53 protein-coding genes, 1 tRNA gene and 2 other RNA genes (2 of these 56 cut by a window edge) are annotated in these 56,777 nt (G+C 65.4%); 40 read left to right on the top strand and 16 right to left on the bottom strand.

What is annotated here, in order from left to right:
• The 4 genes from C662_RS02530 to C662_RS02545 form a co-directional block, all read left to right on the top strand.
• Positions 1-315, top strand: partial view of a branched-chain amino acid transaminase gene (locus C662_RS02530; protein WP_002924600.1) — the end only. The gene continues 606 nt to the left of window position 1, outside the view; only the last 315 of its 921 coding nucleotides appear in the window; the start codon falls outside the window, past its left edge; it ends in the stop codon at positions 313-315.
• A 23-nt stretch (positions 316-338) separates the two neighbouring features.
• A complete protein-coding gene (locus C662_RS02535; RefSeq protein WP_002924602.1) occupies positions 339-539 on the top strand; it encodes a zinc-finger domain-containing protein in 201 nt (66 codons plus the stop codon).
• Positions 540-700: 161 nt separating this feature from the next.
• Positions 701-1,129 (top strand): YybH family protein, encoded by a 429-nt coding sequence (locus C662_RS02540; RefSeq protein ID WP_002924605.1) that lies wholly within the window; start codon positions 701-703, stop codon positions 1,127-1,129.
• A complete protein-coding gene (locus C662_RS02545) occupies positions 1,126-2,169 on the top strand; it encodes a hydrolase (protein ID WP_002924607.1) in 1,044 nt (347 codons plus the stop codon). Before C662_RS02540 ends, C662_RS02545 begins: the two co-directional genes overlap by 4 nt.
• Here C662_RS02545 and rfbC read toward each other — a convergent pair.
• Together rfbC and rfbA are read right to left on the bottom strand one after the other, a co-directional pair.
• The gene (gene rfbC, locus C662_RS02550; RefSeq protein WP_002924608.1) at positions 2,160-2,705 is read right to left on the bottom strand and encodes a dTDP-4-dehydrorhamnose 3,5-epimerase; all 546 of its coding nucleotides are present in this window, start codon (positions 2,703-2,705) and stop codon (positions 2,160-2,162) included. The two genes, C662_RS02545 and rfbC, sit on opposite strands and share 10 nt — an antisense overlap.
• A complete protein-coding gene (gene rfbA / locus C662_RS02555; RefSeq protein WP_002924609.1) occupies positions 2,705-3,589 on the bottom strand; it encodes a glucose-1-phosphate thymidylyltransferase RfbA in 885 nt (294 codons plus the stop codon). Before rfbA ends, rfbC begins: the two co-directional genes overlap by 1 nt.
• A 124-nt stretch (positions 3,590-3,713) precedes the next feature.
• Here rfbA and C662_RS02560 point away from each other — a divergent pair, with 124 nt between their 5' ends.
• Both C662_RS02560 and C662_RS02565 read left to right on the top strand, forming a co-directional pair.
• Entirely contained in the window at positions 3,714-5,111 is a 1,398-nt protein-coding gene (locus C662_RS02560) for a phosphomannomutase/phosphoglucomutase (RefSeq protein WP_002924611.1), read from the top strand.
• Between the two features lie 93 nt (positions 5,112-5,204).
• Complete coding sequence (locus C662_RS02565; protein ID WP_002924612.1) at positions 5,205-6,074, top strand: HDOD domain-containing protein; 870 nt, start codon at positions 5,205-5,207, stop codon at positions 6,072-6,074.
• A gap of 55 nt (positions 6,075-6,129) precedes the next feature.
• Here the strand turns inward: C662_RS02565 and C662_RS02570 are convergent, their stop codons facing one another.
• Positions 6,130-8,352, bottom strand: a complete 2,223-nt coding sequence (locus tag C662_RS02570; RefSeq protein ID WP_002924613.1) for a UvrD-helicase domain-containing protein — start codon at positions 8,350-8,352, stop codon at positions 6,130-6,132.
• A gap of 317 nt (positions 8,353-8,669) precedes the next feature.
• On the opposite strand from C662_RS02570, the gene C662_RS02575 reads away from it, so the two are divergent.
• From C662_RS02575 to C662_RS02615, 9 genes are all read left to right on the top strand, one after another.
• Positions 8,670-9,011: a hypothetical protein gene (locus tag C662_RS02575; RefSeq protein WP_002924614.1), complete on the top strand. Its 342-nt coding sequence runs from the start codon at positions 8,670-8,672 to the stop codon at positions 9,009-9,011.
• A gap of 219 nt (positions 9,012-9,230) precedes the next feature.
• Positions 9,231-11,858 carry a leucine--tRNA ligase gene (leuS, locus tag C662_RS02580; protein ID WP_002924615.1) on the top strand — a complete coding sequence of 876 codons (2,628 nt, stop codon included), beginning with the start codon at positions 9,231-9,233 and terminating at the stop codon, positions 11,856-11,858.
• 12 nt (positions 11,859-11,870) lie between these two features.
• Positions 11,871-12,431, top strand: a complete 561-nt coding sequence (locus C662_RS02585) for an LPS-assembly lipoprotein LptE (protein WP_002924617.1) — start codon at positions 11,871-11,873, stop codon at positions 12,429-12,431.
• A gap of 25 nt (positions 12,432-12,456) precedes the next feature.
• Positions 12,457-13,467 (top strand): DNA polymerase III subunit delta, encoded by a 1,011-nt coding sequence (gene holA, locus C662_RS02590; RefSeq protein ID WP_002924619.1) that lies wholly within the window; start codon positions 12,457-12,459, stop codon positions 13,465-13,467.
• A gap of 99 nt (positions 13,468-13,566) precedes the next feature.
• Positions 13,567-14,844: a glutamate-5-semialdehyde dehydrogenase gene (locus C662_RS02595; protein WP_002924622.1), complete on the top strand. Its 1,278-nt coding sequence runs from the start codon at positions 13,567-13,569 to the stop codon at positions 14,842-14,844.
• Positions 14,845-14,876: 32 nt separating this feature from the next.
• Positions 14,877-15,383 (top strand): methylated-DNA--[protein]-cysteine S-methyltransferase, encoded by a 507-nt coding sequence (locus tag C662_RS02600; protein WP_002924629.1) that lies wholly within the window; start codon positions 14,877-14,879, stop codon positions 15,381-15,383.
• On the top strand, positions 15,380-16,309 hold the full coding sequence (gene xerD, locus C662_RS02605; protein ID WP_002924631.1) for a site-specific tyrosine recombinase XerD: 930 nt from the start codon (positions 15,380-15,382) through the stop codon (positions 16,307-16,309). The genes C662_RS02600 and xerD overlap by 4 nt, the downstream gene beginning before the upstream one ends.
• Positions 16,310-16,384: 75 nt before the next feature.
• On the top strand, positions 16,385-16,873 hold the full coding sequence (ybaK, locus tag C662_RS02610) for a Cys-tRNA(Pro) deacylase (RefSeq protein WP_002924635.1): 489 nt from the start codon (positions 16,385-16,387) through the stop codon (positions 16,871-16,873).
• Positions 16,874-17,069: 196 nt separating this feature from the next.
• Complete coding sequence (locus C662_RS02615) at positions 17,070-17,432, top strand: H-NS histone family protein (protein ID WP_002924637.1); 363 nt, start codon at positions 17,070-17,072, stop codon at positions 17,430-17,432.
• A gap of 217 nt (positions 17,433-17,649) precedes the next feature.
• On the opposite strand, the gene C662_RS02620 is transcribed toward C662_RS02615, so the two are convergent.
• Positions 17,650-18,024: a dihydroneopterin aldolase gene (locus tag C662_RS02620; RefSeq protein ID WP_002924639.1), complete on the bottom strand. Its 375-nt coding sequence runs from the start codon at positions 18,022-18,024 to the stop codon at positions 17,650-17,652.
• 151 nt (positions 18,025-18,175) lie between these two features.
• Here C662_RS02620 and plsY point away from each other — a divergent pair, with 151 nt between their 5' ends.
• A complete protein-coding gene (gene plsY, locus C662_RS02625) occupies positions 18,176-18,787 on the top strand; it encodes a glycerol-3-phosphate 1-O-acyltransferase PlsY (protein ID WP_198291757.1) in 612 nt (203 codons plus the stop codon).
• A gap of 29 nt (positions 18,788-18,816) precedes the next feature.
• On the opposite strand, the gene tsaD is transcribed toward plsY, so the two are convergent.
• The gene (tsaD, locus tag C662_RS02630; RefSeq protein ID WP_002924643.1) at positions 18,817-19,851 is read right to left on the bottom strand and encodes a tRNA (adenosine(37)-N6)-threonylcarbamoyltransferase complex transferase subunit TsaD; all 1,035 of its coding nucleotides are present in this window, start codon (positions 19,849-19,851) and stop codon (positions 18,817-18,819) included.
• 135 nt (positions 19,852-19,986) lie between these two features.
• Here tsaD and rpsU point away from each other — a divergent pair, with 135 nt between their 5' ends.
• The 4 genes from rpsU to C662_RS02650 all read left to right on the top strand — a co-directional run bounded on the left by rpsU (position 19,987) and on the right by C662_RS02650 (position 24,342).
• Positions 19,987-20,199, top strand: a complete 213-nt coding sequence (gene rpsU, locus C662_RS02635; protein WP_002924646.1) for a 30S ribosomal protein S21 — start codon at positions 19,987-19,989, stop codon at positions 20,197-20,199.
• 136 nt (positions 20,200-20,335) lie between these two features.
• The gene (gene dnaG, locus C662_RS02640) at positions 20,336-22,201 is read left to right on the top strand and encodes a DNA primase (protein ID WP_002924648.1); all 1,866 of its coding nucleotides are present in this window, start codon (positions 20,336-20,338) and stop codon (positions 22,199-22,201) included.
• Positions 22,202-22,249: 48 nt separating this feature from the next.
• Positions 22,250-24,247: an RNA polymerase sigma factor RpoD gene (rpoD, locus tag C662_RS02645; protein ID WP_002924650.1), complete on the top strand. Its 1,998-nt coding sequence runs from the start codon at positions 22,250-22,252 to the stop codon at positions 24,245-24,247.
• 16 nt (positions 24,248-24,263) lie between these two features.
• Positions 24,264-24,342, top strand: a tRNA-Ile gene (locus C662_RS02650).
• Positions 24,343-24,553: 211 nt separating this feature from the next.
• Here the strand turns inward: C662_RS02650 and ssrA are convergent.
• Positions 24,554-24,881, bottom strand: a transfer-messenger RNA (tmRNA) gene (ssrA, locus tag C662_RS19875).
• Between the two features lie 180 nt (positions 24,882-25,061).
• Between ssrA and C662_RS02655 the strand changes: the two genes are divergently transcribed.
• Together C662_RS02655 and C662_RS02660 are read left to right on the top strand one after the other, a co-directional pair.
• Positions 25,062-26,306: a nitronate monooxygenase gene (locus C662_RS02655; RefSeq protein WP_002924652.1), complete on the top strand. Its 1,245-nt coding sequence runs from the start codon at positions 25,062-25,064 to the stop codon at positions 26,304-26,306.
• Between the two features lie 86 nt (positions 26,307-26,392).
• A complete protein-coding gene (locus tag C662_RS02660; protein WP_002924653.1) occupies positions 26,393-27,472 on the top strand; it encodes an HD domain-containing phosphohydrolase in 1,080 nt (359 codons plus the stop codon).
• Between the two features lie 31 nt (positions 27,473-27,503).
• Here C662_RS02660 and gloA read toward each other — a convergent pair whose 3' ends face one another.
• From gloA to ffh, 5 genes are read right to left on the bottom strand one after another with little or no spacing between them, the layout of a single operon-like run.
• Complete coding sequence (gene gloA, locus C662_RS02665) at positions 27,504-27,890, bottom strand: lactoylglutathione lyase (protein WP_002924655.1); 387 nt, start codon at positions 27,888-27,890, stop codon at positions 27,504-27,506.
• 34 nt (positions 27,891-27,924) lie between these two features.
• The gene (locus C662_RS02670; protein ID WP_002924657.1) at positions 27,925-28,704 is read right to left on the bottom strand and encodes a M48 family metallopeptidase; all 780 of its coding nucleotides are present in this window, start codon (positions 28,702-28,704) and stop codon (positions 27,925-27,927) included.
• 8 nt (positions 28,705-28,712) lie between these two features.
• On the bottom strand, positions 28,713-29,462 hold the full coding sequence (locus C662_RS02675; protein WP_002924659.1) for a competence/damage-inducible protein A: 750 nt from the start codon (positions 29,460-29,462) through the stop codon (positions 28,713-28,715).
• Positions 29,459-30,244, bottom strand: coding sequence for an EI24 domain-containing protein (locus C662_RS02680; protein WP_002924661.1), 786 nt, complete (start codon positions 30,242-30,244; stop codon positions 29,459-29,461). Before C662_RS02680 ends, C662_RS02675 begins: the two co-directional genes overlap by 4 nt.
• 11 nt (positions 30,245-30,255) lie before the next feature.
• Positions 30,256-31,626 carry a signal recognition particle protein gene (gene ffh / locus C662_RS02685; RefSeq protein ID WP_002924663.1) on the bottom strand — a complete coding sequence of 457 codons (1,371 nt, stop codon included), beginning with the start codon at positions 31,624-31,626 and terminating at the stop codon, positions 30,256-30,258.
• Positions 31,627-31,674: 48 nt separating this feature from the next.
• Here ffh and C662_RS02690 point away from each other — a divergent pair, with 48 nt between their 5' ends.
• The 11 genes from C662_RS02690 (at position 31,675) to C662_RS02740 (ending at position 43,330) form a co-directional block, all read left to right on the top strand.
• On the top strand, positions 31,675-32,508 hold the full coding sequence (locus C662_RS02690) for a cytochrome C assembly family protein (protein ID WP_002924665.1): 834 nt from the start codon (positions 31,675-31,677) through the stop codon (positions 32,506-32,508).
• A 77-nt stretch (positions 32,509-32,585) separates the two neighbouring features.
• Complete coding sequence (locus tag C662_RS02695; RefSeq protein WP_037984027.1) at positions 32,586-33,878, top strand: HlyC/CorC family transporter; 1,293 nt, start codon at positions 32,586-32,588, stop codon at positions 33,876-33,878.
• 76 nt (positions 33,879-33,954) lie between these two features.
• The gene (gene pilB, locus C662_RS02700) at positions 33,955-35,673 is read left to right on the top strand and encodes a type IV-A pilus assembly ATPase PilB (protein WP_002924671.1); all 1,719 of its coding nucleotides are present in this window, start codon (positions 33,955-33,957) and stop codon (positions 35,671-35,673) included.
• A 19-nt stretch (positions 35,674-35,692) separates the two neighbouring features.
• Positions 35,693-36,925, top strand: coding sequence for a type II secretion system F family protein (locus C662_RS02705; protein ID WP_002924672.1), 1,233 nt, complete (start codon positions 35,693-35,695; stop codon positions 36,923-36,925).
• Complete coding sequence (locus tag C662_RS02710; protein ID WP_002924675.1) at positions 36,926-37,777, top strand: prepilin peptidase; 852 nt, start codon at positions 36,926-36,928, stop codon at positions 37,775-37,777.
• A 129-nt stretch (positions 37,778-37,906) separates the two neighbouring features.
• Positions 37,907-38,170, top strand: a complete 264-nt coding sequence (locus tag C662_RS02715) for an FmdB family zinc ribbon protein (protein ID WP_002924677.1) — start codon at positions 37,907-37,909, stop codon at positions 38,168-38,170.
• 40 nt (positions 38,171-38,210) lie between these two features.
• The gene (locus C662_RS02720) at positions 38,211-38,837 is read left to right on the top strand and encodes a DUF502 domain-containing protein (RefSeq protein ID WP_002924678.1); all 627 of its coding nucleotides are present in this window, start codon (positions 38,211-38,213) and stop codon (positions 38,835-38,837) included.
• Positions 38,838-38,931: 94 nt separating this feature from the next.
• A complete protein-coding gene (gene aspS, locus C662_RS02725) occupies positions 38,932-40,731 on the top strand; it encodes an aspartate--tRNA ligase (protein WP_002924681.1) in 1,800 nt (599 codons plus the stop codon).
• A 150-nt stretch (positions 40,732-40,881) separates the two neighbouring features.
• On the top strand, positions 40,882-42,528 hold the full coding sequence (locus tag C662_RS02730; RefSeq protein WP_002924682.1) for a tetratricopeptide repeat-containing response regulator: 1,647 nt from the start codon (positions 40,882-40,884) through the stop codon (positions 42,526-42,528).
• A 56-nt stretch (positions 42,529-42,584) separates the two neighbouring features.
• Positions 42,585-42,947, top strand: coding sequence for a ribonuclease domain-containing protein (locus tag C662_RS02735; RefSeq protein ID WP_002924683.1), 363 nt, complete (start codon positions 42,585-42,587; stop codon positions 42,945-42,947).
• The gene (locus tag C662_RS02740; protein WP_002924684.1) at positions 42,944-43,330 is read left to right on the top strand and encodes a barstar family protein; all 387 of its coding nucleotides are present in this window, start codon (positions 42,944-42,946) and stop codon (positions 43,328-43,330) included. The genes C662_RS02735 and C662_RS02740 overlap by 4 nt, the downstream gene beginning before the upstream one ends.
• On the opposite strand, the gene C662_RS19880 is transcribed toward C662_RS02740, so the two are convergent.
• Together C662_RS19880 and C662_RS20490 are read right to left on the bottom strand one after the other, a co-directional pair.
• Entirely contained in the window at positions 43,269-43,448 is a 180-nt protein-coding gene (locus C662_RS19880) for a hypothetical protein (protein ID WP_232433203.1), read from the bottom strand. The genes C662_RS02740 and C662_RS19880 overlap by 62 nt on opposite strands.
• Positions 43,372-43,584, bottom strand: a complete 213-nt coding sequence (locus C662_RS20490; RefSeq protein ID WP_232433204.1) for a hypothetical protein — start codon at positions 43,582-43,584, stop codon at positions 43,372-43,374. The genes C662_RS19880 and C662_RS20490 overlap by 77 nt, the downstream gene beginning before the upstream one ends.
• Positions 43,585-43,642: 58 nt before the next feature.
• Between C662_RS20490 and C662_RS02745 the strand changes: the two genes are divergently transcribed.
• A complete protein-coding gene (locus tag C662_RS02745) occupies positions 43,643-44,080 on the top strand; it encodes an Hsp20/alpha crystallin family protein (RefSeq protein ID WP_002924685.1) in 438 nt (145 codons plus the stop codon).
• 72 nt (positions 44,081-44,152) lie between these two features.
• Here the strand turns inward: C662_RS02745 and argB are convergent, their stop codons facing one another.
• Positions 44,153-45,055 carry an acetylglutamate kinase gene (gene argB / locus C662_RS02750; RefSeq protein WP_002924686.1) on the bottom strand — a complete coding sequence of 301 codons (903 nt, stop codon included), beginning with the start codon at positions 45,053-45,055 and terminating at the stop codon, positions 44,153-44,155.
• Between the two features lie 212 nt (positions 45,056-45,267).
• On the opposite strand from argB, the gene C662_RS02755 reads away from it, so the two are divergent.
• Positions 45,268-46,170, top strand: coding sequence for a ZIP family metal transporter (locus C662_RS02755; protein ID WP_002924696.1), 903 nt, complete (start codon positions 45,268-45,270; stop codon positions 46,168-46,170).
• Between the two features lie 60 nt (positions 46,171-46,230).
• On the opposite strand, the gene ffs is transcribed toward C662_RS02755, so the two are convergent.
• Together ffs and C662_RS02760 are read right to left on the bottom strand one after the other, a co-directional pair.
• Positions 46,231-46,329: signal recognition particle sRNA small type (gene ffs, locus C662_RS19885), an RNA gene on the bottom strand.
• Positions 46,330-46,536: 207 nt separating this feature from the next.
• Complete coding sequence (locus C662_RS02760) at positions 46,537-48,228, bottom strand: AMP-binding protein (RefSeq protein WP_002924702.1); 1,692 nt, start codon at positions 48,226-48,228, stop codon at positions 46,537-46,539.
• A gap of 280 nt (positions 48,229-48,508) precedes the next feature.
• On the opposite strand from C662_RS02760, the gene C662_RS02765 reads away from it, so the two are divergent.
• The 5 genes from C662_RS02765 to cls form a co-directional block, all read left to right on the top strand.
• The gene (locus tag C662_RS02765) at positions 48,509-49,351 is read left to right on the top strand and encodes a nitroreductase family protein (protein ID WP_002924704.1); all 843 of its coding nucleotides are present in this window, start codon (positions 48,509-48,511) and stop codon (positions 49,349-49,351) included.
• A gap of 29 nt (positions 49,352-49,380) precedes the next feature.
• Complete coding sequence (locus C662_RS02770) at positions 49,381-50,796, top strand: hypothetical protein (protein ID WP_002924706.1); 1,416 nt, start codon at positions 49,381-49,383, stop codon at positions 50,794-50,796.
• A gap of 123 nt (positions 50,797-50,919) precedes the next feature.
• Entirely contained in the window at positions 50,920-53,628 is a 2,709-nt protein-coding gene (locus C662_RS02775) for a cation-transporting P-type ATPase (RefSeq protein WP_002924708.1), read from the top strand.
• A gap of 51 nt (positions 53,629-53,679) precedes the next feature.
• Positions 53,680-55,575, top strand: coding sequence for an SLC13 family permease (locus C662_RS02780; RefSeq protein WP_002924709.1), 1,896 nt, complete (start codon positions 53,680-53,682; stop codon positions 55,573-55,575).
• Positions 55,576-55,789: 214 nt separating this feature from the next.
• A protein-coding gene (gene cls, locus C662_RS02785) for a cardiolipin synthase (RefSeq protein WP_002924711.1) crosses the window boundary here: on the top strand, positions 55,790-56,777 show its 5' portion. Its footprint extends 446 nt past the window's final position; 988 of the gene's 1,434 nt are visible here — the first part of the coding sequence; the start codon lies at positions 55,790-55,792; the stop codon falls past the right edge of the window.

The following is a 56,777-nucleotide window of genomic DNA, read 5'->3' on the forward strand; positions in this document are numbered from 1 at the left end:
ATCAAGGATGGCAAGATCTACGAGCCGGAGATCGCCTCCGCGCTGACCGGCATCACCCGCGACTCGATCCACGCCATCGCCCGCGAGTTCGGCTACGACGTCACCACCAAGCGCATCACCCGTGACGACATCTACCTCGCCGACGAAGCCTTCTTCACCGGCACCGCAGCCGAGGTCACGCCCATCCGCGAACTCGACGATCGCAAGATCGGCGAAGGCAAGCGCGGCCCGCTCACCGAGAAGATCCAGGCTCGCTTCTTCGACGTCGTCAACGGCCGCGCGCCCGAATACGACCAGTGGCTGGCCTACGTCTGATTCCCTGCGAGAGGAAACACGTCATGGTCGAGAACACCGACAAGACCCAGGCCGTCGCGATCAGCGCCAAGGACCTGCCCCTGCACTGCCCGCCACCGGGCGCACCACTGTGGGCACGTCACCCGCGCGTCTTCCTGGACATCCTGAAGACGGGCGAAGCAGTTTGCCCGTACTGCAGCGCGCATTACGTCTTTGCCGGCGAGCGCCCCAAGGGTCACCACTGAACCCAGGCTGTCCGGCGTGGTCTGCCGGTTTGCCGAGTTGCATTCGACGGGGGCTTCGGCCCCCTTCGTCATTGCGCGCGCGCCGTGGCAGCTGAGTCCTTGACCACCTTTTGCATGATCGCCAACGCTGGGCTCATCACTCAACCGATCCGAACGTACCCGTGAGCAAACCTACCTTCACCACTGCGCTCGAAGCCGAGGCCGCCTTCTACCAGGCCCTCGCCCAGGGCGATCTCGACGCCTTGATGGCCGTCTGGTCCGAAGAAGAGGATGTCGTCTGCGTCCATCCCGGCGGCCCGCGCATCGTCGGCCTTGCCGCCATCCGCGAGACCTGGCGCCAGATCCTGGCCGGCGGCAACCGGCTGCAGATCGAAGTCAGCCAGCCGGTCATCACCGCCAGCGCCGCGATGGCGATGCACTGCGTGTTCGAACAGGTTGCCCTCGAGAGCCGCGAGCAGCGCTCGGCCACGCTGGCCGTCACCAACGTGTTTACGCGCGGCGCCGACGGTTGGCACATGGTGCTGCACCATGCTTCACCGGTGCCCGACCTGAGCGATTTCGGCGACCTCTCGCCGCGGGTCGTACATTGACGCCCCCCGCGTTCGAACACTCCCCCGAAAGCAAGGCCGGCACCGCCCCTGCCGCAAGCGCCCCCTACCACAGCCCGTGGTGGCTGCCTGGCGGCCACCTGCAAACAATCTGGCCGCTGGCATGCAAGGCTCCGCTACCCCGCTATCGGCGCGAACGCATAAGCACACCCGATGGCGACTTCATCGAGCTCGACTGGGCAGCGAGGCCGACGGCCGCGGCATCGGCGCCGTTGCTGGTCCTGTTCCACGGACTTGAGGGCTCGAGCCACTCGCACTACGCACGCACGCTGATGGGCGCTGCAGCACAGGCAGGATGGCGCGCGGTGGTGCCGCACTTTCGCGGCTGCGGCGGCGCGCCCAACCGCCTCGCCCGTGCCTACCACTCCGGAGACAGCGCCGAGATCGACTGGATCCTGCGCCACCTCAAGCGCGCTGCTGGCAGCGCGCCGATGCTGGCCGTCGGCGTATCGCTCGGCGGCAATGCCCTGCTGAAGTGGCTCGGCGAACGCGAACACGAAAGCTGCGAACTCGTCGCCGCCTGTGCAGCGATCTGCGCCCCCCTCGACCTGAGCATCTCCGGAAAGGCCCTCGGGCGCGGCTTCAACCGCGTCTATGCCAGGCACTTCCTGGCCACGCTCAGGCGCAAGGCGCTGGCCAAATGCGCAGCCCACCCGGGCGCGTTCGACGCTGCACGGATCGCAGGCGCGCGATCCCTGGAAGCCTTTGATGACGCCTATACGGCCCCCGCCCATGGCTTTGCCGGCGTCGACGACTACTGGCGACGCGCCTCGGCACGCCCCTGGCTGGGCGGGATCCGTGTGCCGACACTGCTCCTGAACGCGGCCAACGACCCCTTCGTTCCTGCGCCTGCGCTGCCGCGGCCAGCAGAGCTGTCGGCGGCGATTTGCCAGGAGCTGCCCGCCGGCGGCGGCCACGTCGGCTTTCTCGCCCCACCCTGGCCAGGCACGCAGGACTGGCTTGCGCATCGGATCATCACCTGGCTCACCCGCCACGCGGGGCCACACCCCGCTCAGTCGTAGGTCTGCGCGTCTGCGAGCAAAGAACCGCGCGCATCCTTGTCCGACAGCACCGGAGGCGACGGCAACGGCCACTCGATGCCGATGTCGGGATCGTTCCAGGCAATGCAGCGCTCGTGCTGCGGCGCATAGTAGTCGGTGGTCTTGTAGAGGAAGTCAGCGGACTCGCTGAGCACCAGAAAGCCGTGCCCGAAGCCCGGCGGCACCCAGAGTTGGTGATGGTTGTGCTCGGACAGCTCGACGCCGACCCACTGGCCGAAGCGCGGCGAACTGCGGCGCAGGTCCACGGCGACGTCGAACACACGGCCACGCACGACGCGAACAAGCTTGCCCTGCGGCTGTAGCAACTGGTAATGCAAGCCGCGCAGCACCCCTTGGGCGGACCGCGAATGGTTGTCCTGCACGAAATCGACGTCGAGGCCGGTCAGCTCGGCAAACTGGCGGGCATTGTAGCTCTCGAGGAAAAAGCCGCGCTCGTCGCCAAACACGCGGGGTTCGAGCAGCAGGACCTCGGGAAGTGCGCATCGACTGACCTTCATCAGAACACCTTATCCTCGAGCAGACGCAGCAGATACTGGCCGTAGCCGCTCTTGGCGAGCGGCGCCGCGAGCGCACCAAGTTGCTCGTCATCGACCCAGCCCGCACGCCACGCAATCTCCTCGGGACATGCGATCTTCAGGCCCTGGCGCTTTTCGATGGTCTGGATGAACATCCCTGCCTCGAGCAGGCTTTCATGCGTGCCGGTGTCCAGCCAGGCGTGGCCACGCCCCATTACCTGCACGTCGAGCTCGCCCCATTCGAGGTAAGCGCGGTTGAGATCGGTAATCTCGAGTTCGCCACGCGGACTTGGCTTGAGGCCGCGCGCGATATCGACCGCGCGTTCGTCGTAGAAGTACAGCCCGGTGACCGCGTAACGGCTCTTGGGCCGCGCCGGCTTCTCCTCCAGGCTGATCGCGCGCCCGGCGGCGTCGAACTCGACCACACCATAGCGCTCGGGATCCTGCACCGGATAGGCGAACACCGTTGCACCCGCAGTTGCGCAACTTGCTGCGCGCAACTCGGCCGCCAGGTCATGACCGTAGAACAGGTTGTCGCCCAGCACCAGCGCCGAGGGCGCGCCCGCGAGAAAGTCCTCGCCGATCAGGAAGGCCTGGGCCAGCCCGTCGGGACTGGGCTGCACGGCGTAGCTCAACTGCACGCCCCATCGGCTACCGTCACCCAGCAACTGCTCGAAGCGCGGCGTGTCCTGCGGCGTGGAGATGAGCAGGATGTCGCGAATGCCCGCCAGCATCAGCGTGCTGAGCGGGTAATAGACCATAGGTTTGTCATAGACCGGAAGCAGCTGCTTGGAGACGGCAAGCGTGGCCGGATGGAGACGGGTGCCGGAGCCCCCGGCGAGAATGATGCCCTTGCGAGTAGTCATGGCGCGATTACGGTCCTGTTGATGGCGGCCAAACTGGCGTTGCAGCATTGTAGACGCCAGCGCGCCGACATAGAATGTCGGTTTTGCCACCCGTCATTACAGCATTCGCCTACCGGACCGATTCATGACCTACGCCCTGCCCGCCCCAGAGATCTTCAAGGCCTACGACATCCGCGGCATCGTCGACACCGTGCTCACCCCCGACGCCGTGCGCGCAATCGGCCATGCACTCGGTTCCGAGGCCGCAGTCCGCGGCCAGAAGGCGATCGCGATTGGTCGCGACGGACGCCTATCCGGCCCGGCGCTGGCAGGCGCGCTCGGCGAGGGCATCCGCGCCGCCGGCATCGATGTCATCGACATCGGTTGCGTACCCACTCCACTCACCTACTTCGCCGCCTATCAACTCGGCTGCGACTCTTGCGTATCGGTCACCGGCAGCCACAACCCACCGGACTATAACGGCCTGAAGATGGTACTCGGCGGCCAGACGCTGTTCGGCGAACTGATCCAGGCCCTGCGCCGTCGCATCGCAGAGAACGATCTGGTGCACGGTGACGGCGAACTCCGCCACGCCAGCGTGGATGCTGCCTATCTCGAACGTATCGTCGGCGACGTCAAGCTCGCGCGACCGATGAAGATCGTCCTCGACTGCGGCAACGGTGTGGCCGGCGGCATCGCCCCGGAGCTCTTCCGCCGCCTGGGCTGCGAAGTCATCGAGCTGTTCTGCGAAGTCGACGGCAACTTCCCCAACCACCACCCCGACCCTTCCAAGCCCGAGAACCTGCAGGACGTCATCCGCGTGCTGCGCGAGACCGACGCCGAACTCGGACTCGCCTTCGACGGTGACGGCGATCGCCTCGGCGTGGTGACCAAGGATGGCGAGATCATCTTCCCCGACCGCCAGCTCATGCTGTTCGCCGAAGACGTGCTCTCCCGCGTACCGGGCGCCGAGATCATCTACGACGTCAAGTGCACGCGCAACCTCGCCACCTGGATCCGTGCGCGCGGCGGCAAGCCGACGATGTGGAACACCGGCCACGCGCTGGTCAAGGCCAAGCTCAAGGAAACCGGCGCCCCACTGGCCGGCGAGATGAGCGGCCACATGTTCTTCAAGGAGCGCTGGTTCGGCTTCGATGACGGCCTGTATTCAGGCGCCCGTCTGCTCGAAATCCTGTCGGCCCGCGCAGATGCCAACGCCACACTGAAGGCGCTGCCCGATGCGGTCAGCACACCGGAACTCAACATCAAGATGAAGGAGGGCGAGCCCTTCGAGCTCGTCCGCCGCCTCCAGCAGGCCGCACTCGCTACGCCCTCGTGCTTTGCTGACGCAAACGAAGTGATCACCCTCGATGGCGTGCGAGTCGAGTTCGCACGCGGCTTTGGCCTTGCGCGCGCCTCCAACACCACGCCAGTGGTGGTGTTGCGCTTCGAAGCCGACGACGCTGCTGCGCTGACCGCCATCCAGAGCGCGTTCAGGCACGCCATCGACGCCGCCTGGCCGGGACTGGCGCTCCCCTTCTGAGGCACGCACGGCAATGGCACAGGGCGCGCAAACGCCCCCGTACCGAGCCGTGCCACTTTCTCGCGCTTGAACCGGTATGAGCTGAGGATACGAATGAAAACAGCCGTGGCAAACGACAAGGATGTCGAACTGGCACTCAAGGGGGTGAGGATTCCGTCCTGCCCGGATATCCTCATGCAGTTGATGACGGAACTGCGCGACCCCGGAGTCAGCGGCAAGCAGATTTCCACCCTCATCGGCAGGGACGTGGGGCTGGCGGCAGCGGTCGTGCGATCGGCCAATTCGCCCCTCTTCGGTGCGGCGCGCAAGCTCGACTCGATCGACGACGCGATTCGCATGCTCGGTTTCGGCTCCCTGACCAACATCGTGCAGGAAGCCATGCTGCGCAACGCGATCCCGGACAGCAGCGCCACCCTCGAGCGCTTCTGGGACAACTCGCGCTACACCGCTGCGGCCAGCGCCCTGCTCGCGCGCCGCACCGGCGCCGTTCGGGCTGAAACAGCCTATACCTTCGGCCTGTTCCACGACTGCGGCATCCCGCTGCTGGTCAAGCGTTTTCCCGACTACAAACGCATCCTGGGCGTCGCCAACCAGACGACCGACCGCTGGTTCACCGCCGTCGAGGACGAAGCCTTCAACACCAACCACGCCACGATCGGCTACATCCTTGCCCGCTCCTGGGGCCTGAGCGAAGCGATCACCCAGGCGATCCTGTGCCACCATGACTACTCGGTGCTCGCCGGCGACTCCGGACTCGACCACGAAGCGCGTGCGCTGATCGCGATCAACGTGATCGGCGAGTACGTGGCCGGCACCCACCTGCGCACCCGGCAGGATGCCGAGTGGGACAAGGGCCGCGATGCTGTGGCCTGCTTCCTCGGCATGCCGCTGACGGACATCGAGGACCTCGCCGAGGACGTCCTGCTGGCGCTCGAGAGCCAGCGCAGCGCCGAGACCGCCTGAGCGTCTTGCGCTGCAGGCAGCGTGCCTCACCCGACCGGCGGGCGAGGCACGCCGCCTAGGCCGGATCCAGCTTGGCGACACCAAGCAGCAACCACTTCACGCCCGCAGGCCCGAAGTTGATCTGCACCTTGGCATCGGCACCGCTACCCTCCGCGGCAACGATGACCCCCTGGCCGAACTTCGCATGACTGACAGCCTGGCCAATGCGCAGACCGTTAGGCAGCGTAGCGAATGAAGGCCGCGGCGCCCGCGCCACCTGCGCCTTGGCCGACGGCTTGAAATAGCCGCCCCCCATGCCGCCAGACGCGCCGCCTTGCACGGAACGCGCGCTTGGCGGCGTCAGCCACTTGGTCAGCTCCGCCGGAATCTCCTCCAGGAAGCGCGAACGCAGGTTGTAGCGCGTCTGCCCGTGCAACATGCGACTTTGGGCAAAGCTCAGGTACAAGCGCTCACGCGCCCGCGTGACGGCCACGTACATCAGCCGGCGCTCCTCTTCCAGGCCATCGGTCTCGAGGATGCTGTTCTCGTGCGGAAACAGCCCCTCCTCCAAGCCGGACAGGAAGACGACATTGAATTCCAGCCCCTTGGCCGAATGCACCGTCATCAGCTGTACGGCATCAGCCCCCTGGTCAGCCTGGTGGTCACCCGCCTCGAGCGAGGCATGGGCCAGGAAGTCGGCCAACAGCGCATGCGCCTGGGCGAGCGCATCGCCTGCGCCCGCTTGAGCCTGCGACTCAGCGAGGAAATTGGCCGCAGCGTTGATCAACTCGTCGAGGTTCTCCAGGCGCTCTCGCCCCTCCTTGTCAGCCTTGTAGTGAGCACGCAGACCACTCATGTCGAGCACGTGATCGACCAGCTCCGGCAGCGGCAAACCCGCAGTGTCGCGACGCAAGTCCTCGATCAGGCGCACGAACTGGGCGAGCGAAGTGCCTGGCTTGCCGGTCAGATGCGGCACGGTGGCATACAGACTGGTGCTGTAGACGCGCGCGGCGTCGGTCAATACCTCGAGCGAACGCGCGCCAATGCCGCGGGTAGGAAAATTCACCACGCGTGCGAATGAAGTGTCGTCGTCGGCGTTGGCGATCAGGCGCAGGTAGGCGAGCGCGTGTTTGATCTCCTGGCGCTCGAAGAAGCGCAGACCGCCATACACGCGATAGGGAATCGCGGCCGAGAACAGCTGGTGCTCCAGCACCCGCGACTGCGCATTCGAGCGATACAACAGCGCGATCTCGCTGCGCAATGCACCGTCACGCACCAGGGACTGAATCTCCTCGACAACCCAGCGCGCCTCATCACCGTCCGAGTAGGCCTCGAACACGCGGATCGGCTCGCCGGCCCCCTGGTCGGTCCACAGATTCTTCCCCAGACGGTTGCTGTTGTGGCGGATGATCGCGTTGGCAGCATCCAGGATATTGCTGTGCGAGCGATAGTTCTGCTCCAGGCGGATCACGTTGTGCACGCGGAACTCGCGCTCGAAGTCACGGATGTTGCCGACCTCGGCGCCACGGAAGCGGTAGATGCTCTGGTCGTCGTCGCCGACGCAGAACATCGCAGCACCGCCTTCGCGGCCTTCGTCGGCGAAAAGCTTCAACCAGCGATACTGCAGGCGGTTGGTGTCCTGGAATTCGTCGACAAGAATGTGGCGGAAACGGCGCTGGTAATGGCGGCGCAGTGGCTCATTGCGCTCGAGCAACTCATAGCTGCGCAAAAGCAACTCCGCAAAATCCACAACAGACTCGCGCTGGCACTGTGACTCATACTCCTGGTACAGCTGAACGCGCTGGCGGGTGTAGTCGTCCCAGGCCTCCACCGCGTGCGGCCGGTTGCCTGCTTCCTTCTGACCATTGATGAAATGCTGCAACTCACGCGGCGGGAACTTCTCGTCGTCGACGTTGAGCGTCTTCAACAGACGCTTGATGGCGGCGAGCTGATCCCCCGAATCGAGGATCTGGAAAAGTTGAGGTAGCCCGGCATCCCGGTGGTGCGCTCGCAACAAGCGGTTGGCCAGGCCGTGAAAGGTACCGATCCACATGCCACGCGTACTGACCGGCAACATCGCGGACAGACGGGCAAGCATTTCCTTGGCGGCTTTGTTGGTGAATGTAACAGCAAGAATGCCGGCGGGATCGACCTGGCCGGACTGGACGAGCCATGCGATGCGAGTCGTGAGCACCCGGGTCTTGCCTGAGCCTGCACCGGCAAGGATGAGCGCGTGCTGAGGCGGCAGGCTCACAGCCTGCAGTTGTTCGGTATTCAAGTTGTCTAGGAGCGTGGACATCGTGGTTCCTCTGCAAGCCGGCATTGTATCGGCGACACCCGGGCGTTACCCGGAAGCTGCCGCGAAGATGGATGTTGCGTCGCAGCAACAGCACCTTTGCGCAGCGTTCCTTTTGCGCTAGATTTGAATTGTGCATTGCAACAAACGGCTGGCGTACCGTGGAACTTTTCACAGACGTCAGCGCCTAATTTGCGCACAATCAAGGAAAACTACAGGACTGCCCTGCATATTGCACCACAGCATACGAAGCGTGGTGGCGAGCCCAGAAGGCAGGCCATGATTTTTCGAGCCCTACCCGGCCCGACAGGAGAACTGACATGAAGACCCCGAAACTACTGCCCTGGTACGCACGCAAGGCCGGCGTCCCCCTGGAGCGAGCCGAAGCCCTCTGGCGCAAGGCCGTGCGCGAAGCGACCAGCGAAACCGGCTGGGTTGGCAACGCCGAATACTGGGGTGCGGCGATGGATCACTTCCAGCGCCTGCTCAAGGAAGAGCGCAATACCCTGTGCGCACCGCAGATGCTGCCCTACGTCCGTAGCCAGAACCGCATGTGGCGCCTGCCGCTGCTGGCCATGGAGGACATGATTTCGGCCGTGCATGCAAACTGGCAGCGCAATCATGCTGCCTCCAGCGGCAAGAACGCCTGCCGCGTGGCCTGAGCGCACCGCTAGCCCTCCAGGCCACCCCGGCCTCACCGTCTCCCTCCCTCCTTAAATGGAGTTCGGCACTCTGCCCCTCGGGCAGAGTGCCTTTTTTCGAACCGACCGTGCCCCGTACAGCGGCTTGCAGCGCTCGCACCTTGGCTTGGACTCCGCGCTAACGCGCCCTTCAAGGTATACTGGCGTGTTTTCAACGCCCTGAAGCCCGCACGCACGCTCATGCAGGACAAATACCAGCCCGCCGCCGTCGAAACGGCCGCCCAGCAGCACTGGGACTCCACCGACGCCTTCCGTGTGACCGAGGACACCAGCCGTCCGAAGTACTACTGCCTGTCGATGTTCCCCTACCCCTCGGGCAAGCTGCACATGGGGCACGTGCGCAACTACACCATCGGTGACGTGCTCGCGCGCTTCCACCGCATGAAGGGCTTCAACGTGCTGCAGCCGATGGGCTGGGACGCCTTCGGCATGCCGGCCGAGAACGCCGCGATCCAGAACAACGTGCCGCCGGCAAAGTGGACCTACGCCAACATCGAGTACATGAAGGCGCAACTCAAGCGCCTCGGCTTCGCCATCGACTGGTCGCGCGAGCTCGCCACCTGCACCCCCGAGTATTACCACTGGGAGCAGTGGCTGTTCACCCGCCTGTTCGAGAAGGGCCTGATCTACAAGCGCCTCGGCACGGTGAACTGGGACCCGGTCGACGAAACCGTACTCGCCAACGAACAGGTCATCGACGGCCGCGGCTGGCGCTCGGGCGCGCTGGTCGAGAAGCGCGAGATCCCCATGTACTACATGAAGATCACCGCCTACGCCGACGAACTGCTGTCCGCGCTCGACGACCTGCCGAACTGGCCCGAACAGGTCAAGCTGATGCAGAAGAACTGGATCGGCCGCTCTGAAGGCGTGGAGATCAGCTTCCCCTTTGATGTCTCCAGCATCGGCCACGAAGGCACACTGAAGGTGTTCACCACCCGTGCCGATACACTGATGGGCGCGACCTATGTCGCCGTGGCAGCCGAGCACCCGCTCGCCACTCAAGCCGCCACCAGCAACCCGGCACTCGCCGAGTTCATCGAGGAATGCAAGCGCGGCGGCGTCGCCGAAGCCGACATCGCCACGATGGAGAAGAAAGGCATGGCCACCGGCCTGAAGGTGCGCCACCCGCTCACCGACGAGCCGCTCGAAGTCTGGGTCGCCAACTACGTGCTGATGGGCTACGGCGAAGGTGCGGTGATGGCAGTGCCGGCGCACGACGAGCGCGACTTTGCGTTCGCCACCAAGTACGCCCTGCCGATCCGCATGGTAGTGGGCTCGGACGCCTACACCGACACGGTCGCCCCGTGGCAGGACGCCTACGCCGAGTACGGCCGCCTGGTGAATTCGGGCAAATACGACGGCCTGGACTTCCAGGCCGCGGTCGATGCGATCGCCGCCGACCTCGCCGCCAAGGGCCTGGGCGCCAAGCGCGTACAGTACCGCCTGCGCGACTGGGGCATCTCGCGCCAGCGCTACTGGGGCTGCCCGATCCCGATGATCCACTGCGCCGACTGCGGCGACGTGCCGGTGCCGGACGAGCAACTGCCGGTGGTGCTGCCCGAGAACGTCGAGATCACCGGTCGCGGCTCTCCGCTGGCCAAGATGCCCGAATTCTACGAATGCGCCTGCCCCAAGTGCGGCAAGCCGGCCAAGCGCGAAACCGACACCATGGACACCTTCGTCGAGTCGTCCTGGTACTTCCTGCGCTACGCCTGCGCCGACAGCACGACCGCGATGGTGGACGAGCGCGTCAACTACTGGGCGCCGGTCGACCAGTACATCGGCGGCATCGAGCACGCCATCCTGCACCTGCTTTACTCGCGCTTCTTCACCCGCGCGATGCGCGACTGCGGTCTGGTCAATGTCTCCGAGCCCTTCAGCGCCCTGCTCACCCAGGGCATGGTGGTGGCGGAGACCTATTACCGCGAGCTCGACGGCGGCAAGAAGCAGTGGATCAACCCGGCCGACGTAGTGGTCGAGCGTGACGAGCGCGGCCGCATCGTCGCCGCCAAGCTCGACTCCGACGGTCTGCCGGTGGTCATCGGCGGCACCGAGAAGATGTCGAAGTCGAAGAACAACGGCGTCGACCCGCAATCGCTGGTGGACCAGTACGGCGCCGACACCGCGCGCCTGTTCATCATCTTCGCTGCTCCGCCCGACCAGCAGCTCGAATGGTCCGACTCCGGCGTCGAGGGCGCCTCGCGCTTCCTGCGCCGGGTATGGAACTACGGCCACGCCTTTGCCAGCGAGACGCGCGCCGCGCTGCCGGCCGAGCGCAAGCTCGCGGCCAACGCGCTCCCCGCTACAGCCGCTGATGTACGTCGCGAGATCCACATCCATCTCAAGCAGGCGAGTTACGACTTCGGCAAGCACCAGTTCAACACCGTGGTGTCCGCCGCGATGAAGATCCTCAACGCGCTCGAGAAGGCGCACAAGGATCTGGCCGCCGGCGAGCCGGCCGCGCATGCCGAGGTCGCTGAGGAAGGCTTCTCCATCCTGCTGCGTCTGCTGTCGCCGATCACGCCGCACATCTGCCATGCACTGTGGCAGGACTGCGGCTTCGGCAGCGACATCCTCGTCGCGAACTGGCCGGAGGTCAGCGCCGAGGCACTCAAGCAGGACGAGATCGAGCTCATGGTTCAGGTCAATGGCAAGCTGCGCGGCAGCATCAAGGTTGCCGCAGACGCTGCCAAGGCCGACATCGAGGCGCAAGCGCTGGCCTCGGAAGCTGCACAGAAGTTCATGGAAGGCAGGCCGGCGAAGAAGGTCGTCGTCGTGCCCGGCCGCCTGGTCAACATCGTCGCCTGACGGAACACGCCCATGCAGATCCGCCGCCCAGCAGCAGCCACTGCCCCTCAGGCGAACGCCCAGCACTGCGCGCACAAGCGCCGCAGTCTGCTGCTGGGCGCCTGCGGCATCGTCGCACTTGCAGCATCCGGCTGCGGATTCCGCTTGCGTGGACCTCAAGCGCTCGGCGTGTCGACGCTGCATGTCAATGCGCCGGCGCAAACCGAGCTTGGCGCTCAGTTGCGTCGCCTCATCGCCACGACCGGCACCACCACCGTCGTAGACGACGCCGAACAGGCGTCGGCGCGGCTGCAGATCCTTGCAAACAACCGCGGCCGCGAGATCCTCAGCCTGACCGGGGCCGGCAAGGTCCGTGAATACCAGCTCACGCAAAGCCTGCGCTTCCAGATGATCGACCGCGAAGGCCGCAGCCTGGTACCGCCGACAACCCTGTCGGCGCGCCGCGAATACACGTTCGACGACTCGCAGGCCCTGGGCAAGGAGCAGGAGGAGGCGCTGCTTTATCGGGACATGCAGGCCGACCTCCTGCAGCAGCTCATGCGCCGCCTGGCTGCCGCCAACCCGGCAGGCTGAAGCGCCCGAACGAGGCGCGTCGCGCGTGAACATCCGGCCCGACCAGCTCGCCGCCAGTCTCGCCAAGCCGCTCGCGCCGCTCTGGCTGCTGCACGGCAACGAGCCCCTTCTGGTCATCGAAGCCGCCGATGCGATCCGCGCCGCGGCGCGCACGCAAGGCTACGACGAGCGCGAAACACTCGTTGTCGGCCAGGGCTTCAAGTGGGATGCGCTGACCCTTGCCGCCGGCAACATGTCGCTGTTCGGGGGCGCCAAGCTGATCGACCTGCGCATTCCTACCGGCAAGCCGGGGCGCGAGGGTGGCGACGCCCTGCAGCGCTACGTGGCCGATCTGCCCGCACAAACCCTTACCCTGATCACCCTGCCCGAAGTCGACTGGGCGACACGCAAGACGGCCTGGTTCAAGGCCCTCTCCGAATCGGCAGCCACGCTGGAGCTCAACGCCCCCGAGCGCGAACGCCTGCCCGAATGGGTCGGCCGCCGGCTCGCTGCGCAGCAGCAGTCGGCAACCCCCGAGGCGCTGGCCTTCATTGCAGAGCATGTCGAAGGCAACCTGCTCGCGGCCCATCAGGAGATCCTCAAGCTCGGTCTGCTGCACGGTGCAGGCAGCTTGAGCCTGGAGCAAGTGCAGGACGCGGTGCTGAACGTCGCCCGCTACGACATCGACAAGCTGCGTCTGGCAGTGGTCGAGGGTGATCCGGCACGCTGCGCCCGGCTGCTCGAAGGGCTCAAGGGCGAAGGCGCCGCAGCGCCGCTGGTGCTGTGGGCACTCGCCAACGAGACGCGCACCCTCGCCAGCCTGTGCGCCGCACGCGACACCGGCCAGGCGCTGCCCGCCGTATTCAAGGCCGAGCGCATCTTCGAACCACGCCGCCAGCAGGCCCTGGGCCGGGCGCTGGGTCGCCTCAGCCAGGGTGGGCTGCGCGCTGCGCTGATGCATGCCGCTCGTATCGACCGCATGATCAAGGGCCTCGCCAGCGGCGACGTGTGGGACGAATTCCTCCAGCTTGCACTGCGCCTCGCGGGTCGACACTGAGTCCCGCCGGGGTTCATGCGCGCGCCATTCGGTGCTTTAATGCGCGCTTGCCCTGCGGCAACCGACATTGCCGCAACCATCGCCGACGAAGAGCCCCAAATGGATATCCAGCACTACATGCAGACTCTGGGCCGCCAGGCCCGCGCCGCTTCGCGCGTGCTCGCCGCCGCCTCCACTGAAGCCAAGAACGCCGCCCTGCTGGCGATGGCCACCGAGATCCGCGCCCGTCGCGCCGAACTCCTGGCCGCCAACGCACAAGACCTCGCCGAGGCACGCGTCGCTGGTCTGGAGCCGGCACTGATCGATCGCCTGACCCTGAACGACAAGGGCGTCGAAGCCATGGCAGTCGGCCTCGAGCAGGTCGCCGCCCTGGCCGACCCGGTGGGCGAGATGACCGACATCAAGCGTCGCCCCTCGGGCATCCAACTCGGCAAGATGCGGGTCCCCCTGGGCGTCATCGGCATCATCTACGAGGCCCGCCCCAACGTCACCGCGGACGCTGCTGCGCTGTGCCTGAAGTCGGGCAACGCGGCGATCCTGCGTGGCGGCAAGGAAGCTATCAACGCCAACCGCGCCATCGCAGCCTGCGTGCGTGCGGGCCTCATCCAGGCCGGCCTGCCCGAGCACGCGGTACAGGTGGTGGAAACCACCGACCGTGAGGCTGTGGGCGCGCTCATCGCGATGCCCGAGTTCGTCGACGTGATCGTTCCGCGCGGCGGCAAAGGCCTGATCGAGCGCATTGCCAGGGACGCCCGCGTGCCGGTGATCAAGCACCTCGACGGCAACTGCCACGTCTATATCGACGACGAGGCCGACCCCGCGAAGGTCGTGCCGATCGTGGAAAACGCCAAGACCCAGCGCTACGGCACCTGCAATACCGCCGAGTCCCTGCTCGTCGCGCGCGACGTCGCCGACATCTACCTGCCGGAAATCGGCCGCATGCTCGCAGCCAAGGGCGTCGAGATGCGCTGCTGCGCCGAGTCGCTCGCCCTGCTGACGGAAGCGGGCGTCGATGCCGGCAAGCTCGTCGCCGCCACCGAAGCCGACTGGCGCGAGGAATACCTCGCCCCGATCATCGCGGTGAAGGTGGTCGACGGACTGGAGGCGGCGATCGCCCACATCAATACCTACAGCTCCGGCCATACCGAGGCCATCGTCACCGAGAACTACAGCCACGCAATGCGCTTCCTGCGCGAGGTGGACTCGTCGTCCGTGATGGTCAATGCCTCCACGCGCTTCGCCGATGGCTTCGAGTACGGGCTGGGTGCGGAGATCGGCATCTCCACCGACAAGATCCACGCCCGCGGCCCGGTAGGTCTCGAGGGCCTGACAAGCCAGAAGTGGATCGTATTCGGCAACGGCGAGATCCGGCGCTGAGCAGCTGCGCCGTGGCCGGACACGCAGGGACAATGGTGAAGCACACGTTCGAGGCGGGGGCGCAGGACCTTGCCGCCGACCTGGATGCCGTCATCGCCCTGCCCTTCGGCCCCTTCGGCATCCGCTGTGATGACGGCGCCGTGCGCGAACTGGTGTTCCTGCCGCCCGGCACCGCCCTCGTGACGCCACGAACAGCGATCGCGGGCGCCGCAGCACACGCGCTACGGGCCTGGATCGACGACCCCGAGCTCCCCTTCCCGGTCCCCCTGGCCGACCATGGGACGCCCTTTCGCCGCCGCGTATGGGCAGAGATCAGCGCGATCCCACGCGGCCAGACCCGCAGCTATGGTGAGCTTGCCGCCCGCCTCGGCAGCGCCCCGCGGGCCGTCGGCCAAGCCTGCGGCGCCAACCCCTTCCCACTCGTCGTGCCCTGTCACCGTGTGACCTCGGCCACCGGGCTGGGTGGATTCGCAAACGCCCGCGGCGGCTGGCTGCTCGACGTCAAACGCTGGCTGCTCGCATTCGAAGGCGCCCGGTGAGCGGGCGCACACCGGCGGTGGAAGCCGGCCTGCTGCCCGAGCACCGACGCGAACTCGACCGCTTCGTCGACGCGCTGTGGCTCGAACACGGCCTTGCCGCCAACACGCTTGCCGGTTATCGCAGCGACCTCGCTCGCTTCGCCGCCTGGCTCGAAGTCCGTGGCCAGCGCCTTCCCGCAGCCGGCCCGCCCGAACTCACCGCCTACATCGGCGAGTTCAGCCGTGGCGCCCGCCCTGCCAGCCAACGCAGGCTGCTGGCATCCTGCCGGCGCTATTACCGGATGCTGCTCATCAACCGGGAGATCGCCGAGGATCCCACCCTGCTGCTCGACTCGCCACTGGCCGCCGAACGCTTTCCACGGACCTTGAGCGAAGCCCAGGTTGAAGCCCTGCTTGCGGCGCCCGACGACGGCAATCCGCAGGGTGTGCGCGACCGCTGCATGCTCGAGGTGCTCTACGCTGCGGGCCTGCGCGTGTCGGAACTGGTTGGACTCAAGGTCTTCGCAGTCGGCCTCAATGACGGCGTGCTGCGCATCATGGGCAAGGGCAGCAAGGAACGCCTGGTGCCGATGGGCGAGCTTGCCGCAGACTGGCTCCGGCGCTACCTGCTCGAAGCACGGCCAGCACTTCTTGCCGGACGCAGTTGCGACGAGGTCTTCGTGACACGCCTCGGTAGCGGAATGACGCGCCAGATGTTCTGGCGAATCATCAAGCAGTACGCCGTGCATGCAGGCATTCCCAGCGAGCGAATCTCACCGCATACCCTACGCCATGCCTTCGCAACGCACCTGCTCAACCACGGCGCCGACCTGCGTGTGGTGCAGCTATTGCTCGGGCACGCCGACATTTCGACGACGCAGATCTACACACACGTCGCACGGGAGCGCCTGAAGCAATTGCATTCAAAACATCACCCACGTGCCTGAGCAAGGCGCGGCGGAATACAATCAGGGTAACAGCGCAAATATTTGCAACCCGATCCCGAGCAGACGAGTCCGACCATGCATAAACCAGACACCCGCGCACCCGAGACGCCGGCAACCCGGTTCCTGCGCCAGCACGGCATCGCATTCTCGAGCCACCTTTACGAATACGAAGAGCACGGCGGGACCGCCGTATCCTCGCGTGAACTCAATGTGAGCGAACATGCCGTGGTGAAAACCCTCGTCATGGAGGATGAAAACGCCCAACCGCTGATCGTACTGATGCATGGCGATCGCAAGGTATCCACCAAGGAACTCGCGCGCCAGATTCCATGCAAGCATGTCGAAACCTGCAAACCCGAAACCGCCAACCGACACACGGGTTTTCTCGTCGGCGGCACGTCGCCGTTCGGTACTCGCAAGACAATGCCCATTTACATGGAACGCACCATTCTCGATCTACCGCTCGTCTATATCAATGGCGGACGCCGCGGCTTCCTCGTTGGCATTCATCCGCACGACCTGTTGCGCGTGCTCAAGCCGGTGCTGGTGCAGGTTGCAAACTGAGCGGATTGACCCAGTCGACCACGTTGTGAAATCCCTCAAGCAATCCCATGTTGGCAATTTCAATTCGCTTCGGTAAATGGCACAATTCGAATTGCACGTGAATCACTCAATGAAGCACAGCCAGAACTGAGTGCCAGTATTTCTCAGCGCTCAATTCAAGGGCCTCGATTCGCCATTGAACATACCCGGAGACCTCATGGACCTATCCACCTACACCCTGCCCGAGCTGCGCAAACTCCAAGCAAAGATCGAGGCCGAAATCCGTCGCCGCAGCGATACGACGCGCCGCACCTTGCTCAAGCGCATGCAGAAAATGGCAGCAGACGAAGGCCTGACGCTGGGTGATCTGCTCGAAGCTGCTCCTGCCCCCGCCGCCGAAACCAAACCGGCAGCCAAGCGCGCGGCACGCGGCACGGCTAAGAAGGCCAAGCCAGCTCCCGTGGTCAAGTACCGCAATCCTGCCAACCCGGAACAAGGGTGGAGCGGGCGCGGGCGCAAGCCGCAATGGGCCCTTGACTGGATCGCCCAAGGCAAGCCGCTTGAAGAACTCGCCGCCTGACGCTTCTCCAGCTCAAGCGGCACAGGCCGCAAGCGTCAATCTGAAGAATGCCGTGATCGCCTGGTCAACACATCCAGGCCATTACGGCATTTTCACGCAGGCCATGCACTGCGTTCACTCAGCGCTCATATCCGGGCGCCATCAACAGCGCCCTTCAATAGCCGCCATGCAATGACGCCATTGCCGCACAGCGGCGAATCAGGGCATTGCTGAGGATTCAGGCGGTCGGCGGCACGACGACGCCATCGCGGCTGCGCTGAATGAACACCCCGACGCGCCTCACGTCCTTCATCACCCCGATCTTGGCCAGTTTGAGCTTGACCCAAGGAGCGCGAAACTCGTCGAACAGCAGATTCACGATGAACTCACCGAGGCTCTCAATAAGATTGAAATGACGCTCCGCGAGCTCCTGCCGGATACGGGCAGTGACAACCGCATAATCAATCGTGTCGGCAATGTCATCATGCGCTGTCGCGGCCTCCGGAACGCCGAAAGTAAGATTGAGCTCGACAACCTGAGGCCCTGTCTTCTCGCGCTCGTAGATCCCGACCCAGGCCTTGACGCGCAACTCTTCGATGAAGATGAAATCCATGCTGCTTCCCGTTTAGAATCCCTGCAATTCTAGCCTGCCCCCATGCCAGACGGCCGGACCGCATCGCATTTGCCGCCCCGAAGCGCCCACGCGGCGCTCATCCGCCCCCACCAAAGCGGGCGCCCTGTCGTCGCCCATCCGAGGAATCATGATGTCGCTCCTGTTGCTGATCGTCGCAGCCTACCTGCTCGGTTCGATCCCGTTTGCCATCGTCACCAGCAAGCTATTCGGCCTGCAGGATCCTCGCCAGTATGGCTCGGGCAATCCAGGAGCCACCAACGTGCTACGCAGCGGCAACAAGGCTGCGGCCGCACTGACGCTGCTCGGAGACAGCCTTAAAGGCTGGTTTGCGGTATGGCTGGCGATGCGGCTTGGCTTTGAGCCGGGCGAAGCTGCCCTTGCCGGGCTCGCGGCCTTTCTCGGCCATGTGTTCACGATCTTCCTGCGCTTCAATGGCGGCAAAGGCGTCGCCACTGCGCTCGGCGTACTGGCCGGCGTTGACGCCCGGATTGCCATCTTCAGTGCCATCATCTGGCTGATGATCGCCTACACGACGCGCTACTCCTCGGCCGCGGCACTCGCGGCCGCAATCGCGGCGCCGCTGGCCAGCCTGCATTTCGTCGGACCAGGCATGGCGACGGGGGTACTGGCGGCAATGTCGGCGATGCTCATCTGGCGTCACAAGGAAAACATCGCCCGCCTGCGCGCGGGTACCGAAGGCCGCATCGGCGGCAAAAAAAAGGACGCGGGCAACGCAAACTGAACACCATTGCCGCAACCGCAAGCCCCTACTCAGGCGGCAGACATATTCGGCGGCGCCAGTTCGACCAACGGCCAGCGCGGACGAATCTTCACCGCGCGGGCAACCGCCCCACGCTCACCCGCAGCCAGGCGCATCGCACCGGCAAACGCAATCATCGCGCCATTGTCGGTACATAGCGCCGGCTCGGGGTAATGAACCCGCCCGCCGCGCCGGGCGAGCGCGGCGTCGAGCGTCTCACGCAGGCAACGGTTGGCACCGACCCCACCAGCCACGACCAGCGTCTTGAGTCCGACCTTCTTGAGCGCTGCGATCGACTTCGCGCACAGGACCTCCACCACAGCCAACTGGAAGTCGGCAGCCAGATCCGCCATGTAAGCCGGCTGCCAGTCAGCCCCCTGGACGACATTGAGCACGGCCGTCTTCAATCCGCTGAAGCTGAAATCCAGATCGCCCGAATGCAGCATCGGACGCGGCAAACGAAAACGCCCTGACTGCCCCTGCGCTGCGAGCGCGGCAAGCTGCGGCCCGCCCGGATAGCCCAGACCAAGCAATTTTGCAGTCTTGTCGAAGGCCTCGCCCGCGGCGTCATCGACCGACTCCCCCAGCAAGGCGTAGTCACCCACCCCGCGCACGCGCATGAGCTGGGTATGCCCGCCCGACACCAGCAGAGCGACGAATGGAAAGGCCGGCGGATCGGCCGACAACAGCGGCGACAACAGATGCCCTTCGAGGTGATGCACAGGCAAGGCGGGAATCCCGCGCGCAAGCGCAAACGACTCCGCCACGCTGGCACCGACCAGCAGCGCCCCGGCCAATCCGGGCCCTGCGGTATAAGCCACGGCGTCGATATCACCGAGCCCCAGCCCGGCCTGCCTCACGGCCTCCTTCATCAGCAAGGGCAAGCGCCGGATGTGATCGCGCGAGGCGAGCTCGGGCACGACGCCACCATAGGCCGCGTGAAGGTCGATCTGCGAGTGCAGGCAATGCGACAGCAGGCCCGCCTCGGTGTCGTAGATCGCCACACCGGTCTCGTCGCAGGAGGTCTCGATACCGAGCACTTTCATGTCTTGCACCTCAGGGTTCCAGGCCGGCATTCTAACCGCAGTCGACAGCCGATCGAAAAATGCCCCTTGCGACAACGTCCCGAGTCAGTTATATTCGCGGTCTTTCTGCCCACCAGACACCCAAGGAAGTCCGCAATGCCCGGTATCCGCGTCAAGGAAAACGAGCCGTTTGAAGTTGCGATCCGCCGCTTCAAGCGCACCATCGAGAAGACCGGTGTGCTGACCGAACTGCGCTCGCGCGAGTTCTACGAGAAGCCCACCGCCGAGCGCAAGCGCAAGCTGGCCGCCGCAGTGAAGCGCAATCACAAGCGCCTGCGCAGCCAGACGCTGCCGCCGAAGCTGTACTGATTCGTCTCGCACCCGCCCTGCGGGTTGCATGCACGCCGGCCGAAGATCGTCCGATCCTCGCCCGGCGTAGTGCTTTTTGACGTCCGTCGCGACACGGCCACACGGCCAGGCCTGCACGGACAGACGCCTACGCTCGATGATCCCCCAGTCCTTCGTCCAGGAACTGCTGTCTCGCATCGACATCGTCGACGTCATCGAGCGCTACCTGCCGCTCAAGAAGAGCGGCGCGAACTACTTCGCCTGCTGCCCTTTTCACGGCGAAAAGTCCGCCTCGTTCTCGGTCAGCCCCTCCAAGCAGTTCTATCACTGTTTCGGCTGCGGCGTGCACGGCAGCGCCATCGGCTTCCTGATGGAATACAGCGGGCTCGGCTTCGTCGATGCAGTCAAGGAGCTCGCCAGCCAGGTTGGTCTGCAGGTACCCGACGACGGCCGCAACGCTAACACCCATGACGACGCCAGCGAGCGCCTGTACGAAGCCGTAGCACTGGCCGCACGTTTCTACCGCGACCAGCTCAAGCCTGCGCGCAACGCGGTCGACTACCTGAAGCGCCGAGGCCTGTCGGGCGAGGTTGCCGCACGCTTCGGGCTGGGCTACGCACCCGACGAATGGCAGGCACTGCAGAAGATCTTCCCCGACTACGACGCCAAGACCCTTGCCGATGCCGGACTCGTCATCGACAACGACCAGGGACGGCGATATGACCGCTTTCGCGGTCGCATCATCTTCCCGATCCACGACCGCCGTGGGCGCATCATCGCATTTGGCGGGCGCGTGCTCGACAAGGGCGAGCCCAAGTACCTGAACTCGCCGGAAACGCCGCTGTTCGAGAAGGGCCGCGAACTCTACGGCTTCTTCCTCGCACAAAAGGCCATCCGCGACACTGGCTTCGCCGTGGTGGTCGAGGGCTACATGGACGTCGTCGCCCTGGCCCAGTACGGCATCGAGAACGCGGTCGCCACGCTTGGTACGGCAACCACGCCGCAGCACATCCACACCCTGCTCCGCCAGACCGACCGGGTCGTATTCTGCTTCGATGGCGACGCCGCAGGCCGTCGTGCAGCCTGGCGTGCATTGGAGAACGCGCTCGAATCACTGCGCGACGACGCCACCCTTGCCTTCCTGTTCCTGCCAGCCGAGCACGACCCGGACTCCTTCGTGCGCGCCCATGGCGCAGACAGCTTCCGCACCGCTGCGACCGCGGCCACGCCACTGGCAAGTTTCCTGATCCAGGAGCTTGCCGGCCGCCACCCACTCGACACCGCCGAGGGGCGGGCCGCCTTCGTGCACGAGTCCGCCCCGCTGGTGAACCGGATCGGAGCCCCGCTGCTACGCCTGCAGGTCGTGAAGTCGGTGGCGGAAACAAGCGGACTGACCCAAGCCGAGGTCGAACTGGCGCTGAGCGAACTGGCGGCGCGCACGCCGCGCCGACGCGCCACACCCGACGCACCCCCCAAGGCATCGACCACCACCTCGCCTGACGAGCCGAGCGCTGCACCGCCGCGCCCGCGCCGCAGCCCGCAGCCCACCCAGCGTTCGCGACCGCACGGCCGCCGCAAGCCGCCGTCGACGACGGGAACGCTGCTGCGCCTGGTCCTGCAGCACCCGACCTGGGCCGCTCGCCTGCCCGTGAGCCTGGTACCCGACAGCAGCCCCGAAGGCCTTGCACTGATCGCCATCATCGACATGCTGAGCCTGGGCGAACCCATCCCCGCGGGCGGCCTGGGCGCCCTGATAGAGCGCTTCCGCGACACTCCGCACGCCGAAACCCTCTCCCGCGTCGCGGCGGAACTCGTCGAATCCGAATTTGACGAAGCCGTGGTCGAGACGCTTTTCGAGGACGCATTGCGCAAGCTGCACGCCGACAGCGTCGGCAATGAGATCGCCGCCCTGCTACAAAGAGATCGTGAATCCGGCCTGGACGCCGCCGGACGCCACCGGCTCGGCGAACTGCTGATCGAGAAACGGAACCTCGCCAGCAGCGGCAAAGTCTCAGATTTATAGTACAATTTCGGGTTTCTCATTTTCTTACACCCTCACCTGAGGAGTGCTATGGCACGCGAAAAAGCCAAGGATCCGCGCAAGGACGGCGCCACGAAGGGCCGCCCCTCGAAGGCGAAGGACAAGGCATCACCGGTCGTCGAAAGCCCCGCAGCCACCCCGTTGGATGCGGAGGTGCGGCGCACGCGCCTGAAGACCCTGATCACGCTCGGCAAGGAACGTGGCTACCTCACCTACGCCGAGATCAGCGACCACCTGCCCGACGACGTCGCCGACGCCGAGCAGATCGAAGGCATCATCGCCACGTTCAACAACATGGGCATCCAGGTCTACGACGAGGCTCCGGCCGCGGAAGACCTGCTCATGTCGGACAGCGTCGCGACCAACGTCGACGAGGACGTCGCCGAAGAGGAGGCCGAGCAGGCACTGTCGTCGGTCGACTCCGAGTTCGGCCGCACCACCGACCCGGTGCGCATGTACATGCGCGAGATGGGCACGGTCGAGCTGCTCACCCGCGAGGGCGAAATCGAGATCGCCAAGCGCATCGAGGACGGCCTCAAGCACATGGTGCAGGCCATCTCCGCCTGCCCCACCACGATCGCCGAGATGCTCGAGATCGTCGACCGCATCGCGCGCGATGAAGCCAAGATCGATGAACTCGTCGACGGTCTGATCGACCCCAACGCCAGCAGCGAAGAAGGCGCGGACGACGACGCCGCAGCCAGCGCCGAGGAGGAGGACGAAGACAGCGAAGACGAGGATGGCGCCGACGACAGCGAGGACGAGGAAGACGATGCCGACAGCGCCGAGCGCGCCAACGCCGCCTCGCTGCTCCAGCTCAAGAACGATGCGCTCGCCCGCTTCGACGTCATCCGCGAACTGTATGCCCGCAAGATGACGGTCCTCGACAAGAAGGACTCGCAGGACAAGGCCTACCTCGAGCTCAAGCAGCAGATCTCGGACGAACTGCTCAACATCCGCTTCACCGCCAAGGCCATCGAAAAGCTGTGCGATTCGGTCCGCCACATGGTCGAGCAGGTGCGCAGCCACGAACGCCAGATCCTGCAATTGTGCGTCGACCGCGCCGGCATGCCGCGCCAGCACTTCATCAAGGTCTTCCCCGGCCAGGAAGTGAACCTCGACTGGCTCAAGGACGAGATTGCCTCCGGCAAGAACTACGCCGAAGGCCTCATGCGAATCCACCCGGCGGTGCTCGAGGAGCAGCAGAAGCTCATCGACCTGCAGGACCGGATCGGCATTCCGCTCAAGGAGTTGAAGGACATCAACCGCCAGATGTCCACCGGCGAAGCCAAGATGCGCCGCGCCAAGCGCGAGATGACCGAGGCCAACCTGCGCCTGGTGATCTCGATCGCCAAGAAGTACACCAACCGCGGCCTGCAGTTCCTCGACCTGATCCAGGAAGGCAACATCGGCCTGATGAAGGCGGTGGACAAGTTCGAATACCGCCGCGGCTACAAGTTCTCGACTTATGCGACGTGGTGGATCCGCCAGGCCATCACGCGCTCGATCGCCGACCAGGCACGCACCATCCGCATCCCGGTGCACATGATCGAGACGATCAACAAGATGAACCGCATCAGCCGCCAGATCCTGCAGGAAACCGGGCAGGAACCGGATCCGGCGACGCTGGCCGAGAAGATGGAGATGCCCGAGGAGAAGATCCGCAAGATCATGAAGATCTCCAAGGAGCCGATCTCCATGGAGACGCCGATCGGCGACGACGACGACTCGCACCTGGGTGACTTCATCGAGGACACGGCTACCCTTGCCCCGGCCGAAGCAGCGATGTACTCCGGCTTGCGCGACGCCACCTGCGAGGTGCTCGACTCGCTGACCCAGCGCGAAGCCAAGGTGCTGCGCATGCGCTTCGGCATCGAGATGAACACCGACCACACGCTGGAAGAAGTCGGCAAGCAGTTCGACGTCACCCGCGAACGCATCCGCCAGATCGAAGCCAAGGCGCTGCGCAAGCTGCGTCACCCGAGCCGCTCGGAGAAGCTGCGCAGCTTCCTCGACAGCGACGCGTAGAGGTTCCAGTAGCACCGGGCCTCTAGCTCATGCCTGGTTAGAGCAGCGGACTCATAATCCGTTGGTGCTGGGTTCGACTCCCAGGGGGCCCACCAATCGCATCAAGCACTTACGCCAGCCCTTCGGGGCTGGCGTTTTGCTTTTCGGGGCACCATTGCCTCGTTCGCGCGCAGGGCAAGTGCGCCCGTTCGCAATGCCAGCGCACAGACCTGTCGTCGTAACCGCGAATAATCGACACGAAGGGCCGTGATGTCGAAGGCGTCGACACATCGGTCGGCGCCGACGCGAAAAGCCGTGTCGTAGACGTGACGATGGGGACCGAAGTCCCCACCGGCTTTTCTTTGGTAACAAGGCTCAAGCAGCCTCGGCATAGACCTTAAGCGGCCAGTGCGAAACGCTCATCGTTGGCGTTTATGGATTTGCGCGGATTACGTCCGTCGCCTCTCGGGTTGCCTGCTCACCTTTGCCCGCCCTGTCGAAACCAGTACACCCCCACCCAAACGCACTCCCGAATGCCCTTGGGTGGAGGTGAGGGGAATCGAACCCCTGTCCAGAACGCCTCCAGATTGCCGGGATTACAACCATGACCGTGATGGTACGCAGTTCGGCTCACGCATTCAATGCCTGAGCCCGCTCAACGCCTCACGCTTTTGTAAGCGGATGCCACACCCCGCCCGCAGCACGGCGGACGCGGGAAACACGGGCTCGCGGCCAAACCGCCGCTACGTCGCGCATCGGAAGCCTCACGCAACGCTGGGCCCGGAGGCCGGGAAGAGCGATAATGGCGGACTTCCGACAAAGCGGACACGATTCGATGAAGCGCGTAGATGACTTTCGCCTGCGACTGGGCGCCGATGAACTGGTACCGATCATGGTGGGCGGCATGGGCGTGGACATTTCCACCGCCGACCTCGCGCTCGAAACAGCCCGGCTAGGTGGCGTCGGTCATATTTCGGACGCGATGCTCCCGACCGTGTCCGATCGTCGTTACAACACCAAGTACGTCAAGAACAAGCTGCAGCAGTACAAGTTCAACGTTGCCAACGCCGACAAGTCGGTGGTGCAGTTCGATCTTGGCCTGATTGCCGAAGCCACCGCCACCCATGTCGCGCGCACCATGGAACGCAAGCGCGGACCTGGCATGGTGTTCATCAACTGCATGGAGAAGCTGACCATGAACGCGCCCAAGGACACCCTCCGGGTGCGCCTGCGCACGGCCATGGACCACGGCATCGACGGCATCACCCTGGCGGCGGGCCTGCACCTGGGGTCCTTTGCGCTGATCGAGGACCATCCCCGCTTCAAGGACGTCAAGCTCGGCATCATCGTCAGCTCGCTGCGCGCGCTGCAGCTGTTCCTGAAGAAGAGCGCACGCACTGGCCGCATGCCCGACTACGTAGTGGTCGAGGGGCCGCTCGCCGGCGGCCACCTCGGTTTTGGCATGGACTGGGCGCAATACGACCTTGCTGCCATCGTCGCCGAGATCACCGACTGGCTGCGCGAACAGCAGCTCGACATCCCGCTGATCCCGGCCGGCGGCATCTTCACTGGCACGGACGCAGTGAATTTCCTCGAAGCCGGAGCGAGCGCGGTCCAGGTCGCGACCCGCTTCACCGTAACCAAGGAGTGCGGCCTGCCCGACGAGGTCAAGCAGGACTACTTCAAGGCCAAGGAAGACGAGATCGAGGTGAACCAGATCTCGCCCACCGGCTATCCGATGCGGATGCTCAAGAGTAGTCCGGCAATCGGCTCCGGTATCCGCCCCAACTGCGAGGCTTACGGCTACCTGCTCGACTCCAGCGGCAACTGCCAGTACATCGAGGCCTACAACCGCGAGGTGGCTGCTCACCCGGACGCGAAGAAGGTCAAGGTGTTCGACAAGACCTGTCTGTGCACCCACATGCGCAACTTCGACTGCTGGACCTGTGGCCATTACACCTACAGGCTCAAGGACACGTCCTCGCTGGACGACAATGGAGACTACCGCCTGCTCAGTGCCGAGCACGTCTTCAACGACTATCTCTACAGCACTGACAACAGGATCGCGCTGCCGGACTGAGCGTACGCGCGGGCAGTCGCCTTGACAATGCCCGCGGTGCGAACTAATTCCTCGGCAGGACGGCTGTGGAGACCAATACTGCCACCATGGACAGTCGCGAATCCGCTCCGATGAAAGTCGTCGTCGTCGACGACACGCCGCTCAACCTTGTGTTGATGGGCAAGCTCGTCGACCGTCTGCCGGGCACGCAGGCCCACACCTTCGAGCGCCCCATCGAGGCGCTGACCTGGTGCCTCGAGAACGAGGCCGACCTGATCATCGTCGACTACATGATGCCGGCGATGGACGGCGTGGAATTCATCCGCCGCATCCGCGCCAACCGCCGCGCCGACGACCTGCCGATCCTGATGGTCACCGCCAGCCACGAGCGCAGCGTGCGCTACGAAGCGCTCGAATGCGGCGCCAACGACTTTCTCACCAAGCCGATCGACGGGCACGAGTTCGAGCCTCGTGTGCGCAACATGCTCAAGTTGCGCGAGGCGCATCTTGCCACCCGCCAGCGCGCCGAGACCCTGGCAGAGGAGGTGCGCAAAGCCACTGCCGAAATCGTAGACCGCGAACGCGAGACGATCACCCGCCTGTCACGCGCCGCCGAGTTCCGCGACCCCGAAACCGGCGCCCACATCCAGCGCATGTCGCACTACTCAGCGCTCATTGCCGAGCGCCTTGGGCACGGCCAGGCATTTGCCCAGGACCTGCTGATGGCAGCACCGATGCACGACGTCGGCAAATTGGGTATCCCCGACACGATCCTGCTCAAGCCGGGGCGGCTGACTACCGATGAATTCGAAGTCATGAAACGCCACCCGCAGATCGGCTACGACATTCTCAAGGAGTCGTCCTCCAGCATCTTGCGCCTGGGCGCCACCATCGCGCTCACTCACCACGAGAAGTTCGACGGCAGCGGCTACCCGCGAGGCCTTGCAGGCGACAGCATCCCCCTCGAAGGGCGCATCGTCGCGGTGGCCGACGTGTTCGACGCACTCACCTCGGAACGCCCCTACAAGCCCGCATGGCCGCTCGCACGAGCGATCGGCCTGTTGCGCGAGGGTCGCGGCAGCCATTTCGACCCCAATTGCGTCGACGTCTTCCTGCAGTCATGGGACGAAGTCCAGCTCATCCGCCAGCGCTTCCAGGACGAGCACGAAAGCGCGGCGGTTGCCTGACCCCCAGCGGGCCCGCAAGAGTCACTCACTCTCAGCTGCGGCGCTCGATCAGCTCGACCTTGTAGCCGTCCGGATCCTCGACGAAGGCGATGACCGTCGTGCCATGCTTCATCGGCCCTGCCTCGCGAACCACCTTGCCGCCGCGCGCACGAATGTCCTCACAGGCCTTGCGCGCATCTTCGACCTCGAGCGCGATGTGGCCATAGGCGTTGCCGAGCTCGTAGCGGTCTACGCCCCAGTTGTGCGTCAGCTCGAGCACCGCGCCGTCCATTTCGTCCTGATAGCCGACGAAGGCGAGCGTGAACTTTCCGTCCGGGTAGTCCTGTCGGCGCAGCAAGCGCATGCCGAGCACTTCGGTGTAGAAGGCAAGGGAGCGATCGAGATCGCCGACGCGCAGCATGGTGTGAAGGATTCGCATGGTTTTTTGTCCTTGTGCTTGGGTTGGGTTGGGTTCAGTCTTCCTGCATGAGCGGCACCCCCACCGCCGGCGCCTCAGGACCGATGACGGGCAAGGTCGCCGCGGCCCGCCGCAATGCGGCACGCGCCTCGCGCCAGTCCGGATACAGCCGTTCGACGACCGCCCAGAAGCGCGGCGAATGGTTCATCTCGGCCAGGTGAGCCACCTCGTGGGCGACCACATAGTCGATCAGCTCGGGGACGAGGTGTATCAGTCGCCAATGCAGGCGGATGCCGGAGCGCTGGCTACAGCTCCCCCAGCGCGTGCGCGCATTGGACAGTCGCACCGCGGGCACGGCGCGGCCGAGCCTCAGGCAGTACTCCTCGACACGGGCACGATACCAGCCCAGCGCCCGTGCCTGAAGGGCGCGCAGAAGTGCCTTCTGGGCACTGCTGCAGGCGGCCGGCAGCAAAAGCTCCTCGCCACCGTCCTCGCCCACACGCCAGCGCACGCCCCGCCCCGCCACGAGCCGCAAGGTCAGCGGCTTGCCGAGGACGGGAAGTTGCACCCCGTCTGCGATCTCGATGCGCACTTGGGCTGGTGCACCGGCATGCGCCCGCAGCCGGTCGAGCAACCAGCGGCCATGGCCGCGCACGAAGCGCTCGACCTCGCCCAGGGGCATCTGCAATGGTACGGCAACACGCGCACCACGGTGATCGACCTGCAGCGCCATCGAACGTCGCGCGGAACGTCGCAGCACGAGGGCCACCGGTGTGCCATCGATGACCAGGTGGTAGGCCTGGTGCTGCGACGAAGGCGCCGCGACCGCCGCCAATGCCCCGCTCAAGCCTTGTCTTCCCACTCCACGCCACGCGCATCGAGATCGGCCCTGATGCAGGCCATCGCCTCGGCCACGCGTGCCGCCGTGCCCTTCATGCCGAGTTCGATCGATCGCCGCTGACCCTCTGAGGCGATCGTCGGCAGGCTGAACAGCGTCGCATCGGGGAAGTCCGCGGTGATCCTGCGCATCAGGCCGATGAGCTGGCCCTCATAGGCATCCCAGACGGTGACGGCCGCCTCGACATAGTCCTCGGCGTGATGCAGGTGGCCATAGTGCGTGTCCAGCACCCACTCGACCATCGGCCAGGCCATCACCGGAAAGCCCGGAGCGAAGTAATGGCGGCGGATCGAGAACCCGGGAATACGGTTGAAGCTGTTGGGGATGATGTCGCTTCCCACGGGGTACACACCCATCTGCAGACGCTCGGCGGTGATCTCGTCACCGAAGCGGGCGCGAATCTCGCGCTCTGCCTCGGGATGGAGGGCGAGATCGAGCCCGAGCGCCGCAGCGGCGGCCTCACGCGTGCGGTCGTCTGGCGTGGCGCCGATGCCACCGAAGCTGAAAACCACATCGCCGGTGGCGAAGGTCTGGCGCAGGGTGTCGACAAGGCGATCGAGGTCATCTCCCGCGTAACGTGCCCACGACAGCTTGAGCCCGCGCGCGCCGAGCAGTTCGATGAGCTTGGCGAGGTGCTTGTCGCTGCGGCGCCCCGACAGGATCTCGTCACCGATGATGAGTGCGCCAAAGTTCATGACAGCTCCCGCGAACCGGATCCCCGAGCACCTGGCTCGGCATCGAGCACGGTCACGCCGTGCTGCAGCCGATGCTTACGCAGGGTTTCCAGCATGTAATGGACAAAGGCAAGGCCGGCAAAGGCCGGCGCCACCAAGTTGATCACCGGCACATAGGCCAGCAGCGCACTGCCGCCGCCCACCAGCAGCATCTGCGGCCGCCAGTCGGTGCGCAGGCGCTGCATCTCGTCGCGATCGGCATGCAGCATGAGAGCGTCGTAGCCAAACGCACGCTGGTTGAGCCAGCCGGTCAGCACCACCGAGGCGAGCAGGCCGACACCGGGGATCAGCCAGAACGGCAAGGAGACGATCAAGGCCACGAGAAAGAGCACCCCGGCGACGATCGAGTTCCAGGCGCTGCCAAGGTTCGAGCCGCCACGACGCAGCTCGATGTCCGCATAGTCGCTGCGGCCGATGCGCTCGAGCATCAGCGGCAGCGCAATCGTGGCCACCAGCAGTGCCGCTGTCACGTAAATCAGGGGTACGAGGAGCAGCGCAACCGCAAACTTGATCAGCACCAGCATCACCGCCGCCGCTGCCTCGGATGCCGACAGCCAGCTACCGACGAAGGCCCAGCCGCTGACCCAGCCGAACACGCCCTCGGTAACCGGCGTCCACAGCAGCACCGCAAGTACGGACCACAGCACCGTCGCCAGCACGCCCGGCCATACCAGGTGCCAGAAGATGTCCCGCCTCAGCAGGCTGCGGCCAGCGCGACCGAAGGCAAGCACGATGTCCTTCATGGCTCCTCCACTCAGCGCGGCAGCCCCGGGAAGCCGCCGGGCATCATGCCCTTCATGGCTCGCATCATCTTGCCCATGCCGCCCTTGGAGAACTGCTTCATCACCTTCTGCGTCTGTTCGAACTGGTTGAGCAGGCGGTTGACCTCCTGCACCGTCACACCCGCACCCGCGGCGATACGACGCTTGCGGCTGGCCTTGAGCAGTTCGGGCTTGCTGCGTTCGAGCGGCGTCATCGAGTTGATGATGCCTTCGATGCGGCTGATCGCCTTTTCCTCTGCCCCGCCCTGAAGCTTGTCGGCGGCCGCCGCAAACTGCGCGGGCAGCTTGTCCATCATCGAAGCCAGGCCACCCATCTTGCGCATCTGGGCGATCTGCTCCTTGAAGTCGTTGAGGTCGAAACCCTTCCCGGTCTTGAGCTTTTGCGCGAAAGCACGGGCTTTTTCCTCGTCGACCCCGCGCCGGGCTTCCTCGACCAGCCCGAGAATGTCGCCCATGCCGAGGATACGGCTGGCCATACGGTCGGGGTGGAAGGGCTCGAGCCCGGAAAGCTTCTCGCCGACACCAGCGAACTTGAGCGGCTTGCCGGTGACGTGGCGCACCGACAGGGCTGCACCGCCGCGCGAATCGCCATCGAGCTTGGTGAGCACGACGCCGGTAAGGGGCAAGGCCTCGTTGAAGGCACGCGCGGTATTGACGGCATCCTGGCCCAGCATGGCGTCGACCACGAACAAGGTCTCGATCGGCGTTACCGCCGCATGCAAGGCCTTGATCTCGGCCATCATCGCCTCATCGACCGCCAGCCGGCCCGCGGTGTCGACGAGGAGGACGTCCATGTGGTGCTTGCGCGCGTGATCGAGCGCGGCAAGCGCAATATCCACCGGCTTCTGCTCGGCCGAAGACGGGAAGAAGCCCACGCCGGCCTGCGCGGCCACGGTCTTCAGCTGCTCGATGGCCGCCGGTCGATAGACGTCCGCCGACACCACCAGCACCTTCTTCTTGTGCTCTTCGTGCAACAGCTTGGCAAGCTTGCCGGTGGTTGTGGTCTTGCCTGCGCCCTGCAGGCCGGCCATCAGCACCACGGCCGGCGGCTGGGTCGACAGGTTCAGGCCCTCGTGGGCCCCGCCCATCAGCGCCTTCAGTTCGTCGTGGACCACGCCCACCAGCGCCTGGCCGGGCGTCAGCGAACCGACGACCTCCTGGCCGACGGCCTTTTCCTTGACGCGGGCGACGAAATCCTTGACCACGGGAAGTGCGACGTCGGCCTCGAGCAGGGCCATGCGCACCTCGCGCATCGCGTCCTGGATGTTGTCTTCGGTCAGGCGGGCCTGGCCGCGCAGCGTCTTGACGACTTTGGACAGGCGTTGAGTGAGATTGTCGAGCATTCTGGGGCAGGCCTTGGGCGCGTGACTTGGAGTAAACTGCAGCTACGTATGCGCACAATTCTACTTCATCTGCTTCCCGCCTCGCTTTATGCCGGCATCGGCGTCCTGTTCTGGCGCCAGTGCATGCTCGGCAAAGCCACCCCCGGCACCCGTCGCGAATGCATGAGCGGTCGAGAACGCGGCCTGCTGCTGCTCGCGCTGCTCGCACACGGCTTCGCCCTGCATGTGGGGATCTTCCCGGGCAACGAGATGCGTTTCGGTTTCGGTGTCGCACTATCGCTGATGGTGTGGCTGGCCGTCTGCTTCTACTGGGTCGAGACCTTGTACACGCGACTCGACGGGCTCCACGCCGTGGTCATGCCGGCGGGCGCGGTGGCCAGCCTGGTGCCGCTAGTCTTCCCCGGCGAGCACGTGCTCACCAACGCGGCATCCCCAGCATTCCGCGCACACTTCGTCGTCGCCATGCTGGCCTACAGCCTGTTTACGCTTGCAGCCTTGCACGCGATGCTGATGGCGGTCGCCGGCCGCCAGTTGCACAACGCACGCTTCAGCCGTCTGCTGTCGGGCTTGCCGCCGCTGCTCACGATGGAGGCCCTGCTGTTCAGGCTCATCAGCATCGCTTTCGTGCTGCTGACGCTGACGCTGGCGAGCGGCGTATTGTTCTCCGAGTCCCTGTTCGGCCAGGCCCTGCGCGTGGATCACAAGACCATCTTCGCGTTCATCTCCTGGCTGCTGTTCGGCAGCCTGCTGGTCGGCCGCCGGCTGTGGGGCTGGCGTGGCCGGATCGCGCTGCGGTGGACGCTCGCTGGCTTCGTGGCCCTCATGCTGGCCTACGTCGGCAGCCGCTTCGTGATCGAGGTCGTACTCAAGAGCCCGTACTGAGCATCAAGGTCGGCCCCAGGTTGACAGCGTCCTAGCCGGCACCAATACTCGGACGCTTTCCACTCCCTTACCGCTCCGTGTCGGATCTCACCCTGACGTTGCAGGCCGCAGCCCTGGTCGTGCTGCTCGTTCTCTCCGGCTGCTTCTCGATGTCCGAGACGGTCATGATGGCAGCCAACCGCTACCGGCTGCGCTCCCTGGCCAGCCAGGGCAACACCGGCGCCACACTGGCGCTTGACCTGCTGGCGAAAACGGACCGCCTGCTAGGCGTCATCCTGCTGTTCAACAACCTGGTGAACACCGCCGCCGCAACACTGGTGAGCGTGATCACGCTCGAGTTGTTCGGCAACGAGCGCTGGGCGCTCGGCGTCGCCACCCTGCTCGTCACCTTCGCCATCCTCGTCTTCGCGGAGATCACGCCCAAGGTCATTGGTGCAACCTACGCCGATCGCCTCGCACCCATCGTGGCCTACCCGCTCGCCGGCCTGCTGCGCGCGTTCTATTTCGTGGTGTGGTTCGTCAACCTGTTCTCCCGCGGCCTGCTATGGACGATCCGCCTGCAGCCCAAGGAAGGCGACAACGGTGCGTTATCAATCGATGAACTGCGCGCCATGGTCATCGACTCCGGCCAGTACATACCGCACAAGCACCGCAGCATGCTGGTTAACCTGTTCGACCTCGAGAACATCACGGTCGAGGACGTGATGACGCCGCGCGGCGCCATCGAGGCGATCGACCTCAGCGACCCGGAGGAACAGCTCCGCCGCCAGATTGCCACCAGCTTCCACACCCGCCTCGCGGTGTACGACGGTGACAGCGAGCATGTGATCGGCGTACTCCACCAGCGCCGGTTGCTCAGCGACACACTCCAGGACACCTTCTCGGTGGAGCGCATCCGCGAGTTGCTCACCCGCCCCTACTTCGTTCCCGCCGACACCCCACTCTATTCGCAGATCCAGTTCTTCCAGGAAAACCAGCAGCGCCTGGCCTTCGTTGTCGATGAGTATGGCGAGATCCTCGGCCTGATCACCCTGGAGGACATCATCGAGGAACTCATCGGCAAATTCACCACCAGCATCCCTGATGCCGGCAACCGCATGGCCTGGAGCGAGGAAGGCAACGTGCTGGTGGACGGCTCGGCGAACCTGCGCGAGCTCAACCGCCGCCTCGACCTGGCGCTGCCCACTGACGGTCCCAAGACACTCAACGGGCTGATCATCGAGTACCTTCAGGACATCCCGGAAGCCGGCGTATCGATGAAGATTGCCGACACGCCGATCGAGGTCGTGCAGACCCAGGACCGCATGATCCGCACGGCGCGACTGTTCCGCCCCCTCGCTCCGACACAGGCAGAAAGGAACGGACCATGACGCTCGACACCTCGCAAACCTTTACAAGGGCGGGTGCGCGGTGCAACATCCGCCGCACTCCGGACAAGAGCATGGCATGGCGGCAGCGACAAAACCGACCCTGAGCGGGTTCGCCAGGGCACTGATACAGCACGGACATCTGCAGGAAGCAGATGCGCAGGCCTGTTCCTCCCATGCCAACGAGGGCAGCAACGCATTCATCCTCGAGGTCGCCAGCCGCGGCCTGATGAAGTGCGCCGACATGGCGCGTTTTGCGGCCGAGACCTTCGGTTACCCCCTGCTCGACATCGCAGCGGTCGACGCCTCCTCATACGCACGTGACGCAGTCGATCGCAAGCTGATACAGAAGCACCAGATCGCACCTCTGGCCAAACGCCAGAATCGCCTCACGCTGGCTACCGCCGATCCGTCGAACATGCGGGCGCTTGACGAGATCCGCTTCCAGACCGGAATGCAGCTCGACCTCGTGATCGCCGAGGCCGACAAGCTCAAGCGCGTCATCGATGGGCTGGTCGAATCCGCGGCGGACACGCTGCGCGACCTCACGGGTGAAGCCTTCGACATGGACCTGCTGCAGCAGGACACGCCTGCGCAGCAGCAGCGCGACGAGGACGAGGCCTCAGAGGTCGATGACGCCCCCGTCGTCAAGTTCATCCAGAAGGTCCTGATCGACGCAATCAACGAGGGGGCCTCCGACATCCACTTCGAGCCCTACGAGAAGTTCTATCGCATCCGCGTACGCACCGATGGCATCCTGCGCGACATCGCCCAGCCGCCGTTGGTACTCAAGGAGAAGATCGCTGCCCGCATCAAGGTGATCTCGCGCCTCGACATCTCCGAGCGACGCGTCCCCCAGGACGGCCGCATGAAGCTGGTTTTGTCAAAGAACAAGGCCATCGACTTTCGCGTATCGACCCTGCCGACACTGCATGGCGAGAAGATCGTCATGCGCATCCTCGACCCGAGCTCGGCGATGCTCGGCATCGATGCGCTCGGCTACGAGCCCGACCAGCGCAAGGCGCTGCTCGCAGCGGTCGAGCGCCCCTACGGCATGATCCTCGTCACCGGCCCGACGGGCTCGGGCAAGACCGTGTCGCTCTACACCTGCCTCAACCTGCTCAACAAGCCGGGCGTGAATATCTCCACGGCAGAGGACCCGGCCGAAATCAACCTGCCCGGCATCAACCAGGTCAACGTCAACGAGAAGGCGGGGCTCACCTTCTCGGTCGCACTCAGGGCCTTCCTGCGCCAGGATCCCGATATCATCATGGTCGGTGAAATTCGCGACCTCGAGACCGCGGAGATCTCGATCAAGGCGGCGCAGACCGGCCACCTGGTGATGTCGACCCTGCACACGAACGACGCCCCCACCACGCTCGAGCGACTCAAGAACATGGGCGTGGCGCCGTTCAACATTGCATCGTCGGTGATCCTCATCACGGCACAGCGCCTCGCGCGCCGGCTATGCTCGTGCAAGAAGGCCGCGGACATTCCCTTCGAGGCGCTCATCGAGGCGGGATTCAGCGCCGAGGAACTGGACGGCAGCTGGCAACCCATGGGGCCGGTCGGCTGCGACCGCTGCAAGGGCAGTGGCTACAAGGGGCGCCTGGGCATCTACCAGGTCATGCCGATCAGCGAGGAGATCGCCCACATCATCATGACCGGCGGCAACTCGATGGACATCGCGGCGCAGGCGGAACGCGAAGGCGTGCGCGACCTGCGCAAGTCCGGGCTTCTCAAGGTCAAGCAGGGTATAACCTCGCTCGAAGAAGTCCTGGCGACGACCAACGAATAGAACAAGGACATCCGATCTCATGGCCACAGCAAGCCGGGCACCACGTGCCAAGGGTCCCAAGGAAGACCTATACACCTGGGAGGGCAAGGACAAGACTGGCAAGGTCGTTCGCGGCGAGATCCGTGCCAACGGCGACGCCATGGTCCAGGCGATGCTGCGCCGCCAGGGCATCCAGGTCAGCAAGGTCAAGAAGCAGAAGATGTCTCGTGGTGGCCGCATCAGCGACAAGGACATCGCGCTCTTCACCCGCCAGCTCGCCACCATGATGAAGTCCGGCGTACCGCTGCTGCAGGCCTTCGATATCGGCATGAAGGGTTCGGCCAACCCGGCGCTTTCGCGCCTGCTCAACGATATCCGCAACGACGTCGAGACCGGCTCCAACCTGTCGCAGGCTTTTGCCAAGCACCCTCAGCATTTCGACAAGCTGTTCTGCAATCTCGTCGCCGCTGGCGAACAGGCGGGCATCCTCGACTCCCTGCTCGACCGCATCGCGACCTACAAGGAAAAGATTCTCGCCATCAAGAGCAAGATCAAGTCGGCGCTGTTCTACCCCGCTGCGGTGGTCGTGGTTGCCGGCCTGGTGATCTCGATCATGATGCTGTTCGTCATTCCCGAGTTCAAGAACGTGTTCGCCGGTTTCGGTGCGGACCTGCCGGCGCCAACGGAGATGGTGATCGCGATCTCGGATGCCTTCGTTGCCTACTGGTATCTCATCTTTGGCGGCCTGTTCGCAGCCATTGCGGCGATCGCCTGGAGCTACAAGCGCTCGACGGCCATGCAGATCGCATTGGACAAGGCCATTTTGCGCTTCCCGGTGATCGGCCCCATCATCCGCAAGGCAACGGTCGCACGCTGGACGCGCACGCTGTCGACCATGTTCGCCGCGGGGGTGCCGCTTGTCGAGGCGCTCGATTCGGTAGGCGGCGCCTCGGGCAACCATGTGTATCTGGTTGCGACGCGCGAGATCCAGTCCGAGGTCAGCAGCGGCACCAGCCTGACCATTGCCATGCAGAACGCCGAGGTCTTCCCAACGATGGTGGTCCAGATGGTGTCGATCGGCGAAGAGTCAGGCCAGCTCGATTCGATGCTGAGCAAGGTCGCCGACTTTTTCGAACAGGAGGTGGACGACGCCGTCGCCGGCCTGTCGCAACTGCTCGAACCGTTGATCATGGTATTCCTGGGCACGGTGATCGGCGGCCTGGTGGTCGCGATGTACCTGCCCATCTTCAAGATCGGCGCGGTGGTCGGCTAGATGGAGGCCCTGCTGCAAGACCCGCTCGTATTCGCAGGCCTCGCTGCACTGCTGGGCCTGTTCGTGGGCAGCTTCCTCAACGTCGTCATCCACCGCCTGCCAAAGATGATGGAGCGCGACTGGCATGCCCAGGCGGCGGAATTACGCGGGGAGGCGGCCACTGAAGGCGAGCGCTTCAACCTCGCGACGCCGCGCTCGCGCTGCCCTCATTGCGGCCACCAGATCAGCGCACTCGAGAACATCCCCGTGGTCAGCTACGTCCTGCTGCGTGGCCGCTGCCGACACTGCGGCGCCGGCATCAGCAAGCGCTACCCCATCGTGGAGGCCTGTACGGCGCTGCTGTCGGGCTATGCGGCATGGCACTTCGGATTCGGACTCGCCGCGCTGGGCGCCCTGCTCTTCGTCTGGGCAATGGTCGCGCTCACCTTCATCGACCTCGACACCCAGCTTCTTCCCGACGACATCACACTGCCCCTGCTCTGGCTCGGCCTGGCCTTCAACCTCGCCGGCACCTACACCGAGCTTGCCGATGCCGTGGTGGGCGCCATGGCGGGCTACCTGGTGCTGTGGTCGGTGTTCTGGCTGTTCAAGCTCGCCACGGGCAAGGAGGGCATGGGCTATGGCGACTTCAAGCTGCTCGGCGCGATCGGTGCCTGGCTCGGCTGGCAGGTACTGCCTCTGACCATCCTGCTCTCCTCCTTGGTCGGCGCGGCGGTAGGTATCGTGCTCATCCTGTTCGCCCGCCACGGCCGCAACGTCCCCATCCCTTTCGGCCCCTACCTGGCAGCCGCAGGGCTGATCGCCCTGTTCTGGGGCGAACGGCTCACCAGCCACTACCTGGCCCTGCTCTGAGGCGCCCGCGGCGCGCTTGAAAGACACTGCGGGCACCCCCATATCACCAGCGCGCTGCGGCTTACCCGGCGCGCTTTTTCCTTATGCTGCATTGCGTTAGACTTGCGCACTTGTTTTCGGGAGCTCGTCATGCCCATCTACGAATACCGTTGTCCGAGCTGTGGTTTCCAGAAGGAACACCTGCAGAAAATGAGCGATCAACCGCTGAGCACCTGCCCGTCCTGCGGCAGCCAGGGCTATGCCAAACTGCTCTCCGCAGCCGGCTTCCAGCTCAAGGGTTCGGGCTGGTACGCAACCGACTTCAAGGGCGGCAGCACCGCCCCGGCAGCGACATCCCCGACCGAAACCCCCACCGCACCGGCCTGTGCCGGCGGTGGCTGCGCCTGCCACTGAGCGCACGCGCACAAGACAGCGGGATCGATACGGTCACGACGTGAAAAAATACTTCATCACCGGGCTGCTGATCTGGATCCCGCTAGCAATCACCTTCATGGTGCTGGCCTGGATCGTCAGCACCCTCGACGCAATCCTGCTCTGGCTGCCCAACGGCTTCCAGCCGCGTGACTACATGGGCTTCGACGTCCCCGGCGTCGGCGTGGTCGCGAGCCTGCTGATCGTGTTCCTCACCGGACTGGTGGCTGCCAACGTGCTCGGCCAGAAGCTGGTCAAGCTGTGGGAGGCGCTGCTCGCCCGCATCCCGGTGGTGAAGTCGATCTACTACAGCGTCAAACAAGTCTCCGATACGCTGTTTTCCAGCAGCGGCCAGGCCTTCCGCAAGGCCTTGCTGGTGCAGTACCCGCGCCAGGGCGCATGGACGATCGCCTTCCTGACCGGCCAGCCCGGCGGCGATGCGGCCAGGCACCTGGTCGGAGACTACGTCAGCGTCTATGTTCCAACCACGCCCAACCCGACTTCGGGCTTCTTCCTGATGATGCCGCGCGCCGACGTCATCGAGCTCGACATGAGCGTGGATGAAGCGCTCAAGTACATCATCTCCATGGGGGTGGTCGCACCGCCGCCGCGCAGGCCGCAGGCGCGTGCCGCCCTGCTCAACGAATGATGAGCGCGGGATAGGCCCGGAACCCCCCGAAGCGAACACAAGCCATTGAATCGAAGCGGCGCCCTGCGCCGCACAACCTGCCCGGAATCTTCACATGCGAACTCACTACTGCGGCAAAGTCACCGCTGCCGAACTCGACCAGATCGTCACCATCTGCGGTTGGGTGCATCGCCGCCGCGACCACGGCGGCGTGATCTTCATCGACCTGCGCGACCGCGAGGGCCTGGTTCAGGTCGTGTGCGACCCCGACCGCGCCGACATGTTCAAGACTGCCGAATCGGTGCGCAGCGAGTTCGTCCTCAAGATGAGCGGCAAGGTACGTCGCCGCCCGGCCGGCACCGAGAACGCCAACCTCACTTCGGGCGAGATCGAGGTGCTGTGCCACGACATCGAGGTGCTCAACGCCGCGGCCACGCCGCCTTTCCAGGTCGATGACGACAACCTGTCCGAAACGGTGCGCCTGACCAACCGCGTCATCGACCTGCGCCGCCCGCAGATGCAGAAGAACCTGATGCTGCGCTACAAGACCACGATGGCCTTCCGCCGCTTCCTCGACGCAGCCGGCTTCATCGACGTCGAGACGCCGATGCTCACCAAGAGCACGCCGGAAGGCGCACGCGACTACCTGGTACCGTCGCGGGTGCACCCGGGCCAGTTCTTCGCCCTGCCGCAGTCGCCGCAGCTCTTCAAGCAGTTGCTGATGGTGGCCGGTTACGACCGCTACTACCAGATCGTCAAGTGCTTCCGCGACGAGGACCTGCGCGCCGACCGCCAGCCCGAGTTCACCCAGGTCGACCTCGAGACGTCCTTCATGGACGAGCACGAGATCACCGCCCTGGTAGAAGAGATGATCCGCTTCGTGTTCAAGGAAGCGATGGCGGTCGAGCTGCCCGCGCCCTTCCCGCGCATGACCTATGCCGAGGCGATGCGCCGTTACGGCTCCGACAAGCCCGACCTGCGCGTGACGCTCGAGCTCACCGACGTCACCGACGCGGTGCAGGACGTCGCCTTCAAGGTCTTCAGCGGCCCCGCCACCTCGGGCGGCCGCGTCGCGGCCATGCGTGTTCCCGGCGGTAACAGCCTCACCCGCGGCGAAATCGACGAGTACACCAAGTTCGTCGGCATCTACGGCGCCCGCGGCCTGGCCTACATCAAGGTCAACGACGTCACCCAGCCCAACGAGCAGGGCCTGCAGTCGCCGATCGTCAAGAACCTGCACGAGACCGCGCTGCGTACCATCCTCGAGCGCACCGGTGCGCAGTCGGGCGACCTCATCTTCTTTGGCGCCGACAAGACCAAGGTGGTCAACGACGCGATGGGTGCGCTGCGCATCAAGCTCGGCCACGAGAAGGCTTATGTGACGGGCGAAGCCTGGTGCCCGCTGTGGGTGGTCGACTTCCCGATGTTCGAGTACGACGAGGACGACAAGCGCTGGACCGCCTGCCACCACCCCTTCACCAGCCCGAAGGACGAGCACATCGACCTGCTCGAGTCCAACCCTGGCGAGTGCCTGGCCAAGGCCTACGACCTCGCGTTGAACGGCTGGGAAATCGGCGGTGGCTCGGTGCGTATCCACCGCGCCGACGTGCAGGCGCGCGTGTTCGAGGCGCTCAACATCGGCGCCGAGGAGCAGCAGGCCAAATTCGGCTTCCTGCTCGACGCGCTCAAGTACGGCGCGCCCCCGCACGGCGGGCTGGCCTTCGGCCTCGACCGTATCGTCACCATGATGACCGGCGCCGAATCCATCCGTGACGTGATCGCCTTCCCCAAGACCCAGCGCGCCCAGTGCCTGCTCACCGACGCGCCGAGCAGCGTGGACGAGAAGCAGCTGCGCGAACTGCACATCCGCCTGCGCCAGAAGGTGCAGACCGATGTCGAGATCAGCCGCGACTGAGACGACAGGCCGCAACAGCACCACCGCAAGCCCCTGCGGCGAGGAAGTCCCCCATTTCCTGCCGCAGGGGCTTCAGCCTTTGCGTCGGCTGCCGTAATCTATGGTCATTGCACGCTCAATCGTGCCTTTGACCGCGAGACCGAGCACCCCATGCTGCTGCCCCACGAGATCGATGTTCTCGTTGTCGAGAGCCAGGCGACGATGCGCACGCAGCTGCGCACGATGCTGAACTCCATTGGCGTCGAATCACCGCAGTTCGCCGTGTCGGCGACGATGGCGATGCGCAAGCTGCGCGAGCAGCGCTTCGACCTCATCCTGTGCGAGTACAACCTGGGCGATGGCCAGGATGGTCAGCACCTGCTCGAAGACCTGCGCCAGCACGAGATCATCCCGCTCGACACCTTGTTCGTGATGATCACCGGCGAGCGCAACTACGAGCGCGTCACAAGCGCCTGCGAGCTGCTACCCAACGACTACATCCTCAAGCCGCTGACCGCGGAGACGCTTCGCGTGCGGCTGCTGCGCGCACTCGAAAAACGCGATGCCTTCCTGCCCGCGTGGCAACTGATGCGTATCGGCGACCCGGTGGGCGCAATCGAATACTGCCGCATCGCGCGCGACGAACATCCGACGCTTCTGGTGGATTTCATGCGGCTGGAGGCAGAGCTGCACGCCAGCATCGGCCAGGTCGCGGAGGCCGAATCGCGCTACCGCGAGATCCTGTCCGCACGCAGCATCCCCTGGGCGGTGCTCGGCCTCGCCCGCATGCTGCTGCTCAGGAAGGCCTACATCGGGGCCGAGCACGTGCTCGACGAGGTTCTCGCCCGTCACGAGCGCTTCATCGAGGCCTACGAACTGCTCGCGCGCCTCTACGAGGAAACCGGCCGTCCGGAACAAGCCTGCACGACCCTCGAGAAGGCGACCAGCCTGTCGCCCTACCGCAGCCGCCGCCTGCGCCAGTTGGGTACCCTTGCACTATCGACCGGTGATGCGGCAAGCGCGGAGCGCAACCTGGCCGAGGTCGTTCAGCGCGGCAAGTACTCGGAGTTCCGCGACCCCGAGGATCACATCCGCCTGCTCCAGGCCCAGCTCGCACAGCAGAAGGTGGATGATGCACGCAGCACGCTGAACGACCTCGAACGCAACATGGGCAGGCAGGCCAAGGGCGAGCTGTGCGCCGCCGTTGGCAACGCCCTGCTGCACGCGCACCAGCAGGACAAGGCCGCCGCCCGCCAGGCGATGGTCAGCGCCCTGCGCCACGGCGACCGTATTCGCGAACTGTCGGTCGCACTGCGCCAGGATCTGATCAGTTCCTGCCTCGACCAGCAGCTCGACGACCAGGGCAGCGCCCTGCTCGCCGACCTGATGCGCACCTCGGCCGATGATCGCACGCTCGAGACGACGCGCGCGGCCTTGAAGGCACGTGGCCTCGACCAGCTCTCCCGTGAAATCGAGGCTCAGATACAGGCCGAGGTGAAGTCGCTTGTCACCACGGGCGCAGAAAAAGCCCACGCTGGTGATTACGAAGGCGCGGTGAGCGAGATGATGAACGCCGCCCGCAAGATGCCGGGCAATCCGCATGTGCTGTTCAATGCCGCCCTCGCGCTACTGCGCCACATCGAGCACCGCGGCTGGAATGATGCATTCGCCGTCCAGGCCCGCAACCTCATTCAGCGTGCCCAGCGCCTGTCCCCCGCGAATCCGCGCCTAGCGGCCATCACCGCCTTCATGCACGAACTGATCAAGCGCTACGGCATCCGCCCCGAGCGCGTGATGCAGAAGACGCGCACCGCCTGACCCACTTTTCCTTGCCGCTTTCCTTACCCCTTTTGCAGCCCCATCAGGTAACCCGGATGCTGATTCGTCGCTTGCTCCTGCTGCTTGGCCTGCTCGGCCTGCTCACCGCCTGTTCACCCGCCGACTCTCGCAGCACCCTGCCCTCGCACGCCGGACTGCCCGCGGAGGCAATCGAGACGCTTGCCCTGATTCAGCGCGGCGGCCCCTTCCCGTATCGCAAGGATGGCACCACCTTCCAGAATCGCGAGCGCCTGCTGCCCATCAAGCCACGCGGCTACTATCGCGAATACACGGTCCCCACGCCCGGCGCACGCGATCGCGGCGCGCGCCGCATCGTCACCGGCGGCGACCCTCCCGAAGTGTTCTACTACACCGCCGACCACTACCGCAGTTTCCGCCAGATCGAAGCACTGCCATGACAGCCGACGCCCCAAGCTTCAACACCGCCGATGCGGCCCTCGAATGCCGCATCGACCTCAGCGACTGCAGGGACAAGGCAACGCTGCTCGCACGCCTCGCCAGCGCGCTGCAGTTCCCGGACTGGTTCGGTCACAACTGGGATGCACTGGCAGATTGCCTGACCGACCTTTCATGGTTGCCGGCACCCGGCTATCGAATCATCCTCACCCACGCCGAGGCACTGCGTGCGGCCGACCCCGAAACGCTGGCGACCGCGGTGGAGGTCCTCGACACCGCCGCCGCGTGGTGGGCCGAAGAAGGCATCACCTTCGAAGTGGTGTTCAGCGATCTTGCACCGGAGTCTCCGCCGCCCCACCCTGCAGCGCCCGCTTCTGATCGATAAGCTCGGCAAGGCAACGCGGGCAGTAGCACCCCAAGGCCGGATCAACAGAGCCCACAGAAGGCACCGCGAATGCCGACGGAAAGGCTGCGCACCAGCATGCCGCGTCGCCCGCCTGCATGCCGCAGGTGAACGTCGCAGCGCAGCGCGGACAGCGGTTGGTCGAAGGTGCAGGCTTTGAATTCATGCTCGAAGCGCCTTTGAATAGCGGCTTGCAACTGGGGGACTCGCCGGTCTTGAAATGCGATCGCGAGCACCTATATTCGTGTTGAGGCCGGGATCGACCGGCAAACATCGAACACAGGAGATCGCGCCATGAGCAACAACCTCACCCGCCGTCCCGACCCGCTGGAGGACTTCTTCCGTGGCTTCTTCGTTCGCCCGGTCGACTTCGGCGGCAGCAACGTCGCCAACGTGAGTGCCGACGCCCCGCAGATGCGTGTCGACGTCCGGGAGAACACCGACGCCTACGAGGTCCATGCCGAACTGCCGGGAATGAAGAAGGAAGACATCCACGTTCATATCGACGGCCCTGTGGTGTCGATCAGTGCCGAGCGCAAGCAGGAGAAGGAAGTCAAGGACGGCGAGAAGGTGCTGCGCACCGAACGCTACTTCGGCAAGGTCTCGCGCAGCTTCCAGCTTGGCCAGGAGATCGACGAAGCCAAGGCTTCGGCCCGGTTCAACGATGGTGTGCTCGAACTCAAGCTGCCGAAGAAGGCCGAGGCTCAGGCCAAGCGGCTGACCATCGACTGAGCGTCGCGGCGTCTCGAGTAAGGTAACGGCGGCCAAGGCCGCCGTTTTTCTTGCTGACCTGGAAGCGAGCGCTTACTTGCTCTTGATCATCGTGCCGACGCCGTGGTCGGTCAGGATCTCGAGCAACAGGCAATGCTCCACGCGGCCGTCGATGATGTGCACCGACTTCACGCCGTTGCGCGCCGCATCCAGCGCCGAACCGATCTTTGGCAACATGCCGCCCGACAGCGTGCCGTCGGCCACCAGATCGTCGATCTGGCGCGGCGTCAGCCCGGTGAGCAGGTTGCCCGCCTTGTCGAGCACGCCGGGAGTGTTGGTGAGCAGCACCAGTTTCTCCGCCTTGAGGATCTCGGCCAGCTTGCCCGCGACCACGTCAGCGTTGATGTTGTAGGTCTCGCCCTCCTCACCGACACCGATCGGCGCGATGACGGGGATGAAGTCGCCCTGGTCCAGGAAGGCGATGAGGCTGGGATCGATGCCAGTGATCTCACCCACCTGGCCAACATCGATCAGATCTCCCTCGGGCGCGTCCTTTTTCTGCATCAGCAGCTTCTTGGCACGGATGAAGCCGGCGTCCTTGCCAGTCAGGCCCACAGCCTTGCCACCGTGCTTGTTGATCAGGTTCACGATCTCCTTGTTGACCTGACCGCCCAACACCATCTCCACCACTTCCATGGTCTCGGCATCGGTCACGCGCATGCCCTGGATGAACTCGCCCTTCTTGCCGACACGGGCAAGCAGGTTCTCGATCTGCGGGCCGCCCCCGTGCACCACCACCGGGTTCAGGCCGACCAGCTTGAGCAACACGACGTCGCGCGCGAAGCAGTCCTTGAGGTGAGGGTCGGTCATCGCATTGCCACCGTACTTGATGACGATGGTCTTGTCGAAGAAGCGCTTGATGTAGGGCAGGGCCTCGGCCAGGATCTCGGCCTTGCGGGCGGGGGTTACGTCTTGCTGGAGGGCGGTCTGGGTCATCGGGAAACTCCTTGAGCGAACAGCCGGATTCTAGTGGCCCGCCGTGCGAACCGAAAGCAGCACGTAACCGCAGTGCACAAATCGAGTCGCCACGCCCCTTCGCATACCCTGAAGCAATCGACAGATTGAAATCATTTAATTGGAGCTATCGACACAGCAATTCCATACTGATTCTGTGTGGGGCGTTCACCGCCTCGTGAAGGAGCCCGATCATGGTCGACAAAGTTGCCCGCCTGCATTTCCAGCCAGCCAGCCCGGCCGGCGCGTTGCGCGCGCTCAGTGGCTGGCTTATCGCCCTCACCGGCCTTGCCCTGATCGTCGCGCAGTTCGTGCGCAGCATCGAAGGCTTCGAACTCCCGGTGTCCGGTGCCGTCTCCGGTGGCGCGATGGCCGCAGCCGCCACTGCGCTCGGCGCCGCACCGCTGCTGGTGGTGCGGCGCATCGGCGCCAGCGTGCAGGGCATGCTGCTTGGCTTCGGGGCGGGTGTGATGCTTGCGGCCAGCATCTTCTCGTTGCTGCTGCCTGCCTTCGAGGCTGCCCAGGCGCAAACCGGGTCGGCGCTCAGCGCCATCACCCTGGTCGCGTTCGGCGTGCTGCTCGGCGCTGGCGGGCTGCTGGCGATGGACCGCGCCCTGCCCCACACCCATGCCCCCGAAGGCCGCCGCAGCGCCGGCGCGGTGTGGCTGTTCGTGTTCGCGATCGCGGTGCACAACATCCCCGAGGGCTTGGCCATCGGCGTGGCCGCAGGCCTCAATGGCAGTGGAGTCGGTTCGGGCGACGCAGTGGCCGCAGGGATCTCGTTGCAGAACGTCCCCGAAGGTCTGATCGTGGCAATCGCCCTGGTCTCGGCCGGCTACAGCCGCTGGCTGGCTTTCGGCGTCGCCGCGATGTCCGGGCTGATCGAGCCGATTGCTGCCATCGCCGGCTCGATGATGGTGTCGGTGTCGGCGATGATCCTGCCTTGGGGGCTGGCAGGCGCAGCAGGTGCGATGCTGTTCGTGGTCAGCCACGAGATCATCCCGGAGTCGCACCGCCGTGGCCACGAGACACTCGCCACGGCCGGGCTGATGGTGGGCTTCGTGCTGATGATGGTGATGGACACGCTGCTCGGCTGAGCACGGGCACGAAAAAACGAAGGGCGCCGCAATGGGCGCCCTTCGTCGTTCAGAAATGAGGGTGGCGAGCCTGACCCCCGGCACTTGCAGGAAACGGCTGTGGCTGCTGCCTTCCGGCCCTGACCAGGTTCACCGCGCTGCAATGCGGGGAGACCCGCCACGGCCGGCATTGTAGCAGCACAACGCCGCGCCGGGCGACCGCCAATGTACGGCAGCGAGATTCTCCCCGGCTGAACAGCTCGCGGCTGGCGCCGCTCCTACAGCACCTCGCCTCGCGCTTACCCCGGTGGGAGCGGCGCGAGCCGCGAGGGTCTGAAGGCGGCACGCGCCGCGGGGGGCGCTAGGGGAAGCTCGCCACAGGCGTCGTCAGCCCTTGAGCTCGGGGAAGTCCTCTTCGAAGAACTCGAGCTCGCCGCGAGCCGCCTCGCCACGCGCCTCTTCGGCCTTGCGCAACTCCACCCGGCGGATCTTGCCCGAGATGGTCTTGGGCAGGTCGGCGAAGGACAGGCGGCGGATGCGCTTGTACGGGGCCAGGCGTTCGCGGGTGAAGGCGAAGATGTCCTTGGCGAGCTCCTTGCTGGGCTCCTGGCCGGCGACCAGGATCACGAAGGCCTTGGGCACAGCCAGGCGCACCGGATCCGGGCTCGGCACCACTGCGGCTTCGGCCACCGCGGGGTGCTCGATGAGCACGCTCTCGAGTTCAAAGGGGCTGATGCGGTAATCAGAGGCCTTGAACACATCGTCTGCGCGACCGACGTAGGTGATGTAGCCTTCCTCGTCGATGCTGGCAACGTCGCCGGTGCGGTAGTGGCCGTCTCGCATGACCTCGGCGGTCTTGGCCGGATCACCCGAGTAGCCGACCATCAGGCCGACAGGACGATGCTCGCCCATCACCAGCGAGACCTCGCCCTCGACCGAAGGCTTGCTGTCGGCGTCGAGCAGGGCAATCCTGTAGCCGGGCAGCGGGCGGCCCATGGAGCCAGGCTTGAGCGGCTGGTCGGGCGTGTTGCCGATCTGCGCGGTGGTCTCGGTCTGGCCGAAGCCGTCGCGGATGGTGATGCCCCAGGCCTTCTTCACCTGCTCGATCACTTCGGGGTTGAGCGGCTCGCCGGCGCCGATGAGTTCGCGCAGCTTGGTCTTCACCGCGGCCAGATCCTGCTGGATCAGCATGCGCCATACGGTCGGGGGCGCACACATGGTGGTGACTTCGTACTTCACCAGCACGTCGAGCAGGGCCTTGGCATTGAAGCGGTTGTAGTTGTACAGGAACACGCAGGCACCGGCGTTCCAGGGCGCGAAGAAGCAGCTCCAGGCGTGCTTGGCCCAGCCCGGCGAGGAGATGTTCATGTGACGGTCGTTGGGCTTCAGGCCGATCCAGTACATCGTCGACAGGTGGCCGACCGGGTAGGACTGGTGGGTATGCAGCACCAGCTTGGGCTTGGAGGTGGTACCCGAGGTGAAGTAAAGCAGCAGCGGGTCGTCGACGCGGGTCACGCCGTCCGGGGTGAACTGGTCGGATTCGGCCGCGGCCTCTTCGAAGGCCTTCCAGCCAGCGGGCGCGCCGCCCACTGCGATGCGGCCAAAGGCGCCAGGGAGATTCTCGAACTTGTCGGTGTGCGCCTTGCCGATCACCACATGCTTGACCTGGCCGCGCTCGACGCGATCCACCAGGTCATCCGGGGTCAGCAGCGTGGTCGCCGGGATCACCACTGCCCCGAGCTTGACCGCGGCGAGCATGGTCTCCCACAGCGGCACTTCGTTGCCGAGCATGATGAGGATGCGCTCGCCGCGCTTGACGCCCTGCTTGCGCAGCCAGTTGGCGACGCGGTTCGAGCGCGCCGACATCTCGGCAAAGGACAGCTTCGACTCGCTGCCGTCCTCCTCGATGATCCACAGTGCCGGGCTGTCGTTACCCTTGGCCATGGTGTCGAAGTAGTCCAGCGCCCAGTTGAACTCCTTGAGTTGCGGCCACTTGAAGCCGGCATAGGCGGTGGCGTAGTCGCTGCGATGCTGCAGCAGGAAGTCGCGTGCAGCCAGGAACTCGGTAACAGCGCTCATGTGCTCTCCTCTCCAGGACGTCATTGAAATCGATATTGCGTGACCGGGGCGGCTTCACCCCCTGCGCCAGGGGCATCCACTGTCGTCACGCCGGCCTCCAGGGCCGGAATTTTACGTTGACGTTAACGTAATGCAACGACCGAGATCAAATCGCGCCCGGATTTCTGCCCTCCACCGCAAGCGGCCGTATCCACGGCACGTGCACGAGCGCCGAGTTATCTTCGGCTGCCGCGGCAGAGTCGCTATACTCGCATGGTTTGCCCACTCGAGCGGAGCGCCCATGTCCGTCACACCTGGCCCCCATCGCGCACCTCATCCAGGCCTGGAGGCGCGCTATGGCAGCACAGCATGCCCTGCCGCCGACGCGCTGAACCCATTCATCGAGCAGCTCCTGTCGCATCGGTCGGTGCGCGCCTATCTGCCCGACCCGGTCAGCGAGGCGGAACTTGCCGCCATCATCGCCGCGGCGCAATCGGCCGCGAGTTCGTCCAACCTCAACCTGTGGTCGGTGGTGGCGGTGCGTGACGCCGACACCCGCGCGCAGCTGGCGCACTGTGCCGGCGACCAGGTTCATGTCCGCGAGGCCCCACTGCAACTGGTGTGGCTGGCGGACCTCGCCCGCCTGAGACACGTTGCCGCCCAGCTCGGACGCCCCTCGGCAGGACTCGACTACACCGAGCTATTCCTGACCGCGGTGATCGACGCCGCGCTGGCCGCGCAAAACGCGGCGGCTGCTGCCGAGTCGCTCGGTCTGGGCACCGTCTATATCGGCGGCATGCGCAACCAGCCCGAGCAGGTTGCAACGCTGCTCGGGCTACCGAGCGAAGTGTTCGCAGTGTTCGGCATGTGCGTCGGCAGGCCCGACCCCACCAAGCCTGCAGCGGTCAAGCCCCGCCCCGCGCAGTCGGTGGTGCTGCATCACGAACGCTATCGCCAGGCCCCGCTGGACGCCGGGATCGAAGCCTACAACCAGGCGATGGCGCGGTTCTACGAAGCACAACAGATGAAAGTGCATGGCACCTGGGACGTCCATTCCGCAAAGCGCATCGCGGGACCAGAGAGTCTCTCCGGGCGCGACCGCCTGGTCGAGGCCCTGCACGCACTCGGCTTCAAGCTCAAGTAATCCCCCGCCCGCATTCGCCGGAGAACGCCATGCGCAGCCGCAACACTTCCCTGACCACCGACCAGAAGGCCCTCGCAGTCAACCTCGACAAGTACAAGTACGGCTCGATCGTCGAGATCGGCGCCGGCCAGGAAGTGGCGCGCCGCTTCTTCCAGGTCGGCGCGGCTGCGGGCACCATCGCCAAGACCATGTCGGCCTACGACATGGCGGTGAGCGACGACATCTACGGCCATGTCGACCGCTACGTGAGCCGCGCTCGCCTGCTGCAGATGCTGGACAAGGAGTTCACCCAGGTCGTCGCCCGCCTCGCCCACGTGCGCGCCAAGAACACCACCTTCTTCGCTTATGCGGCCACCGTCACCGCGCGCAGCTTCAAGCAGAAGAACGAATGCCACGGCTGGGTCGGCATCCGCCTTCAGCTGCACCCGGGCGCCGAGCCGAGCGACGTGATCATGCACGTGCGCATGCTCGACAACGACAACGCGCTGCAGTCGGAAGCGCTCGGCATCCTTGGCGTCAATCTCATCCACGGCGCCTTCTTCCACCACCAGAATCCGGAGTGGATCGTCGAGGGTCTGGCCGACGGGCTCGGCTCAGAGCGCATCGAGGTCGACCTCATCCACTTCTCCGGCCCCTACTTCGAGGAAGTCGAGAACCGCCTGATGAACCTGCACCTGATCCGCAGCTGGCTCACGCGGGCGGTGGTGTTCAACCCTCAGGGCGAGGTGGTGGTGCCGGGCGAGCTCTTCTACCGCAAGCCCGTGATGGTGATGCGCGGCAGCTTCAAGCCGGTGACCTACGTCAACGTGGACATGATGAGCGCCGGCCTGCGCCAGTTCAGCCAGCTCGCCGCGGTGGACGAGAACGAGATCCTGTCGCTGGCCGAAGTAACGATGAACTCGCTGATCAGCGGCGATAACGTTGACGGCGCCGACTTCCTCGCCCGCATCGACCTGCTCGCCTCGCAGGGCTACACGGTGATGATCTCCGACTACGTGCGCTTCTTCCGCCTGCGCGCCTACCTGCGACGCTACACGCAGAAGCCGATCGGCATCGTGCTGTCCGTGCGCGACTTCCAGTTCCTGTTCGATGAGAAGTACTACGAAGGTCTCGAGGGCGGCATCCTGGAGGCCTTCGGCAAGCTCTTCCCTGACAACACCCACGTGTACGTTTACCCCTCGCGTCCGCGCGGCACCGACGCCGCCGCCACCGTCACCCTCGACAACGTGCAGGTACCGGAGAACCTGCGCCACCTGCTGGCCTACCTGAAGGCGAACGACAAGCTGGTGGCCGTGCAGCCGCGTGACGACAGCCATCTCCACATCGATATCGCCGAGGTACTCGCCGGCCTGCGCCGCGGTCGCGGCGAGTGGGAAGCCGATGTGCCCGAGGGCGTTGCAAAACGCATCATCGAATCGCGACTGCTGGGCTACGACACCGAATAGCCCGGCGGCCGCGCGCACGCCAACCGCGCTGCGCGCTTGCGGAACTTTCGCGACAACGGCATGCTCTTTATTGCGCCGCAACATCAACACCGCCCCCCAACGGGCTAACTCGCGAGCAAGCGCATGAGCCTCAATCCCCCCGTCCAACTGCAGATCGACCGCCCCCACGCCCTCGAAGCCGATGCCGTCCTCGACCAGCTCGGCGCCAGAGGCAAGGGCCTGAGCAACGCGGAGGCGGCCCGCCGCCTCGCCGAGGTCGGTCCCAACCGCCTGCCCCAGCCACCCAAGGACGGGCTGCTCAAGCGCTTCTTCAAGCACTTCCACGACATCCTCATCTACATCCTGATCGCCGCAGCCGGCATCACCGCGCTGCTCGGGCACTGGATCGACACCGGCGTCATCCTCGGCGTGGTGGTCATCAACGCCATCATCGGCTTCATCCAGGAAGGCAAGGCCGAGGAAGCCCTCGAAGGCATCCGCAAGATGCTGTCGGTGCATGCCCACGCGCGGCGTGACGACCAATGGTCCGAGGTCGAGGCCGACGGCCTGGTGCCGGGCGACATCGTGCGCCTGCGCTCGGGCGACCGCGTACCCGCCGACCTGCGCCTGATCGAGGCCACCAATCTGCGTATCGAGGAGTCCGCCCTCACCGGCGAGTCCGTGCCAGCAGACAAGAATACCGCGCCAGTGGCCGCAGATGCCGGCGTCGGCGACCGTTTCGGCATGGCTTACTCAGGCACCCTGGTGGCCGCCGGACGCGGTATCGGCGTGGTCACCGCCACCGGCCCCAACACCGAACTCGGCCGCATCAATCGCATGATTGCCGAAGTGCAGACCCTGCAGACGCCACTCACCCGGCAGATGGCGCAGTTCAGCAAGGTCCTGTCCGTGGTCATCGTCGCACTTGCGTTGCTGATGCTGGTGATCGGGGTGAGCCTGCACGACTTCCCGCTGGCCGAGGTCTTCCTGGCCGCGATCGGCTTCGCGGTGGCGGCCATTCCCGAGGGCCTGCCCGCCATCCTCACCATCACGCTCGCCCTTGGCGTGCAGCGCATGGCACAGCGCAACGCCATCACGCGCAAACTCACCGCGGTCGAGACCCTGGGCTCGGTCACCGTGATCTGCTCGGACAAGACCGGCACGCTGACCAAGAACGAGATGACCGCCCGCCACGTCGTCACCCGCGGCGGCTTCTACGACGTCAGCGGCACCGGCTACCGCCCCGAGGGCGAGATCACCCTCGAGGGCCGCGCCGCCAGTATCGACAGCCACGGTCACCTGCACGCCGTGATCGAGGTCGTCGCAGTGGCCAACGACACCCACGTCGCCGAGGAAGACGGCCAGTGGCGGGTTACCGGCGAACCGACCGAAGGCGCGCTGCGCACGCTTTCGCACAAGGCCGGTTTCGATGCCGACACCCACGAGCGCCACGCCAGCATCCCCTTCGAGTCGGCCAACAAGTTCATGGCCACGCTCAACACCACCCCCGCTGGCCAGCGCCGGATCCTGCTCAAGGGCGCCCCCGACCGCCTGCTCGAGCGCTGCCACCACGAACTCGGCGCCAGCGGAGAGCTCGAGCCGCTCGACCGCAGCTTCTGGGAGGCACAGATCGATGCGCTCAGCGCCGAAGGCCTGCGCGTGCTGGCCGCTGCCGCGCGCGACGTTCCCGACAGCAAGCTCGCGCTGGAGATCGAGGACCTGGAGGAGGACATGGTCTTCCTCGGCCTCATCGGCATCATCGACCCGCCGCGCCCGGAGGCGATCACCGCCATCAAGTCCTGCCACGAGGCCGGCATCCGCGTAAAGATGATCACCGGCGACCATGCCGGCACCGCACGCGCGATCGGCATCGAAATGGGCCTGGGCACGGCCGACAGCCTCAAGGTGATCACCGGCGCCGAGATCGAGGCTGCCAGCGACGAAGCGCTCAAGGCCATCGCCCATGACTGCGACATCTTTGCCCGCACCAGCCCGGAGCACAAGCTGCGCTTGGTCAAGGCCCTGCAGGCGCGCGGCGAGGTGGTGGCGATGACCGGCGACGGCGTCAACGACGCGCCCGCACTCAAGCGCGCCGACGTCGGCGTGGCGATGGGCATCAAGGGCACCGAGGCCACCAAGGAGGCCGCCGAGATCGTGCTCGCCGACGACAATTTCTCCACCATCGAGCGCGCGGTCGAGGAAGGCCGCACGATCTACGACAACCTGCGCAAGGCCATCCTCTTCATCCTGCCCACCAACGGCGCCCAGGGCCTGGTCATGCTCGCCGCGGTGGTGCTTGGCCTCACGCTGCCGCTCACTCCGGTGCAGATCCTGTGGGTGAACATGGTGGTGGCGGTCACCCTGGCGCTCGCGCTCGCCTTCGAGCCGGCCGAGCCCGGCGTCATGCAGCGCCCGCCGCGCAAGCCGGGAGCGCCGATCATGGGCCGGGTGATGCTGTGGCGGGTGGCGATCGTGTCGATTCTGATCGGCGGCGCCACCATCGCCATGTTCGAGGTCGAGCTGATGCTCGACATGGAGCTCGGTGTGGCGCGCACCATGGCGGTCAACACCCTGGTCATCGCGCAGGCCTTCTACCTCTTCAACAGCCGTTTCCTGGTCGCCTCCAGCCTGCGCGCCGAGTTGCTATTCACCAACCGCGCCGCGCTCATCGCGGTGGGCGTGCTGGTGCTGCTGCAACTGGGCTTCGTGTACCTGCCGTTCATGAACACCTGGTTCGGCACCGCGCCGCTCGAACTGCGCCACTGGCTGGTGCCGCTGGGCATCGGTCTAGTGGTGTTCCTGCTCATCGAGGCGGAGAAGGCCTGGGTCAGGCGGCTCAACGCCCAGGGTTAAGCCGCCTTCGGAGGGCGAACCGGCCTGCGTAGTGCCTCTTCCGAAAACGCGATGACCCACGACCAGTCCCTGATCCTGCTCATCCTCGCCGCCACCGTTGGCATGTTCCTGTGGGGGCGCTGGCGCCACGACATGGTCGCGGCGGGTGCCCTGCTCGCCTGCGTACTCGCCGGGCTGGTCGCACCCGCCGAGGCCTTCTCCGGCTTCGGCCACCCGGCGGTGGTCACCGTGGCCTGCGTGCTGGTGCTCAGCCGGGGGCTGCAGAGTTCGGGCGCAGTCGATGTGCTCGCCGCCCGCGTGCTGCCCGCCAAGGCGGGCATGGCCGCAAGCCTGGCCGCGCTCGTCGGCCTAGGGGCGCTGCTTTCGGGCTTCATGAACAACGTGGGGGCGATGGCCCTGCTGATGCCGGTGGCGATGCAACTCGCCGGGCGCCTGTCGCTGCCGCCCGGGCGGGTGCTGATGCCGCTGGCCTTCGGCACCATTCTCGGCGGCATGACCACGATGATCGGCACCCCGCCCAACCTGATCGTGTCCGGCTTCCGTGCCCAGCAGGGCACGGGCGGCTTCGCCATGTTCGACTTCACCCCGATCGGCCTGGCCGTCGCCCTCGGCGGCATCCTGTTCATCGTGCTGCTCGGCTGGCGCCTCGTGCCCGCGCGCGAGAAGGCGAGCACCGAAGGCTTCGAGACCGGCGCCTACGTCACCGAGGTGCGCGTGCTGCCCGACAGCAAGGCGGCGGGCCTGCTCCTGCGCGAGATCGAGCGCACGCTGGACGGGGCCGACGCGCAGGTCATCGGCCTGGTGCGCAACGAGGTTCGCATGAACGCCCCCCAGTCCGGGCGCAAGGTGCTCGCGGGCGACATCCTCGTCATCGAGGCCGAGGCGGACGCCCTGCCCGAGGTCCTGTCCACGCTGGGGCTGAAACTGGAGGAGGCCGGCTCGTCGAGCGCGGAGGACGAGACCGGGCAGGAGGACAAGGGCGAAAAGAACCACGGTCAGGACAAAGCCGGCGAGAAGGCCGGACACAAGGCCGGGCGCGAGGGCGAGGACGCCGAAGCCGAAGCGGACAGATCACCCCAGGACGACGAGATCACCCTGATGGAGCTCGTCGTCCGCCCCGAGGCCGGCCTCATCGGCCGCTCGGCCAAGGACCTGCTGCTGCGCACCCGCTACGGCCTCAACCTGCTTGCCGTGTCGCGCGAGGGCGCGCGCTCCAAGGCCCGGCTGAGGACCCTGAAGATCCAGGCTGGCGACCTGCTGCTGATGCAGGGCCCGCTTGAAGCCTTGAGCGAGTTCGCCGCCGACTCGGGCTGCGTGCCACTGGCGCGGCGCGACTTGCGCATCCCCGACCGCGGCAAGGCCTGGGTCGCCGGGCTCGTCATGGCCTTCGCGGTCGGCGGCGCCGCCCTCGGCCTGTTGCCGGCGGCAATCTCCTTCGCGCTCGGCGTGCTTGCCTCGATGGCCCTGCGCACCGTGCCGCTGCGCGCGGTGTACGAAAGCATCGACTGGTCGGTGATCGTGCTCCTGGGCGCGCTGATCCCGGTCGCGGGGGCGATGGAGTCGACCGGCAGCGCCAACCTCATCGCGCGCGCCTTGCTCGAGGGTGTGGCGCGCGGCGACGCGATCGTCGGCCTCACTCTCGTGATGGTGGTCACCATGTTCCTGTCCGACCTCATGAACAACGCCGCGACCGCGGCGGTGATGTGCCCGATTGCGATCGGCACCGCAGCCGCGCTGGGGGCAAGCGCCGACCCTTTCCTGATGGCAGTCGCGATCGGCGCCTCTTGCGCCTTCCTAACCCCCATAGGGCACCAGAACAACACGCTGATCCTTGGCCCAGGCGGCTTTCGCTTCGGAGACTACTGGCGCCTCGGGCTACCCCTCGAGCTTCTCGTCGTGGCGATCGCCATCCCCCTGCTCATGCTCTTCTGGCCACTGCACGGCTGACCCTCGGCAGCCGGACACAGGTCACGGCTACATGGTGGTAGAAGCTCAACCGGTCCGATCGAATTTGTGACAAGAGTCCAGGCCAATTCGTGAACCTCAGGTGCAGTGTCATCCCTCGTTCCTGAGGGAGGGGAGGAGGTCGGGTCCGGCGACCTTTGCATGCCGGCCCACGCGCTAGTAGAGTCCAAGCGCGCCCACCCTTGCAGAGCACATCATGCCGATCACCCGCAAGCGCGCCGTGTTTGCGGCGGTCTTCGTCGCCCACACGCTCGGCGTCTTGTCCTCCATCGACGCCCTGATGTCCACCCGCACCGCACCCGGCGCTGTGGCCTGGATCGTGTCGCTGAGCACCTTCCCTTACGTCACCGTGCCGGCCTACTGGGTTTTCGGGCGGAACCGTTTCAACGGCTACGTGATCGGCCGTCGCGAGGACGACAGCCTGCTCTACCGTGAGCTCGCGCAGAAGATGTCACACGTGGGACAGTACGCAATCGCGCCGCCCGACGCCCAGCAGCAACTGCAGGTCATGGAGCGCCTGGCCAAGCTGCCACTGCTCGGCGGCAACGAAGCCGAGTTGCTGATCGACGGTGAGGCCGCGTTCGCCAGCATGTTCGCCGGCATCGATGCAGCCGAGCGTTATCTGCTGGTGCAGTTCTACATCGTGCGCGACGACGCCCTCGGCCGCGAACTCAAGCGCCGCCTCGAAGCCCGAGCGCGTGCGGGAGTGAAGGTGCATTTCCTGTATGACGAGATCGGCAGCTACCGGCTGCCGCGGCGCTATGTGCAGGAGCTGCGGGCCGCGGGTGTCGAGGTGCGCCCCTTCCACTCCACCCAGGGCTCAGGCAATCGCTTTCAGCTCAACTTCCGCAACCACCGCAAGATCATCGTCGCCGACGGCCGCGTGGGCTGGGTAGGCGGCTTCAACGTCGGTGACGAGTACTTGGGTCGCGACCGCCGCATCGGTCCCTGGCGCGACACCCACATGAAGCTCATCGGCCCGGCCGTGTTCAGCCTGCAGCTGTCCTTCCTCGAAGACTGGCACTGGGCGAGCGGCGAAATTCTGGACTTCGACTGGCAGCCGGCCACGGCGGCAAACGGTGGCATGCCGGTCCTGATGCTGCCGAGCGGCCCCGCCGACCGCTTCGAGACCGCCAGCCTGATGGTGCAGCATGCGCTCGCATCGGCGCGCCACCGCGCCTGGA

The sequence above is a fragment of the Thauera sp. 28 genome (genome assembly GCF_000310145.2).
GTDB classification, from domain to species: domain Bacteria; phylum Pseudomonadota; class Gammaproteobacteria; order Burkholderiales; family Rhodocyclaceae; genus Thauera; species Thauera mechernichensis.

Coding starts and splice junctions, on each gene's coding strand:
- C662_RS02775 (WP_002924708.1), top strand. CDS start 50,920: ATGAGCCTCAATCCCCCCGTCCAACTGCAGATCGACCGCCCCCACGCC.
- C662_RS02780 (WP_002924709.1), top strand. CDS start 53,680: ATGACCCACGACCAGTCCCTGATCCTGCTCATCCTCGCCGCCACCGTT.
- ffh (WP_002924663.1), bottom strand. CDS start 31,626: ATGCTCGACAATCTCACTCAACGCCTGTCCAAAGTCGTCAAGACGCTG.
- rfbA (WP_002924609.1), bottom strand. CDS start 3,589: ATGACTACTCGCAAGGGCATCATTCTCGCCGGGGGCTCCGGCACCCGT.
- C662_RS02675 (WP_002924659.1), bottom strand. CDS start 29,462: ATGAACTTTGGCGCACTCATCATCGGTGACGAGATCCTGTCGGGGCGC.
- C662_RS02715 (WP_002924677.1), top strand. CDS start 37,907: ATGCCCATCTACGAATACCGTTGTCCGAGCTGTGGTTTCCAGAAGGAA.
- C662_RS02760 (WP_002924702.1), bottom strand. CDS start 48,228: ATGAGCGCTGTTACCGAGTTCCTGGCTGCACGCGACTTCCTGCTGCAG.
- C662_RS02705 (WP_002924672.1), top strand. CDS start 35,693: ATGGCCACAGCAAGCCGGGCACCACGTGCCAAGGGTCCCAAGGAAGAC.
- C662_RS02615 (WP_002924637.1), top strand. CDS start 17,070: ATGGACCTATCCACCTACACCCTGCCCGAGCTGCGCAAACTCCAAGCA.
- ybaK (WP_002924635.1), top strand. CDS start 16,385: ATGCATAAACCAGACACCCGCGCACCCGAGACGCCGGCAACCCGGTTC.
- pilB (WP_002924671.1), top strand. CDS start 33,955: ATGGCGGCAGCGACAAAACCGACCCTGAGCGGGTTCGCCAGGGCACTG.
- C662_RS02710 (WP_002924675.1), top strand. CDS start 36,926: ATGGAGGCCCTGCTGCAAGACCCGCTCGTATTCGCAGGCCTCGCTGCA.
- C662_RS02620 (WP_002924639.1), bottom strand. CDS start 18,024: ATGGATTTCATCTTCATCGAAGAGTTGCGCGTCAAGGCCTGGGTCGGG.
- C662_RS02560 (WP_002924611.1), top strand. CDS start 3,714: ATGACCTACGCCCTGCCCGCCCCAGAGATCTTCAAGGCCTACGACATC.
- C662_RS02585 (WP_002924617.1), top strand. CDS start 11,871: ATGCAGATCCGCCGCCCAGCAGCAGCCACTGCCCCTCAGGCGAACGCC.
- C662_RS19880 (WP_232433203.1), bottom strand. CDS start 43,448: ATGCAGGCGGGCGACGCGGCATGCTGGTGCGCAGCCTTTCCGTCGGCA.
- C662_RS02600 (WP_002924629.1), top strand. CDS start 14,877: ATGGTGAAGCACACGTTCGAGGCGGGGGCGCAGGACCTTGCCGCCGAC.
- C662_RS02735 (WP_002924683.1), top strand. CDS start 42,585: ATGCTGATTCGTCGCTTGCTCCTGCTGCTTGGCCTGCTCGGCCTGCTC.
- C662_RS02740 (WP_002924684.1), top strand. CDS start 42,944: ATGACAGCCGACGCCCCAAGCTTCAACACCGCCGATGCGGCCCTCGAA.
- C662_RS02765 (WP_002924704.1), top strand. CDS start 48,509: ATGTCCGTCACACCTGGCCCCCATCGCGCACCTCATCCAGGCCTGGAG.
- argB (WP_002924686.1), bottom strand. CDS start 45,055: ATGACCCAGACCGCCCTCCAGCAAGACGTAACCCCCGCCCGCAAGGCC.
- aspS (WP_002924681.1), top strand. CDS start 38,932: ATGCGAACTCACTACTGCGGCAAAGTCACCGCTGCCGAACTCGACCAG.
- C662_RS02755 (WP_002924696.1), top strand. CDS start 45,268: ATGGTCGACAAAGTTGCCCGCCTGCATTTCCAGCCAGCCAGCCCGGCC.
- C662_RS02575 (WP_002924614.1), top strand. CDS start 8,670: ATGAAGACCCCGAAACTACTGCCCTGGTACGCACGCAAGGCCGGCGTC.
- dnaG (WP_002924648.1), top strand. CDS start 20,336: ATGATCCCCCAGTCCTTCGTCCAGGAACTGCTGTCTCGCATCGACATC.
- C662_RS02565 (WP_002924612.1), top strand. CDS start 5,205: ATGAAAACAGCCGTGGCAAACGACAAGGATGTCGAACTGGCACTCAAG.
- rpoD (WP_002924650.1), top strand. CDS start 22,250: ATGGCACGCGAAAAAGCCAAGGATCCGCGCAAGGACGGCGCCACGAAG.
- C662_RS02570 (WP_002924613.1), bottom strand. CDS start 8,352: ATGTCCACGCTCCTAGACAACTTGAATACCGAACAACTGCAGGCTGTG.
- C662_RS02730 (WP_002924682.1), top strand. CDS start 40,882: ATGCTGCTGCCCCACGAGATCGATGTTCTCGTTGTCGAGAGCCAGGCG.
- gloA (WP_002924655.1), bottom strand. CDS start 27,890: ATGCGAATCCTTCACACCATGCTGCGCGTCGGCGATCTCGATCGCTCC.
- C662_RS02680 (WP_002924661.1), bottom strand. CDS start 30,244: ATGAAGGACATCGTGCTTGCCTTCGGTCGCGCTGGCCGCAGCCTGCTG.
- C662_RS02690 (WP_002924665.1), top strand. CDS start 31,675: ATGCGCACAATTCTACTTCATCTGCTTCCCGCCTCGCTTTATGCCGGC.
- C662_RS02655 (WP_002924652.1), top strand. CDS start 25,062: ATGAAGCGCGTAGATGACTTTCGCCTGCGACTGGGCGCCGATGAACTG.
- C662_RS02745 (WP_002924685.1), top strand. CDS start 43,643: ATGAGCAACAACCTCACCCGCCGTCCCGACCCGCTGGAGGACTTCTTC.
- tsaD (WP_002924643.1), bottom strand. CDS start 19,851: ATGAAAGTGCTCGGTATCGAGACCTCCTGCGACGAGACCGGTGTGGCG.
- plsY (WP_198291757.1), top strand. CDS start 18,176: ATGTCGCTCCTGTTGCTGATCGTCGCAGCCTACCTGCTCGGTTCGATC.
- C662_RS02535 (WP_002924602.1), top strand. CDS start 339: ATGGTCGAGAACACCGACAAGACCCAGGCCGTCGCGATCAGCGCCAAG.
- C662_RS02595 (WP_002924622.1), top strand. CDS start 13,567: ATGGATATCCAGCACTACATGCAGACTCTGGGCCGCCAGGCCCGCGCC.
- rpsU (WP_002924646.1), top strand. CDS start 19,987: ATGCCCGGTATCCGCGTCAAGGAAAACGAGCCGTTTGAAGTTGCGATC.
- C662_RS02770 (WP_002924706.1), top strand. CDS start 49,381: ATGCGCAGCCGCAACACTTCCCTGACCACCGACCAGAAGGCCCTCGCA.
- rfbC (WP_002924608.1), bottom strand. CDS start 2,705: ATGAAGGTCAGTCGATGCGCACTTCCCGAGGTCCTGCTGCTCGAACCC.
- C662_RS02660 (WP_002924653.1), top strand. CDS start 26,393: ATGGACAGTCGCGAATCCGCTCCGATGAAAGTCGTCGTCGTCGACGAC.
- leuS (WP_002924615.1), top strand. CDS start 9,231: ATGCAGGACAAATACCAGCCCGCCGCCGTCGAAACGGCCGCCCAGCAG.